General features: G+C 48.1%; 60 protein-coding genes, 1 tRNA gene, 1 other RNA gene and 2 pseudogenes (1 of these 64 running past the window's edge). 20 read left to right on the top strand and 44 right to left on the bottom strand.

What is annotated here, in order from left to right; all coding sequences use genetic code 11:
• The 3 genes from MJ770_RS03390 to MJ770_RS03380 all read left to right on the top strand — a co-directional run.
• Positions 1–1,785: the 3' portion of an EAL domain-containing response regulator gene (locus tag MJ770_RS03390; protein ID WP_239250200.1), read on the top strand. 549 nt of this gene lie to the left of the window's left edge; 1,785 of the gene's 2,334 nt are visible here — the last part of the coding sequence; its start codon lies beyond the left edge, outside the window; it ends in the stop codon at positions 1,783–1,785.
• A gap of 408 nt (positions 1,786–2,193) precedes the next feature.
• Positions 2,194–4,254 carry a M3 family metallopeptidase gene (locus MJ770_RS03385; RefSeq protein ID WP_239250199.1) on the top strand — a complete coding sequence of 687 codons (2,061 nt, stop codon included), beginning with the start codon at positions 2,194–2,196 and terminating at the stop codon, positions 4,252–4,254.
• Between the two features lie 28 nt (positions 4,255–4,282).
• Positions 4,283–4,804 carry a glutaredoxin family protein gene (locus MJ770_RS03380; RefSeq protein WP_239250198.1) on the top strand — a complete coding sequence of 174 codons (522 nt, stop codon included), beginning with the start codon at positions 4,283–4,285 and terminating at the stop codon, positions 4,802–4,804.
• A 721-nt stretch (positions 4,805–5,525) separates the two neighbouring features.
• On the opposite strand, the gene MJ770_RS03375 is transcribed toward MJ770_RS03380, so the two are convergent.
• Positions 5,526–5,804 (bottom strand): type II toxin-antitoxin system HicB family antitoxin, encoded by a 279-nt coding sequence (locus MJ770_RS03375; RefSeq protein WP_239250197.1) that lies wholly within the window; start codon positions 5,802–5,804, stop codon positions 5,526–5,528.
• A 10-nt stretch (positions 5,805–5,814) separates the two neighbouring features.
• The gene (locus MJ770_RS03370) at positions 5,815–5,991 is read right to left on the bottom strand and encodes a type II toxin-antitoxin system HicA family toxin (RefSeq protein WP_239250196.1); all 177 of its coding nucleotides are present in this window, start codon (positions 5,989–5,991) and stop codon (positions 5,815–5,817) included.
• An 844-nt stretch (positions 5,992–6,835) separates the two neighbouring features.
• Here MJ770_RS03370 and MJ770_RS03365 point away from each other — a divergent pair.
• Both MJ770_RS03365 and MJ770_RS03360 read left to right on the top strand, forming a co-directional pair.
• Positions 6,836–10,099 (top strand): ATP-binding protein, encoded by a 3,264-nt coding sequence (locus MJ770_RS03365; RefSeq protein ID WP_239250195.1) that lies wholly within the window; start codon positions 6,836–6,838, stop codon positions 10,097–10,099.
• Positions 10,100–10,139: 40 nt separating this feature from the next.
• Positions 10,140–11,363, top strand: coding sequence for an EAL domain-containing response regulator (locus MJ770_RS03360; RefSeq protein ID WP_239250194.1), 1,224 nt, complete (start codon positions 10,140–10,142; stop codon positions 11,361–11,363).
• A 580-nt stretch (positions 11,364–11,943) separates the two neighbouring features.
• Here MJ770_RS03360 and xerC read toward each other — a convergent pair.
• From xerC to dusB, 36 genes are all read right to left on the bottom strand, one after another.
• Positions 11,944–12,864, bottom strand: coding sequence for a tyrosine recombinase XerC (xerC, locus tag MJ770_RS03355; RefSeq protein WP_239250193.1), 921 nt, complete (start codon positions 12,862–12,864; stop codon positions 11,944–11,946).
• A 4-nt stretch (positions 12,865–12,868) separates the two neighbouring features.
• Positions 12,869–13,489 carry a DUF484 family protein gene (locus tag MJ770_RS03350; RefSeq protein WP_239250192.1) on the bottom strand — a complete coding sequence of 207 codons (621 nt, stop codon included), beginning with the start codon at positions 13,487–13,489 and terminating at the stop codon, positions 12,869–12,871.
• A 9-nt stretch (positions 13,490–13,498) separates the two neighbouring features.
• Complete coding sequence (dapF, locus tag MJ770_RS03345) at positions 13,499–14,329, bottom strand: diaminopimelate epimerase (protein ID WP_239250191.1); 831 nt, start codon at positions 14,327–14,329, stop codon at positions 13,499–13,501.
• Between the two features lie 503 nt (positions 14,330–14,832).
• Positions 14,833–15,627, bottom strand: coding sequence for a sulfite exporter TauE/SafE family protein (locus MJ770_RS03340; RefSeq protein ID WP_239250190.1), 795 nt, complete (start codon positions 15,625–15,627; stop codon positions 14,833–14,835).
• Position 15,628: 1 nt separating this feature from the next.
• Complete coding sequence (locus MJ770_RS03335; protein WP_239250189.1) at positions 15,629–16,093, bottom strand: EVE domain-containing protein; 465 nt, start codon at positions 16,091–16,093, stop codon at positions 15,629–15,631.
• Positions 16,094–16,838: 745 nt separating this feature from the next.
• A non-coding RNA gene (ssrS, locus tag MJ770_RS03330) (6S RNA) lies at positions 16,839–17,014 on the bottom strand.
• A gap of 1 nt (position 17,015) precedes the next feature.
• The gene (locus tag MJ770_RS03325) at positions 17,016–17,330 is read right to left on the bottom strand and encodes a cell division protein ZapA (protein ID WP_239250188.1); all 315 of its coding nucleotides are present in this window, start codon (positions 17,328–17,330) and stop codon (positions 17,016–17,018) included.
• Positions 17,331–17,332: 2 nt separating this feature from the next.
• Positions 17,333–17,527 (bottom strand): hypothetical protein, encoded by a 195-nt coding sequence (locus MJ770_RS03320; RefSeq protein ID WP_239250187.1) that lies wholly within the window; start codon positions 17,525–17,527, stop codon positions 17,333–17,335.
• A 285-nt stretch (positions 17,528–17,812) separates the two neighbouring features.
• Positions 17,813–18,427 (bottom strand): flavin prenyltransferase UbiX, encoded by a 615-nt coding sequence (locus tag MJ770_RS03315; protein WP_239250186.1) that lies wholly within the window; start codon positions 18,425–18,427, stop codon positions 17,813–17,815.
• Between the two features lie 178 nt (positions 18,428–18,605).
• Positions 18,606–18,794, bottom strand: coding sequence for a NusG domain II-containing protein (locus MJ770_RS03310; RefSeq protein WP_239250185.1), 189 nt, complete (start codon positions 18,792–18,794; stop codon positions 18,606–18,608).
• A 294-nt stretch (positions 18,795–19,088) separates the two neighbouring features.
• Entirely contained in the window at positions 19,089–19,958 is an 870-nt protein-coding gene (rapZ, locus tag MJ770_RS03305) for an RNase adapter RapZ (protein WP_239250184.1), read from the bottom strand.
• 3 nt (positions 19,959–19,961) lie between these two features.
• Positions 19,962–20,906, bottom strand: a complete 945-nt coding sequence (gene hprK / locus MJ770_RS03300) for an HPr(Ser) kinase/phosphatase (RefSeq protein WP_239250183.1) — start codon at positions 20,904–20,906, stop codon at positions 19,962–19,964.
• Entirely contained in the window at positions 20,906–21,367 is a 462-nt protein-coding gene (locus MJ770_RS03295; protein ID WP_239250182.1) for a PTS sugar transporter subunit IIA, read from the bottom strand. The genes hprK and MJ770_RS03295 overlap by 1 nt, the downstream gene beginning before the upstream one ends.
• 50 nt (positions 21,368–21,417) lie before the next feature.
• Entirely contained in the window at positions 21,418–21,744 is a 327-nt protein-coding gene (hpf, locus tag MJ770_RS03290) for a ribosome hibernation-promoting factor, HPF/YfiA family (protein ID WP_239250181.1), read from the bottom strand.
• Positions 21,745–21,761: 17 nt separating this feature from the next.
• On the bottom strand, positions 21,762–23,189 hold the full coding sequence (locus MJ770_RS03285) for an RNA polymerase factor sigma-54 (protein WP_239250180.1): 1,428 nt from the start codon (positions 23,187–23,189) through the stop codon (positions 21,762–21,764).
• A 38-nt stretch (positions 23,190–23,227) separates the two neighbouring features.
• Positions 23,228–23,950, bottom strand: a complete 723-nt coding sequence (lptB, locus tag MJ770_RS03280) for an LPS export ABC transporter ATP-binding protein (protein WP_239250179.1) — start codon at positions 23,948–23,950, stop codon at positions 23,228–23,230.
• A 6-nt stretch (positions 23,951–23,956) separates the two neighbouring features.
• Positions 23,957–24,463, bottom strand: coding sequence for a lipopolysaccharide transport periplasmic protein LptA (lptA, locus tag MJ770_RS03275; RefSeq protein ID WP_239250178.1), 507 nt, complete (start codon positions 24,461–24,463; stop codon positions 23,957–23,959).
• A gap of 37 nt (positions 24,464–24,500) precedes the next feature.
• Positions 24,501–25,100, bottom strand: coding sequence for an LPS export ABC transporter periplasmic protein LptC (lptC, locus tag MJ770_RS03270; protein WP_239250177.1), 600 nt, complete (start codon positions 25,098–25,100; stop codon positions 24,501–24,503).
• A complete protein-coding gene (locus MJ770_RS03265; RefSeq protein WP_239250176.1) occupies positions 25,097–25,615 on the bottom strand; it encodes a KdsC family phosphatase in 519 nt (172 codons plus the stop codon). Before MJ770_RS03265 ends, lptC begins: the two co-directional genes overlap by 4 nt.
• Positions 25,615–26,601, bottom strand: a complete 987-nt coding sequence (locus MJ770_RS03260) for a KpsF/GutQ family sugar-phosphate isomerase (protein ID WP_239250175.1) — start codon at positions 26,599–26,601, stop codon at positions 25,615–25,617. Before MJ770_RS03260 ends, MJ770_RS03265 begins: the two co-directional genes overlap by 1 nt.
• A gap of 9 nt (positions 26,602–26,610) precedes the next feature.
• The gene (locus tag MJ770_RS15375; RefSeq protein ID WP_256448790.1) at positions 26,611–26,745 is read right to left on the bottom strand and encodes a hypothetical protein; all 135 of its coding nucleotides are present in this window, start codon (positions 26,743–26,745) and stop codon (positions 26,611–26,613) included.
• 81 nt (positions 26,746–26,826) lie between these two features.
• Positions 26,827–28,134, bottom strand: a complete 1,308-nt coding sequence (hisD, locus tag MJ770_RS03255) for a histidinol dehydrogenase (protein ID WP_239250174.1) — start codon at positions 28,132–28,134, stop codon at positions 26,827–26,829.
• Positions 28,131–28,769, bottom strand: a complete 639-nt coding sequence (gene hisG, locus MJ770_RS03250; RefSeq protein WP_239250173.1) for an ATP phosphoribosyltransferase — start codon at positions 28,767–28,769, stop codon at positions 28,131–28,133. Before hisG ends, hisD begins: the two co-directional genes overlap by 4 nt.
• Before the next feature lie 28 nt (positions 28,770–28,797).
• Positions 28,798–30,048 (bottom strand): UDP-N-acetylglucosamine 1-carboxyvinyltransferase, encoded by a 1,251-nt coding sequence (gene murA / locus MJ770_RS03245; protein ID WP_239250172.1) that lies wholly within the window; start codon positions 30,046–30,048, stop codon positions 28,798–28,800.
• 61 nt (positions 30,049–30,109) lie between these two features.
• Entirely contained in the window at positions 30,110–30,865 is a 756-nt protein-coding gene (locus tag MJ770_RS03240; RefSeq protein WP_239250171.1) for an ABC transporter permease, read from the bottom strand.
• A gap of 7 nt (positions 30,866–30,872) precedes the next feature.
• Complete coding sequence (locus MJ770_RS03235; protein WP_239250170.1) at positions 30,873–31,775, bottom strand: ABC transporter ATP-binding protein; 903 nt, start codon at positions 31,773–31,775, stop codon at positions 30,873–30,875.
• 12 nt (positions 31,776–31,787) lie between these two features.
• Positions 31,788–32,090, bottom strand: a complete 303-nt coding sequence (locus MJ770_RS03230) for an STAS domain-containing protein (RefSeq protein WP_239250169.1) — start codon at positions 32,088–32,090, stop codon at positions 31,788–31,790.
• Positions 32,087–32,704, bottom strand: a complete 618-nt coding sequence (locus tag MJ770_RS03225) for an MlaC/ttg2D family ABC transporter substrate-binding protein (RefSeq protein WP_239250168.1) — start codon at positions 32,702–32,704, stop codon at positions 32,087–32,089. The genes MJ770_RS03230 and MJ770_RS03225 overlap by 4 nt, the downstream gene beginning before the upstream one ends.
• A gap of 24 nt (positions 32,705–32,728) precedes the next feature.
• Positions 32,729–33,190 (bottom strand): outer membrane lipid asymmetry maintenance protein MlaD, encoded by a 462-nt coding sequence (mlaD, locus tag MJ770_RS03220; protein WP_239250167.1) that lies wholly within the window; start codon positions 33,188–33,190, stop codon positions 32,729–32,731.
• A 1-nt stretch (position 33,191) separates the two neighbouring features.
• Entirely contained in the window at positions 33,192–33,977 is a 786-nt protein-coding gene (gene mlaE, locus MJ770_RS03215; protein WP_239250166.1) for a lipid asymmetry maintenance ABC transporter permease subunit MlaE, read from the bottom strand.
• A 5-nt stretch (positions 33,978–33,982) separates the two neighbouring features.
• Positions 33,983–34,786 (bottom strand): ABC transporter ATP-binding protein, encoded by an 804-nt coding sequence (locus MJ770_RS03210; RefSeq protein WP_239250165.1) that lies wholly within the window; start codon positions 34,784–34,786, stop codon positions 33,983–33,985.
• Between the two features lie 147 nt (positions 34,787–34,933).
• Positions 34,934–35,830 (bottom strand): oxygen-dependent coproporphyrinogen oxidase, encoded by an 897-nt coding sequence (gene hemF, locus MJ770_RS03205; protein ID WP_239250164.1) that lies wholly within the window; start codon positions 35,828–35,830, stop codon positions 34,934–34,936.
• 370 nt (positions 35,831–36,200) lie between these two features.
• Positions 36,201–37,478 carry a phosphoribosylamine--glycine ligase gene (gene purD / locus MJ770_RS03200; protein WP_239250163.1) on the bottom strand — a complete coding sequence of 426 codons (1,278 nt, stop codon included), beginning with the start codon at positions 37,476–37,478 and terminating at the stop codon, positions 36,201–36,203.
• 87 nt (positions 37,479–37,565) lie between these two features.
• Entirely contained in the window at positions 37,566–39,131 is a 1,566-nt protein-coding gene (gene purH / locus MJ770_RS03195) for a bifunctional phosphoribosylaminoimidazolecarboxamide formyltransferase/IMP cyclohydrolase (RefSeq protein ID WP_239250162.1), read from the bottom strand.
• A gap of 2 nt (positions 39,132–39,133) precedes the next feature.
• Positions 39,134–39,484 carry a helix-turn-helix domain-containing protein gene (locus MJ770_RS15565; protein WP_445083119.1) on the bottom strand — a complete coding sequence of 117 codons (351 nt, stop codon included), beginning with the start codon at positions 39,482–39,484 and terminating at the stop codon, positions 39,134–39,136.
• Complete coding sequence (dusB, locus tag MJ770_RS03185) at positions 39,481–40,488, bottom strand: tRNA dihydrouridine synthase DusB (protein WP_239250161.1); 1,008 nt, start codon at positions 40,486–40,488, stop codon at positions 39,481–39,483. The genes MJ770_RS15565 and dusB overlap by 4 nt, the downstream gene beginning before the upstream one ends.
• Before the next feature lie 89 nt (positions 40,489–40,577).
• Between dusB and MJ770_RS03180 the strand changes: the two genes are divergently transcribed.
• The gene (locus tag MJ770_RS03180; protein ID WP_239250160.1) at positions 40,578–41,741 is read left to right on the top strand and encodes a UbiH/UbiF family hydroxylase; all 1,164 of its coding nucleotides are present in this window, start codon (positions 40,578–40,580) and stop codon (positions 41,739–41,741) included.
• A 19-nt stretch (positions 41,742–41,760) separates the two neighbouring features.
• The gene (locus MJ770_RS03175) at positions 41,761–42,453 is read left to right on the top strand and encodes a DsbC family protein (protein WP_239250159.1); all 693 of its coding nucleotides are present in this window, start codon (positions 41,761–41,763) and stop codon (positions 42,451–42,453) included.
• Here the strand turns inward: MJ770_RS03175 and MJ770_RS03170 are convergent.
• From MJ770_RS03170 to MJ770_RS03160, 3 genes are all read right to left on the bottom strand, one after another.
• Positions 42,410–43,378, bottom strand: a complete 969-nt coding sequence (locus MJ770_RS03170; RefSeq protein ID WP_239250158.1) for a tetratricopeptide repeat protein — start codon at positions 43,376–43,378, stop codon at positions 42,410–42,412. The two genes, MJ770_RS03175 and MJ770_RS03170, sit on opposite strands and share 44 nt — an antisense overlap.
• A 145-nt stretch (positions 43,379–43,523) precedes the next feature.
• Positions 43,524–44,003: a hypothetical protein gene (locus tag MJ770_RS03165; protein WP_239250157.1), complete on the bottom strand. Its 480-nt coding sequence runs from the start codon at positions 44,001–44,003 to the stop codon at positions 43,524–43,526.
• Positions 44,004–44,114: 111 nt separating this feature from the next.
• Complete coding sequence (locus MJ770_RS03160) at positions 44,115–44,306, bottom strand: hypothetical protein (RefSeq protein WP_239250156.1); 192 nt, start codon at positions 44,304–44,306, stop codon at positions 44,115–44,117.
• A gap of 239 nt (positions 44,307–44,545) precedes the next feature.
• Between MJ770_RS03160 and MJ770_RS03155 the strand changes: the two genes are divergently transcribed.
• The 10 genes and pseudogenes from MJ770_RS03155 to MJ770_RS03110 all read left to right on the top strand — a co-directional run bounded on the left by MJ770_RS03155 (position 44,546) and on the right by MJ770_RS03110 (position 52,448).
• Positions 44,546–45,109 (top strand): hypothetical protein, encoded by a 564-nt coding sequence (locus MJ770_RS03155; protein ID WP_239250155.1) that lies wholly within the window; start codon positions 44,546–44,548, stop codon positions 45,107–45,109.
• Between the two features lie 1,006 nt (positions 45,110–46,115).
• A complete protein-coding gene (locus MJ770_RS03150; protein ID WP_239250154.1) occupies positions 46,116–46,265 on the top strand; it encodes a hypothetical protein in 150 nt (49 codons plus the stop codon).
• Positions 46,266–46,603: 338 nt separating this feature from the next.
• Positions 46,604–46,900 (top strand): DUF1840 domain-containing protein, encoded by a 297-nt coding sequence (locus MJ770_RS03145; protein WP_239250153.1) that lies wholly within the window; start codon positions 46,604–46,606, stop codon positions 46,898–46,900.
• A 94-nt stretch (positions 46,901–46,994) separates the two neighbouring features.
• Positions 46,995–47,396: pseudogene (locus tag MJ770_RS03140) on the top strand (zinc-dependent peptidase).
• 99 nt (positions 47,397–47,495) lie between these two features.
• A complete protein-coding gene (locus tag MJ770_RS03135; protein WP_239250152.1) occupies positions 47,496–48,446 on the top strand; it encodes a DnaJ C-terminal domain-containing protein in 951 nt (316 codons plus the stop codon).
• 11 nt (positions 48,447–48,457) lie between these two features.
• On the top strand, positions 48,458–48,781 hold the full coding sequence (locus MJ770_RS03130; RefSeq protein ID WP_239250151.1) for a chaperone modulator CbpM: 324 nt from the start codon (positions 48,458–48,460) through the stop codon (positions 48,779–48,781).
• Between the two features lie 217 nt (positions 48,782–48,998).
• A complete protein-coding gene (locus MJ770_RS03125; RefSeq protein WP_239250150.1) occupies positions 48,999–49,178 on the top strand; it encodes a hypothetical protein in 180 nt (59 codons plus the stop codon).
• A gap of 223 nt (positions 49,179–49,401) precedes the next feature.
• Complete coding sequence (locus MJ770_RS03120; protein WP_239250149.1) at positions 49,402–50,289, top strand: ADP-polyphosphate phosphotransferase; 888 nt, start codon at positions 49,402–49,404, stop codon at positions 50,287–50,289.
• Positions 50,290–50,430: 141 nt separating this feature from the next.
• Positions 50,431–51,383: pseudogene (locus tag MJ770_RS03115) on the top strand (IS1595 family transposase).
• 120 nt (positions 51,384–51,503) lie between these two features.
• Entirely contained in the window at positions 51,504–52,448 is a 945-nt protein-coding gene (locus tag MJ770_RS03110; protein WP_239250148.1) for a carbohydrate kinase family protein, read from the top strand.
• Between the two features lie 227 nt (positions 52,449–52,675).
• On the opposite strand, the gene MJ770_RS03105 is transcribed toward MJ770_RS03110, so the two are convergent.
• The 3 genes from MJ770_RS03105 to MJ770_RS03095 all read right to left on the bottom strand — a co-directional run bounded on the left by MJ770_RS03105 (position 52,676) and on the right by MJ770_RS03095 (position 55,004).
• Positions 52,676–52,948: an oxidative damage protection protein gene (locus MJ770_RS03105; protein ID WP_239250147.1), complete on the bottom strand. Its 273-nt coding sequence runs from the start codon at positions 52,946–52,948 to the stop codon at positions 52,676–52,678.
• 95 nt (positions 52,949–53,043) lie between these two features.
• Entirely contained in the window at positions 53,044–54,369 is a 1,326-nt protein-coding gene (gene argA, locus MJ770_RS03100) for an amino-acid N-acetyltransferase (protein WP_239250146.1), read from the bottom strand.
• Between the two features lie 558 nt (positions 54,370–54,927).
• Positions 54,928–55,004: transfer RNA gene (locus MJ770_RS03095), tRNA-Arg, on the bottom strand.
• Positions 55,005–55,722: 718 nt separating this feature from the next.
• Here MJ770_RS03095 and MJ770_RS03090 point away from each other — a divergent pair.
• The 3 genes from MJ770_RS03090 to MJ770_RS03080 all read left to right on the top strand — a co-directional run.
• Positions 55,723–56,502 (top strand): c-type cytochrome, encoded by a 780-nt coding sequence (locus MJ770_RS03090; protein WP_239250145.1) that lies wholly within the window; start codon positions 55,723–55,725, stop codon positions 56,500–56,502.
• A 114-nt stretch (positions 56,503–56,616) separates the two neighbouring features.
• On the top strand, positions 56,617–57,192 hold the full coding sequence (locus tag MJ770_RS03085; RefSeq protein WP_239250144.1) for a c-type cytochrome: 576 nt from the start codon (positions 56,617–56,619) through the stop codon (positions 57,190–57,192).
• A 1-nt stretch (position 57,193) separates the two neighbouring features.
• Positions 57,194–57,671, top strand: a 478-nt coding sequence (locus MJ770_RS03080; RefSeq protein ID WP_239250143.1) for a cbb3-type cytochrome c oxidase subunit I, incomplete at its 3' end; no start/stop codon positions are given.

The following is a 57,671-nucleotide window of genomic DNA, read 5'->3' as shown; positions in this document are numbered from 1 at the left end:
CAGGAGTTATTTGACGAAGCTTGCCATATTGCAGTCGAGTACGGTCATTTCAGGATGGCCTGGATAGGCTTGGTGGACTCTGACGGAGGGGGGCTGGCACTCATATCCTGGGCGGGTGTTGACGAAGGATATCTTGACAAAATCACCTCATATATCAAAAAGAATGGGCAAAATTCATTGCCGTTTGTAGTGCGGGCGTTACAAGAAAAAATGCCTATCTTCTGCAACGACTTTGATTCCGACCCCAATGTAGCGCACTGGCGTTTAGATGCATTGCAGCGTGGCTATCGTTCCATGGGAATCTTCCCTCTGGGGGGAAATGAAGGTGACCAGCCAGTTGGCTTGTTTTTTCTCTATGCTTCAGAGCCAAACTTTTTTGATAGGGAAGAAAAAAAACTGCTCACTGAGCTGACTGCAAATATTTCATATGCCCTAGAATATATCGAAAAGGAAGATAAGCTCAATCACTTGGCTTATCACGATGACCTTACCGGGCTTCCCAGTCGCGCCCTGTTCAATGATCGGCTCGTCCAAGCGCTGGCCAACTCGTATCGTCATGGGAATAAGTTAGGCGTGCTGTTCATTGATCTGGACAATTTCAAGAACGTCAACGACAGCTTGGGTCATCATGCCGGCGATATGCTGCTGAAACAGGTTGCCGTCAGGTTTACCGCCTGCATGCGAGAGGGCGATACTGTGGCGCGCTTGGGCGGGGACGAGTTCGTGGTAATTTTGGACAGCATAGCATCAGAAGACGATGCCTGGATGGTATCGCAAAAAATTCTCAAGCTTATGACTAAGCCAATCATCATTGAAGGGCGCGAGCTAATCGTCACCTGCAGTATCGGCATCGCGCTTTACCCCAAAGACGGCGATGACGTCAAGGGCCTGCTTCAGAGTGCCGATAACGCTTTGTACTTGGCCAAAAGCAAAGGACGCGATAACGCCCAGTTTTGCACCGCCGAAATGAATGCCAAGGCACTGGGGCGGATAACGCTGGAAAATTGCATGAGACAGGCCGTTATGCGCCAAGAGTTCCTACTCCATTATCAGCCGAGAGTGGATCTGGTTAGCGGTGAAATTACCGGCATGGAGGCTTTGGTGCGCTGGCAACATCCCGTTCAAGGCTTGCTTTACCCGAACACGTTCATCCCGGTGGCAGAGGAATCTGGCCTGATAGTTCCGCTTGGGGAATGGGTATTGCGCACCGCTTGTGAACAGAATAAGGCGTGGCAGCTTGCCGGGCTCAAGCCAGTCAACATCGCTGTTAACCTTTCGGCGCGCCAGTTCAAGCAGCAGGATCTGGTTGAAATAGTTACCCGTATTTTGAAAGAAACCGAACTGGAACCCGCCTATCTTGAGCTGGAGCTGACCGAAAACATGGTCATGCAGAATGTAGAGGTAGCTATCGATACACTCGCGCAACTCAGGGCGATTGGGGTGCAGCTCGTGATTGACGACTTTGGTATCGGCTATTCAAGCCTGAATTACCTCAAGCATCTCCCAATAAGCTTTTTTAAAATAGACATGTCATTCGTGCGCGAGATTACCACTGATCGGGATGACGCGATAATCACCAAGATTATCATTTCCATGGCGCATGATCTGGGGCTCAGGGTAACCGCGGAGGGCGTCGAGACAGAGGAGCAAAAATCCTTCCTGTGCTTACATCGTTGTGATGAAATGCAGGGCTACCTTTTTAGCAAGCCGATCCCCGCCGAGGAATTTGAGATTCTGCTCAAAGTGGGTCGCTGCATGACGATAGCTAAACCGCAGTTACTTTGAGTTAGCGTAACTGCCTTTTATCATAAGAACCATAGCTGAGTAGCGGGCATATCCTTTGATATGCCCGCTACTCAGGGCGAACGGAGTGGTAACTGTCGGAAATAGGTTCGCGATGGCGAATAAAATATCATGACTTCGCTTATTTGCCTGTCGTGCCATGATGGCTAAAATATTTTTAAGGTGGTTGTTGCTGCTACTGCTACATCTGATATGTTGGCTGAGCATTTAGTTGATGTGGTAATTTCTACTCAGCGCATGTGGAGATGAATGATGTCTGGCAGAGACAGGTAATTCCATCCCGTTATAAAACAATAACGTGATAGTTAATGTTGATCTGTTACGATCCGTAATTGAATCTGTCTGTTCGCAGGCTAAAATAAATCATAAATGAAAGGCCGTTTTTAAGATATGAATCCATTACTTAATTTTTCCGGTTTGCCACGCTTTGAAGAAATTCGCTCTAAGCACGTTGCGCCGGCACTTGATCAACTTTTATCTGAAAATCGTGCGCTATGTGAGCGACTATTGACCGATGTAGCAGCACCCACTTGGGATAATTTCATACAGCCGTTAGCAGATGCTAACGAGCGTTTGTCGCGATCATGGGGGCAGGTCTCTCATTTGAATGCAGTGATGAACTCGATTCCACTGCGCGACGTATACAACGCTAATTTGCCAAAGATTACACAGTATTATGCCGAGCTGGCGCAAAATCTCGCGCTGTTTCAGAAGGTGAAGTCCATACATTCCAGCGCAGAATTTGCAACTTTGAGTGCGGCACGTCAGAAAATTATTGAGAATCAATTACGTGATTTTCGCCTCGGTGGGGCTGAGTTGCCGGAAGCGGAAAAGGCGCGCTTTCTCGCCATTCAAGAGGAGCTTTCCACGTTGAGCTCGCGTTTTTCCGATAACATTTTGGATGCCACTAATGCTTACACGTGGCTGATTGAAGACGAAGCAGAGTTGTCTGGTATTCCGGCAGACGAGCGCCAAGTTGCTGCTGAAGCGGCGCAAGAGGAGGGCAAAACTGGTTGGTTGTTTACCCTGAAAGCCCCTTCTTATGGCCCGCTTATGCAATATGCAGATAACCGTGCGCTGCGCGAGCGTATGTACACTGCAAGCAGCACCCGTGCTAGCGAGCTTGCGTCGAACGCTTCAGCTGAAGATCAAACCAAACCGGAATGGGATAACACACCGCTGATGAAGCAGATTCTAAAATTGCGCAGCGAAGAGGCGCATTTACTGGGATTTTCTAATTTTGCAGAGCTTTCTCTGGCAACTAAGATGGCGAGCACGCCGCAACAAGTGCAAGATTTTTTGGCTGAATTGGCGCAACGAGCACGACCTTTCGCCGAACAAGACCTGATAGAGCTGCGTGAATTTGCCCGTACGCAACTCAACATAACAGATTTGCAGGCATGGGATGTCAGCTACGCCAGTGAACATTTACGCCAACAGCGTTATGCCTTTTCCGAACAGGAAGTGAAACAATATTTTCCAGAAGATAGAGTCCTGGATGGCATGTTCAAGCTGGTAGAGACGCTATACGGCCTAACCGTCCGCTCTGCACCAGCGCCGCTGTGGCATTTAACAGTGAGCTTTTACGATATTTTGGACAGTGATGGCAGATTAGTGGGCCAGTTTTATCTCGATTTGTATGCGCGCAGCAGTAAACGCGGCGGTGCGTGGATGGATGATGCCATCACGCGCCGCCGTATCGCAGCTGGCATTCAAACGCCAGTCGCCTACCTCAATTGCAATTTTGCCGCACCGATAGGAGACAGACGCGCAGTTTTTACGCACGATGAAGTCATTACCCTGTTCCATGAATTCGGCCATGGCCTGCACCATTTGCTAACGCAAGTAGAAGATCTCGATGTGTCCGGCATCAATGGCGTGGAATGGGACGCAGTGGAATTGCCCAGTCAGTTTATGGAAAACTTCTGCTGGGAGTGGAACGTACTGCAAGACTTGACGAGGCATACAGAGACAGGGCAAAAATTACCGCGCGCATTATTCGAAAAAATGCAGGCGGCAAAAAATTTTCAGAATGGTTTGCAAACCCTGCGCCAGATAGAGTTTTCTTTGTTCGACATGCGACTGCACAGCGACTTTGATCCACATGGTACGCTCACTGTCCAGCAATTGCTGGACGAAGTGCGGAGCAAGGTGGCGGTATTAATTCCGCCTGCATTTAACCGGTTCCCTAACAGCTTTTCGCACATTTTTGCCGGTGGCTATGCTGCAGGATACTACAGCTATAAATGGGCGGAAGTTTTATCCGCTGACGCATATAGCTTGTTTGAAGAAAATGATGTACTAAACTTGGCGGTGGGTCTTCGCTTCCGTGAAGAGATATTAGCGGTGGGCGGTAGCCGAGATGCGATGCAATCCTTTGTAGCATTTCGAGGTCGTGAGCCGTCAATTGATGCACTATTGCGGCACAGCGGTTTGGTCGCGGCAAATTAAGTTTGTATTCGGTTTTTGAGAAGGCAATATGAGAAAACGTTTCTTATGGGTAGGATTGATAGCGCTAGCGTTGGGCAGTGCACAGGCAGATGGATTGTACCGTTGGGTGGATCAATCCGGCAAAGTACATTACGGCGATTCCCCAGCGGTGGATGCGGAAGAAATTGAAAAAAAGAAATTTGGCGCTGCCCCAACTGTTGATGTGAATGACGTTCCTTATGCAACACGTCGTGCTAAACAAAATTTCCCAGTCACGCTGTATACAGCCGAGCAATGTAACGATCCATGCAAACAAGCACGCGAATTCCTTAATAAGCGCGGCATTCCATTTACCGAAAATATTCTGCGTACAAAAGAAGATCTCGATACTTTCAAGCAGTTATCGGGTAGTGATAGTGTGCCGACACTCGCATTGGGAAAAACCTGGTTCAAGGGTTTTCAGGCGGAACAGTGGGGCGGTGGACTGGATACTGCAGGCTATCCCCAAACCTCATCTCATCAGGCGCAATCACTTGCTCAACCTATAACAGCCAAACCAGCTAGGAACTGAAATTCAACATTAGCAAAGTCAGAAATATGATGAAAGGCGGATAAATGCCTTGTCGATCTGGATGAATTGGCATTAGAGATCATCGAAAACATTGAGGCGAGTCTGAACTGCTTCAGGGAGGTTGCGACGGCGTTGAAGTGAGCAAATCGTACTAAGGTGTTGCAATGCACGTGACAATATCCCACATACAATTATTGCTTTTGCCATCCTATATTTTTGAGCTCAAACCAATCGAAGGTGTGTGGGATGAGATGGATTGTGTGAGAAGCATTTCCATAACCGCGGCTTCTATAGTCTTGATGTGCTAGAGGAGCAGCTGGAAGCGACCTTGCGTATTTTCGAGAACAACGCGCCAATGGGTCGAGTCCATTGTGGTGCGTCAATGGAATGTTAACGCTTTATTGGGTTAATAGTGGAATCATGACCGGACCAGAAAAAAGTTCATTTTTTTGAATAGGAAAAAACTTGAGTGGATACGCACATCCCACAAACTGTACGCTATGCTGGATAAGCCGATATTACTGAGTTTCCCCAGAAGGAGGTGTATATCTCAAGGAACTCGTATTGCGAGTGGCAGTTTATATTGAGGTTATTTCAGAGGAATGAATAGAGGCTATCAATAATGCCAACGGAGAAGTAATATTTTGCGGATAAAAATGAATCTGATTGGTTAAATCTAAGAGCATTTTGCATAAAGCTAATGTCTAATACGTTTACAACGCTACCCGAGGTTTTTATTCGTAGATAGCCATTTCGAAATCAGCTTGGCAATGACTATTGCATCGGGCGTCACTGTGGGACGTCCCGCCGCAATGGAGGGCAAGGGCAGCTGACGACGATCCCCAATATAGAAATCAAGCGCGGTTTCCAGCGCCTCACTGGCATAATCCAATGCTTCGTCCTCATCATTACCTTGGGTAATGGCTTCCGGTACATCGGGAAAAGTCACAACAAATCCGCCTTCCTTGGCAGATTTCAATTCCACTGGATATTCAAACATTACAAGCCCCTTAATTCAACCCTAGCTGTTTTTTAATGTATTCGATAGTGTCGATTTTCAATTCTGCGTCGTGCATCGGCAGAACTGATTGGCGACCATTAAGAAGCACCTTGATGTGGCTTCCTTGGCCTGGCTGAAATGTAGCGCCTTGCTTATCAAGCCATTGTTTAAATTCATTGCTATCCATCTCTACAATTTAACAGAAATACTCCTGATGGTCAAATTCTAACCCCCCCACCCAGGAAAATTAACATCTTCTTTTCTAAACTCTCACTCGGTATGCGGCCAAGATTTGGCCGCCTATTCAACCTCGCCGAACAGGCGCGCTACGACCGCAGCAGACCCCAAGCTCCAAGCATTGTTTGGCGCACTAACGATGCAGGAAATTATGTATACCAAGTTGAGGCTACACAGGTTGGTCGTCGTGATCAGGAGTCATAGCGTGCCCAGAGCGTTAGGCTATCTCTAAAATTCAATTTTGCGAGCAGCCGCTTTGCGGCTTACCTGCTTAACACGCTTCGTCACAATACTGCGTTACTCAGAAAAATTTATAGCTTACATATCAAAATATTTGCTGCGCTCAAATTTTTTACTCGCGTTTTATCTTGGCTTGCCTAGAAAATTGAATTTTAGAGGCGCCCTTTAGTTGTTTGCGTGGATGGGTGTATGATTTTCCGGTAGCGATTGAAACTATCTTTCTTAAGATCGCTATACAGTTAATACCGTGCATGATTACGCTACAGCCCGCATTATGCGAGTTGAAACTGTGCAAAGAAGTGGCGATTGATCCACACCGCCAGCGCGATTGAATCGGTGAAGGTGAATTTAGGTAAATGTCCAAGAGTCGTGGCTTGTTTCCGTCTGATGAAGCATTATTGGAATGCTGTTGTCGGATGTCACAAAACATCAGCAGAGCATAGGCTATGCACATCAACGACTGGACTGCTGTGCTTGATCAATTAGCGATCCGTTCGAAAAATAAATACCGCAGTATTAACGAAATCCATTGATCTGAAATTTAGGATTCTCTCATGCGAACAGCTAACCAATCAGTAAATTCATCCGGCTTAAGTCAACAATTGAAACGGCTGTGGGAAGCGTGCCTGCTCTTGCTGTATAAGCACACCATTCTGGTGCTAAGCGTTATCTTTTGTAGCGGTACGCTACTCGCTTTGTGGTATTTATCTCATGCCACTAGCACCCTGGTGCAATCCGCCGCACTACAAGGTGTGACTTTGCAAGCAGAGACTCTGATTGAACTACGTAACGTATACACCTCTGAAGTTGTGGATCGCGTAAGCGCTCACGACATAGAAGTGACACACGACTACCTGCACAAGCCAGGAACTATCCCGTTGCCTGTCACCTTTACCATGGAACTTGGCAGAAGGATTAACTTACATGGTTCTGGCATGGTGGTGCGTTTATACAGCGACTACCCCTTTCCCTGGCGTAAGGGTGGTGGTGCGCATGATGAGTTTGAGGAACAAGCATTGCAAGCGTTACGGGCGAATCCACAACAGCCTTATTACCGCTTTGAAGATTTTCAGGGGCGTGCATCGCTACGCTACGCTACGGCGGATGTTATGCATGCGGAATGCGTAGACTGCCACAATTCACGTCCAGACAGCCCTAAGAGTGACTGGAAAGTAGGTGATGTGCGCGGCGTTCTAGAGCTTGTTCGACCCTTAGACAGTGTGGTGGCACAAAATCGAGCCGATCTGCGCGACACCTTTGTTCTATTTGGCACCTTGTTGACGCTGGGATTGGGGGCGCTCGCACTGGTCATCACGCGCTTACGACGTGTATCAGTGGAACTAGAGGATCAAGTAGCACAGCGTACCGTCGATTTGGAGCAAGCCAATGTGGCCATGGCGATCAAAGAAGAAGAGATCCGCTCCGTGGTCGAGCATATGGTGGATTGTGTCATCACCATCGACGAAAAGGGAATTATCCGCTCCGCCAATTCGGTAATGGAAAATCTCTTCGGTTACACTCGCGATGAAGTAATTGGACAAAACGTTTCTATTCTTATGCCAGAACCTCACAGTAGCGGCCATGACGGCTATATGGAGAGATATTACCGAACTGGACAGGCTCGCATCATCGGCATTGGACGTGAAATCGAAGGGCTGCACAAGAATGGCGAACGCATTGCTGTATACCTTGCAGTAAGCGAATACTTCGTCGGAGGAAAACGCTATTTCACTGGCATTCTGCGCGATATCCGTGAACGCGTGCGCGTTATGAAAGATTTGGAGCAAGCCCGACTTGAGGCCGAGCAAGCAAGCCTGGCCAAATCGGCTTTCCTCGCTACCATGAGCCACGAGATCCGGACTCCCATGAACGGTGTGATCGGCATGGCCGACGTGCTGCAACAAACCAGCCTTAATGGTTACCAGAAGGACATGCTCGATCTTATCCGAGAATCGGCTTTTGTCCTGCTGAATATCATTGAAGATATTCTTGATTTCTCCAAGATAGAGGCTGGCAAGCTTGAAATTGAACGCGCGCCCGTGCATGTGGCGGACGTGATAGAGAAAGCATGTGGAATGCTGGAACACCTAGCTACGAAGAAAGAAGTGGAGCTCACTCTGTTCATCGATCCGGCGCTTCCAGAAGAAGTTCTGGGCGATGCCCTACGCCTGCGTCAAGTGCTAGTCAACCTCACCAACAACGCCATTAAGTTTTCCAGCGGGCAACAGCGACCAGGCCAGGTGTCGGTGCGAGCCATATTGGCCAAGCACGATCCAGATCAGAAGGTGACGATTGAGTTGCAGATAACCGACAATGGTATCGGCATGAATGAGGAAACTCAGTCCCGAATCTTTACCTCTTTTACCCAAGGCGATGCCTCCACCACCCGGCGCTTTGGCGGTACTGGGCTGGGGCTGGTCATATCCCGCCATCTGGTGGAACTGATGGGTGGAGAGATTGTGGTGCTCAGTGAGCAAGGCAAGGGCTCCACCTTCACCGTGCGACTGCCATTTACACTACCACCTAACAGACCCGTCGGTGGCAGCAAGACTATTGATCTGACCGGACTTTCCTGCTTGGTACTAGGCGCTGACAACGGCTTGAGAGATGATCTGACCGTCTATCTGAAAGATAGTGGCGCGGTTGTAGAGCGAGTGCCAGACTTGACCGCAGCCCGGAAGCGAATCAGCACGCTTCCGTCCGGTCTGTGGTTGTTAATCATTGATGCCGGGCATAATGCACCTCCGATCGAAGAGTTGCGCGCTGCCTGTCGTGCTCGATCTGACCTGGATCCACATTTCGTCGTAGTCGAGCACGGTCACCATCAGCCCGGTATTGAGCCACGCTTTGTCATCATCAGGCGCGGACATCGTCGGCGGGAACGTGTAGAAACGGAGGATATGGTCACCTTGGACGGCGAGGTCATGCATCCTCAATCCTTTCTTCGGGCAGTGGCTATCGCTGCAGGGCGGGCGCATGAAAAAGAGTTTCAACTATCAGGTAAGATTGAGGAAGCCATTACTTACCCATCGCGCGCGATGGCTTTGCAGCAAGGCAGATTGGTGCTGGTGGCCGAAGACAACGAAATTAACCAGAAAGTGATCCAGCAACAGCTTGCACTGCTCGGTTATGCTGCAGATGTCGTCGGCGACGGCCGCGAAGCGCTGAAACATTGGGAGAGTGGTGACTACGCGTTACTGTTCACCGATCTGCACATGCCGGAAATGGACGGCTATCAACTGACTGCGGCCATCCGTAACGACGAAATCAAGAAGGCTGGCAGGCGACGCATTCCAATCGTTGCCCTGACCGCCAACGCCCTCAAGGGCGAGGCCGAGCATTGCCGAATCGTCGGCATGGACGACTATCTGAGTAAACCGGTGCAACTTGTGGATTTGAAAGCCACGTTGGCGAGATGGCTGTCGGCCGTCGACGACAATCAGAACGCAACCGCCATGCCCGCTACACTTGCCACTCCCGACACAAGGGGTGGGCCGGTGGACGTAAGTGTTCTCGAAGGATTCGTAGGGAAAGACTCAGCAGTGATCAGCGAACTTCTGCTGGATTTTCGTTCCAGTTTGGCCACAATTGCAACGGAATTGCGCACCGCTTGTCTGTTGGGTCAGGTCGCGGCAGTTAGTGCGGCAGCGCACAAGCTTAAATCATCGGCGCGCTCAGTCGGTGCGATGGCATTGGGTGAGCTGTGCGCTGAAATGGAACAGGCAGGAAAGGCGGGCGACACCAAAGCGCTGGCGGTGTTATTGCTTCGCTTTGAGGCGGAAATGGCCATCGTGGATGACTATCTTGGTTCGTTGTAAACGACAATGCTATGTCGTGAAAAAATAGGGAGAAAAGGTGATGGTTGAAAGATCCATGGTGAAAATTCTGGTGCTCGACGACGAGCCATTTATGCTCAAGTTGTTGGCCCGCATGCTGACAAACCAAGGTTTCACTTCGGTCACGTTCTGCAAGAGCGGACGAGCCGCTCTGGAACGGTTAGATGCCGTGGATACACGGCCTAACCTGATTCTGTTGGACCTTAATATGCCAGAAATGGACGGAATTGAATTTGTTCGCCACCTGGTAGAGCGGAATTATGCCGACAGTCTCATCCTGATTAGCGGTGAGGATGAACGGATGCTGCAGACGGTCGAAAAACTGGTGCAGGCACATAAAATTATGGTACTTGGACACATACAAAAGCCGGTTAAACCGGAGGTGCTGTCCGCACTGCTGGAAAAGTGGGTCCCTTCTTCAACGGATAGCCCTAAGGCGATGAAAGTTTATAGTGCAGACGAAGTGCGCGCTGCCATCAACAACGGCGAGCTTGTCAATTACTACCAACCCAAGGTGGCGGTTGCCACCGGCAAGGTGGCGGGTGTGGAAACCCTGGTACGCTGGCGCCATCCTGTTTACGGGATCGTCCCGCCCGACCAGTTCATCGGTATAGCTGAAGCGTACAGCCTGATTGACGACTTGACCCGAGTGGTGTTGACCAGCGCACTAGCCCAAGCCAAAGCCTGGCAGGACGCAGGGCTAGAGTTGCGGGTAGCTGTTAACGTGTCTATGGACAGTTTGGCATCCCTTGATTTTCTGGATTTTGTTACCGGACTCACCTCCAAGATAGGCATACCGCCTCAGAAAATAGTACTGGAGGTGACGGAAAGTCAGCTAATGGGAGACACGCGGATCCCACTCGAAATTCTGACTCGTCTCCGTCTGAATCGCTTTCACTTATCAATTGACGACTTCGGTACCGGACACTCTTCTATGGCCCAGCTACGCGATATTCCCTTTGATGAACTCAAGATTGACCATAGCTTTGTGCACCGGGCCTGGACTGATGATACTTTGCGGGCGATTTATGATGCCAGCTTGGCTTTGGCAAGACAATTGGATATGGAGGTCGTGGCTGAAGGGGTTGAAGACCGAGACGACTGGAATCTTTTGCTTAGTACGGGATGTGATCTCGCTCAGGGGGCTTTCATCTCCCGGTCTATGCTGGCCAAGGATTTGCCCGGTTGGATGGAAATCTGGCAAGAGCGGGTGCGCAACGGATTTGCCAATGACATTAATATATAAAAAAACGCATTAAAATTGCTTAGAAAATAGTGCTCCCCTAAGGTTTGCAATAACCGGGGGTCAAAAGTGCGAAGCGGCACTTTGGGCCGTCTGTGTTGGTGGCCTTGTTGGACGAAGCTGCTATACGGAGAATGCGATTTTGACGTATCAAAGTCAAACAATTGCACCTCTTCTTGCGAAAAATCATTCCATAATGTACTGCGAAGTTATCTTAAGGACACCTTTGCAATCGCATTTTGGCGAACAGCTGCCTTGCAGTTTGCTTGATTATCCACCTCGCTACAATAGGGAGTTACTCGAGAAAGGTATTGCTTCCTGCCGGAAAAAAAGTTCAAGCGTTGCGTAATTGATCTTGAAAATACTCGTGGTGACATGATCATGGCTTTGGAAAACAGGTAGAAAGGCAAAACGACACGCACGGTAGAGCGGCTGATTTGAGCGGTGAATATGATGATCAATGTAAGCAAGTGGAGCACTGAAGGAGCATTCAATGTCACTAAGGTTCGACTCGCGTATTACTAAACGGGATTGAGCTTGACGGTGTTACGACGACAGCAAAATATTGTTACCAATGATTTGATTAATAGCGCTTTTTTTTTGCCCGCGGATGCGCTGAATCGTAAATTTTACTGAGGTATTGATAATCAAGATGAGTGTATACCTGAGTAGTTGAAATGCTGGCATGACCGAGCATTTCTTGCACTGCTCGCAAATCCCCGCTGGATTGAAGCACATGTGAGGCGAACGAATGGCGCAATAAGTGTGGATGAACGCCGCTGGTCATGCCCTGTGTGATACCCCAGCCTGACATGCGCAATTGCACCGCGCGTGATCCAATGCGGCTACCGTTGCGGCTAACGAACAGCGCTGTTTCATCTTGTTTGGCCAATTGTCCGCGCAGTGTCAGCCAAGCTTGTAGTGCGGAAATCGCATGGCTGCCCAGTGGTACGATGCGTGTCTTGGCACCTTTACCGATAACGCGTACCACTGCATCAATAAAATCAAGCTCTGAAGGATCGAGACTGACCAGCTCCGCCAAGCGCAGACCAGAAGAGTAAAATAACTCAAACATCGCTTTGTCGCGTACCGCCAAAATGTCACCTGCTGTGGGTAATTCCATCATGCGCACAGCTTCATCTGGGGAAAGTGCGTGCGGCAGATTGCGAGCCGATTTGGGTGCACGCAGCCCGATGCACGGATTGCAATTAAATTGGTGGTCACGTATTAGATAAAAATAAAAGCTACGCCATGCCGACAGCATACGTGCCAAACTTTTGCCGCCCAAACTGCTACCGTGCAATTGCGCTACGAAACGGCGAATTTGATGGCTTTTAAGCTCATTTAGTGGCGTAGTACCAGCAAGTTTAAACAGGCGGCAAATATCGCGGGAGTAATTGTCCTCAGTAAGGGGAGAGTAACGGCGCTCGTTACGCAGATGATTGAGAAATCCATGCAGTGCAACTTGGTTGAGAGTGGTAGCATGCGCGGTACTGTTTGACATCGCTTTACAATGAGGGGCGTAGCGCGCTACTCACAATTTCCGCAATACGCTGCAGGAACATCGTGCCCATTCCAGGATAGAAACGCTGCGAATCCTCACTCGCCAATATTAACAACCCAATGGATTTTTCGTCCGCTCGCAGCGGTAAATAGGCAAACGAGTGCAAATGAGCCGCGCTTTCGCCAAACCAAGGCAAAGTGTCATGAAGAGCGTGTTGTATACAGACAGGTAGCAATTGCTGGTCAGCAAAAGCCAGTACTTCTGCGCTAGGCGGCAATCCTTTCCAGATGTGCAACACGGCATGCGGTACGGAAAAGATTTCACGCAAATTCTGCGTAATGATATTCTGCAAACTCATAAGGTCCTGCGCGCCAAATAACGCGAGGGTGAATTGATGCACTTTTTGTTGTAATGCGTCGTTGTCCTTAGCAAGTGTTACCATCTCTTGCAGTTTTTTTTCCAAGCTTTTGTTCTGTTCACGCAAAGTCAGTAACTGCCGCTCATTCAATGAAATGGTGCGTCCGCTGTAAGGATGAGGGATAGTAACTTCCGCTAACATGTCAGCATTATCCTCAAAGAACTGTGGATTGTTTAGTAAATATAGTGCGATGTCTGCAGATTTCATGCCGTCCTCTTATAAATTTATTTCGCCTTCAAATACTGCAATCGCTGGTCCGGTCATCAATACCGGTGTGCCGATTCCGGCCCAAGTGATATTCAGTACCCCTCCACGTGTGGCAACATTTACGCGCGTGTCTAACAGGCCGCGACGGATGCCGGTTACCACTGCGGCACACGCGCCAGTGCCGCAAGACAGGGTTTCACCAGCACCTCGTTCATAAACACGTAATTTAATGTGATTACGATCGACTATCTGCATGAATCCAGCATTTACTCGTTGCGAAAAACTCGGGTGATGTTCAATTAGTGCTCCCTGTGCGGCGACGGGTGCATATTCCACATCAGTCACCACCTGTACCGCATGTGGATTGCCCATCGATAGTGCCGTAATCAGTACCGCTTCGCCCGCTACTTCTAGTGTTTGGATGACAGCGTCGTTTCTTCCAAGGAACGGAATACGTGCAGCCTCGAAAATCGGAATGCCCATGTTTACTGTAACTTGACCATTCTCCTCAAGGCGCGGCGTAATCAGGCCACTTTTTGTTTCTACCACGATTTCACGTTTGTGGGTCAGTTTTTGATCGTGTACATAACGCATGAAGCAGCGCGCGCCATTACCGCATTGCTCCACCTCACCGCCATCAGCATTGAAGATGCGATACCGAAAATCCGCGTCAGGATGCTGTGCAATTTCCACTAGCAGGATTTGATCACAGCCTACGCCAAAGTGCCGGTCGGCTAACAGACGCAGCTGCTCCAGTGTAAGCTGGATGTGCTGTCGCATGCCATTGACGACTACAAAATCATTGCCAGCACCGTGCATCTTGGTGAACTTTAATATCATTTCTTGCTCTCTGTTAATTTTAAATGCTTAAAGCAATCCATTGTGTGGTTGTTTTCCATGTCAGTTACCCGCATATATAAATAGCAGATGGTAGAGTCGTCAAACTTAAAGTCGTGCCACCCTAGAAGTGTTGCTTGAGCTTGGCTTCTACGAAGCGTCAGATGAAGACATAATCATTACTGAATTATTTTCTGTGCGGCAAGAATCCTCTGCGCATGTGTCACGGTAGCCTGTGTTTTTTAAATGATTGTGCATAGTACCCGCATCCCATAGCAGCAATATTATTTGATGCGCGTCATAACAAGCAAGACACTCGATGTCGAATGACTCGAAAGCTGGATGCTAGTTTAGCTTTTTTAAAAATGTCGGTCCAACTCGTCGACCTTCGTATCTGCAAAAATCAAGAGTTCGGACAGAGCGTGCTCTTCGTGCAACGAAACACTTCATTCTTCGTCATGACAAGCCTGACATAGTTATCCCTATAATAGTTAGGGTATTATTTTTTAAATATATTTGATCAACATGTGTGTCGCCAGGACCAGCATCAGCACTGCGAAAAATTTGCGCAATAGCCCAATTTTCATGCGATGCGCAGCAACGGCGCCTAGCGGCGCGGTAATTACGCTGGCAAGTACGATCCACAATAACGATGGTAGATACACGAAACCCAAGTTGGGAGAAGGTAGCATATCGAAACTAAGACCAGAAACAATGTAGCCTGCTGTGCCACCAATGGCGACAGGGAAACCGATCGCCGCAGAGGTGCCAATCGCATTGCGTAGTGGCACATTACACCAAATTAAAAACGGGACTACAATCGTACCGCCGCCAATAGATACGAGGCTGCTGATCCAGCCGGTGAACGTTCCTGCCAGAGTCATACCGGTCATGCCAGGTAATTGGCGTGAAGCTTGCGGGCGTAATTCAAACAGAATTTGAATCGCTGCAAAATACATAAATAAAGCAAAAAATACACCTAATCCACGCGGCGATACAGATGCGGCGCATAGCGGGCCCAGCGCTGCTCCAAACAAAATTCCCGGAGTTATGGTACGAACTGCAGACCAATTCACCGCACCATGCTGGTGATGTTTGCGCATACTGGCGAGTGACGTGAACAGGATGGTTGCCATAGATGTGCCGAGTGCCAGGTGCATGATATAGGGGGTGAGAAAGCCCTGCATTTTGAACAGCATCAGCAGAACTGGTACCAGAATGGTTCCGCCGCCAATGCCGAACATGCCACTAAAAAGCCCAACAAACGCACCTAGCGTGAGATAGGCTAGCGCCCATTCCATATTAATCGGGTACCAGATGCTTCAGAATGAAATGCCAATCGGCAGGGTCAACGGGTGTGATTGATAATCGGTTGCCACGTTGCAAAACGCGCATGCCTTCCAATTGTGGGTGTCGGCGCAGCTCTGCCAATGAAATGAGTTCAACTTTCTTTACCCATTGCACATCTACATTAAACCACCGAGGCGTTTCCTGAGTGGCCTTGGGATCGAAATATTTGCTATTGCATTCGAATTGAGTGGTGTCGGGATAGGCAGTGCTGGAAACGCGAGCTATACCCGCGATGCCGGGTACAGCACAATTGGAATGATAGAAAAATACCGCATCGCCTATACACATCTGATCGCGCATGAAATTACGTGCTTGATAGTTTCGAACACCGTACCATGCCACGGTCTGGTCAGGCAGGTTAGCGAGGTCATCAATGCTGACGTCGCTCGGTTCAGATTTCATTAGCCAGTAACGCACGTTATTCCATTCAAAGATTCTAATAATATCTAGTGACGGCGCTCACTATTGCAGGTACATCTAAAAACCCAAGCTTCTGGGTACGGTAAGGCACGAGCGAAATATATAAACACGATATATAGTTGATATGCAAGCGGTAATACTTTCAAGTGACGCCGTATGGTGACGAAGTGGGGTAAGCCGCTGCTCGCAAAATTTGATTTCTAGAGATGCACTTACGCCACTCAATTATAGAAACCGGGAGCGTTGATTGGCTAAGAGATAGAATTATTCCTGCTGTTTCTCCACTATACTGCACATATGGGTCATATATCTGGTGTTTTTTGACTACTGGACTTCTCCAATGAGCTTTGTCCCATTTGACATGTCGCCTGTTGGCCAATAAATATTTACACAAATATTCAGAGCTTCCGTCTAGGCTTTACACTCGTAGGTTTTCTTTACCAGAGAGCCTCAAGCATGTCATCCATAGGTAGCAGGAACTATCACTCAATAAGGTCACGTAAGCATAGCTTCTATTCATTTTCAGTGTGTCTCTCGCCTCCAGAGTTTGCCTGCGGTTGATTAGACTCCATTTCGTCTGGGAACATGCGCTGTTTAGCAAACACGTCCTTTTGCTGGGTATTAAAGGATTCATTAATCAGCCAATGGGCTGACCTGTAGTCAGCTCAAGTTAAGCATTGGGCACAATGCGGCCATGCCGGAGCACCAATAAAAAAATGCGGCGCTAGCCGCATTTTAAATAAAGTCCCCCGCCTGTGCCGTTGACCCAACATCTTGAACCTGAGTTCAAGAGAGCCGGTTCCCAGTTACATCAGGTACATCCGCAAGGGATGCGCACAACAGTAACTAAAGGGGCGCGACTTAAGCAAAGCTTATTGGTCCAAAGAATTATGAGCCTGACAAACACCGCAGGGGAAACCTAAAGCAACTCATCCTGTTCCAATAACAACGCGTCTATGGTTGCTTCCATTGAGTTCATTCTACGCTTTAATTCACTTATGTCAAAACCAGCACCGAGACGTGCGGCTAGTAATTCATGAGCAATATTTAAGGCACACATGATTGCGATGTGTTCGGTTGAGATAACTTTACCGATATCACGAATTTCATGCATTTTTTTATCAAGATAAGCAACCGCATCAAGCAGCTCTGGCCGTTCCACTTCGGAGCAGATGACGCGAAATTCACGATCGAGAATTGTGACACCAAGCGTTTTTGGACTCTCGCTGCTCATGTTTATTCTTCAGGTAGTTGAGCCAGTAGTCGTTTCAAGCGCGACTTGGCAGAATCAACTTTTTCGTGGCATTGACGGCCTTGACTTAACGCCTGCGCCAATTCTTGACGCAAGCGATTGTTTTCTTCGCGCAAATGCTTAGTCAATTGCACCAATTGAGCCAACTTACTTCCCAATGCGTCCAATTCTGCTTGCATAATGTGAACTATAGTTTAAAAAAACCCGACTCGTCAAATGTGTAACCAAAAATAATTTTAATATGTTTCACCAACGAGCTATTTCAATGAGCGCGTTAACCGGGGAAGACCGGCTCGTTTCATCATTATGCGTGGTTGCGACTGCAATGCAAGTTAGATGTACCGTACAAAAAATCAGAGGTCGAATCCAAATAATGACTCTAATAGCAAAAAAATACTACCTGAAAAAGATGCGTCCAGTGGCACCATTATCTTATCGTAAGCGTAGCGGTTGTACTTTATTTCTCAGCACAACCTGTTAGTCTCTCCCCACCGCTTCACTAACATATGCTCTACTCCTAAGTGGTCAAGTACCTTGGCCACCACAAAATCCACCAAGTCTTGCACACTTTGTGGATGATAGTAAAAGCCTGGGTTGGGTGGCAGGATGACCGCACCAGCATGGCTCAACTTGAGCATGTTTTCCAGATGGATGGCGGAAAATGGAGTTTCGCGTGGGACTAGAATCAATACGCGCTTCTCCTTGAGCATGACATCGGCTGCACGGGTGATTAGATCGTCGCTTAACCCCGCCGCCACTGCCGCCAATGTACCCATAGTACAGGGACAAATTACCATCGCATCACCTGGGTTAGATCCTGATGCCATGGGTGCGAACCAGTCATCACGCCCGAACACACGCAGTTCGCCACTGTCTTTGCCGAGTCGATTCGCCAAGATCTTTTCCGCATCTTGTGGACGATTAGGTAACACAAAATCCAGCTCTTGTTTGGCGACTATTTGGGCCGCTTGTGAATAAACCAGATGCACGCGTTGGCCACCTTGAAGCAGGCATTCAAGAAGCCGCATGGCGTAAGGCAAGCCGGATGCGCCGGTTAGGGCAAGTACGATAGTTTTCATTTTATTTTCAATCAGTTAAGATCGGTACGTTGATTTCAGTATTTGGACTATCTAGGTAGTGTGCCGCGTTCAGGCCATTTACTTTACCAAACAGCGATACTCATGCCGCCATGTGCTGATCCGTTGCGGTAGTTGTGAGTTTAATAGTTAAGGCTGTCATAACGTTTGCCTCTGCTACTCAATTTAACGCTAACTCGTCGGGCAGGTAAATGGCCATTTCGTATGCCTGCTTTAGCCAGCCTTGGTGTATGCAATACTGGCGTGGGCTGGTATCAGCGACGATGCGGACCTGCCGGTTGTGTATTGCAATTCGACTAATTCCGAGTGGACCAGGCAAAGAAATAATTTGGTTACGAGATAGCGACACTTCACTGAATATTGTGCCGCTGCTGCGAATGATCGCCTTGTCCGCTATGCTGCCTTGCTATAGTGAGATGGTAAGCCATGTAATACAGAGGACGTTTGGCAACAGTACGATCCGGTCGCCTATCTTTATGGGGGGCACTAAAGGCAGCATGATTACTGTTCCGTTTAGCAATATTCCGTCTTTCCCACTCTGACAGACATTCAGGGAGCACAAATCTAAGCTGAGAGGCTTGGATTTTTTCCTGTGTGGAAATGAAGGTTACTGTCATGAAACTTGTCATAAGATTACAAAAAATTAATAAATGTTCCTGAGTTCCCGGTGACGCATTAGCACTTGATGTTGTAATTTAAAATTACTTGCAAGCTTTTCCACCAAGTACACCGAACGATGTTGGCCACCAGTGCAACCGAGGGCGACGGTGAGATAGCTGCGGTTATCAGCGATGAAACAGGGCAGCCATTTCTCGACAAAATTGCTGATGTCTTCGCACATGTTTTGTACATTTTGGTTGCGATCGAGAAACTCAATTACCGCTGCGTCGCGCCCGGTGAGTGGGCGCAGTACTGGATCGTAATGTGGGTTAGGTAGACAACGCACATCGAACACAAAGTCAGCATCAATCGGAATGCCATTTTTGAATCCAAAAGATTGAAAAAGCAAGGTAATTTGTGCACGGTCGACACCCTTGAAATCTTTGATCCAAGCACACAAGGTACTGGCTCCGAGCTCGCTGGTATCAATACGATGGCCAATGTTACTAATTTCGGCAAGCATGTCGCGTTCGAGTTGCACGCATTCTGGTAAAGTAAGTCCTTTATTAGTCTGTGCCGGAGGTAGAGCATTACGCAAGGGATGTCGACGACGCGTTTCGGAAAAGCGTTTCACCAGCGTGTCGGTCTGTGCGTCTAAGAAGAGCAAGTGCACATCGATACCCTGTTGCTTAAGTTGTGCAATATAGTGCGGCAGTTGCTTCACACTGTCGCCGCTACGCACGTCGATACTGACAGCAATGCGAATATTGCCGGTCTGACGCAGATTTTCCATGAGGTCAGGCAACAATGCAGCAGGCAGATTGTCCACACAATAGTAGCCGCTGTCTTCTAGCGCCTTAAGTGCCACGCTTTTTCCTGAGCCGGAGAGGCCGCTGATCAGAAATAATTGCATTAATTATTGTTCCTGCATTTGTTGCTCGTGGCGACTGATAAATTCTTGCATGCTGTCTATGCCGCGTTGCTGTAGCACAAAATTTCGCGCTGCTGCTTCTACCAACACTGCAAGGTTGCGGCCAGCCATAACCGGGATGCTTACCGTGCTAATTTTCACGCCTAATATTTCCTGATGACTTGCCACTAGCGGCAAGCGTTCCTGTTCCAGAATGGACATGCCGCCACGTGGAGGACGATGCAAATGTACAATAAGCTTTAAACTTTTTTTTCTTCGTACCGCAGTTTCTCCAAACATGGTGCGAATATTAAGCACGCCGAGCCCCCGCACTTCGAGGAAGTCACGCAATAGTTCCGGGCAACGCCCTTCCAGCGTTTCCGGAGAAATGCTGTACAGTTCGGTGATATCGTCTGCCACTAAACCGTTGCCGCGTGTAATGAGCTCCAGCCCAAGCTCGCTCTTGCCTATGCCGCTATCACCAGTGACTAGCACCCCCACTCCAAGCACGTCAAGAAACACACCGTGGCGCGTTGTTGATTCTGCCAGCTCTTTGATAATGTAATGACGTACCATCCACATCAAATGCACGCTCGGTAAAGGAGATCGGAACAATGGTGTATGAGTGCGGTTAGCGTACGTAATCAATTCCTGCGGGAGCTTGTCTGTGCCGGCCAAAATCAAACATAGCGTACCGCCTTGTTCCAGTTTCGTCAGTGCCTCTGTGAACATGACAGATGAAAGCCCTTGCAGGTAGTCAATTTCAGTCTCACTCAATACCTGCACCCAATTCGGGTGGATCAAATTGAGGTGACCAATCAAGCCGTTGTTAGAAGCACTGATTAAATCACTGTCAAGTATCTTCGCAGCTCCATTCGCTCCGGCTACCCAACTCAATGCCAGCCGCTCCTGTTTGTCTTCGAACAACTGTTGAATATTGACCTGTGCCATTATTGTTGCATCGCCCAGCTTGTAAACAATTGATGAATTATCGCGACATCGTTGCTATTCTGTATTTGTTCACGGAAGGTCTTATCACTGAACATTTGTGCCAGTTCACTTAGTAGTTGCAGGTGCAGATCGGTTGCTCGTTCCGGCACCAATAACACGAAAATCAGGTTAACTGGTTGACCATCCGGTGCGTCGAACGGAATCAGTGCTTGTGTTTTGACGAATGCAGCAGCCGCATCCCGCAGTCCCTTGATGCGACCGTGTGGGATAGCTACACCATGTCCCAAGCCCGTTGAGCCGAGCTTTTCGCGCGCAAACAAGCTATCGAAAATTTGGCTACGTGCGATTTTATGAGTGTTTTCAAATAACACCCCCACTCTTTCGAAAACCCTTTTTTTACTTGTGGAGTCGGCGTCTAGTATGACATTCTCAAGGGGCAGAGTTTTACTGATCAGGTTCATAATTCAAACACTTTTAAAAAAGGAAGAGGCGGCCGTAAGCCGACCTGCTGTTATTCTTGCTCCAGTGGGGGGGTGCCGGTCTCGTCATGGCGGCGAGCAACATTTTTTTCTTTGTATTTGATAATTTGCCGATCGAGTTTTTCGATCAGATTATCAATTGCAACATACAAGTTCGTATCATCACATTCCGCAAAAATCGTCTTACCACTCACGTGGACATTAGCTTCTGCCTTTTGTTTTAATTTTTCCACCGAAAGGACAACAGTGACGTCAATCACATTGTCGAAGTGACGCTTTATTTTGTCGAGTTTGCTGATTACGTGCTCGCGAATAGCTGGGGTAATCTCCAAATGGTGTCCGCTGAGATTTAGGTCCATGGCCTGCTCCTTAATGGTTAGAGTGATTTACGAAGATTAACTGGGAGGATGTTCAACAACTCCCGATATTTTGCCACGGTACGCCGGGCAACCAATATGCCCTGCTGAGCCAGAATTCCAGACATGCGGCCGTCGGTTAGCGGGTGGCGCGCATCCTCTTGAATGACAAGCTGTTTGATGAGTGCGCGGATCGCCGTGGAGGAGCACATGCCGCCACTTTCGGTAGCAATCCCGCTACAGAAAAAATATTTGAGCTCATAGATGCCGCGCGGGGTGAGCATGAATTTTTGCGTTGTCACACGAGAGATGGTGGATTCATGCAGATCAAGCTCTTCTGCAATTTCACGCAGCACTAACGGACGTATAGCGGTTTCGCCCTGCTCAAAAAAATTGCGTTGATGATCAACAATTGTCTGTGAGACACGTAAAATAGTATCGAAACGTTGGTGCAGGTTTTTGATGAACCAGCGTGCTTCCTGTAATTGGCCAGCTAGCTGCAGTGGGGTTTTTTCGCTGCCCTGCTGCAAGATATTGGCATACATTTGGTTAACGCGCAGGCGAGGCATAGCAGCTTGGTTCAGGCGTACATGCCAGCCACCGTGGTGGCATTCTACTACCACGTCAGGCACTACATAGTCTGCAGCTCTCTGTTCAAATTCAGCACCAGGTCTTGGTTGCAGGTGGGTGATAAGCGATTGCACCGTGCGCAATTCGTCATCGTCACAGCGAAGAACTTTCTTCAATTTGGCAAAGTCGTGTGCCCCCAGCAGGTTGAGGTGCTGCAATACCAAGCGCAGCGCCAAGTCACGGCACGGGGTGTCTTCTGGGAGTGCCTTGAGTTGTAGAGCCAGACACTCGCTCAAGGTACGCGCGGCTATGCCTGGCTGATCCAGATGCTGCAATTGTACAAGTGCGGTTTCCAAGTCATCCAAGGTAATATCGAGTTGTTCCGGCAGCATTTCAACAATTTCTTCCAGCGGCTGTGCCAAGTAACCGTTACCGTCCAACGCGTCGATCAGTAGACCGATAATTTTTTGGTCGCGCATATCATGCTGGCTCATATTTAGTTGCCAGATGAGATGTTCACGCAAGCTAGGGGTTTCTGCCGCAAGTTCGGCACGAGCCTCTTTTTCATCATCCGGTCCGCTTGCTACGGAAAAAGAAGATTCATTCCAGTCTTCTTTTCCCCACTCTTCATCGGCCTGTTGCGGCATTTCATCTTTTGTTTCGATATTATCTACAGCGGAGGTAGATGCGGTGTCTCCATGCGAATAAGGCTGCATAGCGCCCTCATCTTCACGTTCGAGTAACGGATTTTCGTCCAGCAAACGTGCCACCTCCTGATTTACTTCCAGAGTGGAGAGTTGCAACAGGCGTATGGCTTGTTGTAACTGAGGGGTAAGCGTCAGCTGTTGGGATTGCTTAAGTTGTAATGTGGGTTTCAATACACAATTCACCGACAAGAGCAGCGCATAGTATGCATTTACAGCTTGAAATGCTCGCCGAGATATACTTTTCTCACGCCTTCATTATAAATGATTTCGTCGGGTTTGCCTTCTGCCATCACCGACCCAGCGTTAATAATATAGGCGCGGTCACAGATTCCTAATGTTTCTCGAACATTGTGGTCAGTAATCAGCACGCCAATGCTACGTTCTTTAAGAAAACGAATGATTTTTTGAATGTCCAGAACCGCAATTGGATCCACACCTGCAAATGGTTCATCCAGCAGAATGAAGCGTGGATTGGTGGCTAGCGCACGAGCAATTTCAACACGTCGTCGCTCACCTCCAGACAAGCTGACAGCTGGATTATTACGTATATGAGTAATATGCAGATCTTCCATCAATTCATCTTGTCGTGCTTGAATTTCATCGTTATCATAATCTTGTAGCTCCAGCACAGCCTGAATATTTTGCGCGACAGTTAAGCGGCGAAAAATAGATGCTTCCTGTGGCAGATAGCCTAAACCCAAACGCGCTCGGCGATGTATAGGGAGATGGGTAATGTTCTGTCCATTGATGAAAATATCACCTCCATCCGCAGCGACTAGCCCGACAATCATGTAGAAGCAGGTTGTCTTTCCAGCACCATTAGGACCAAGCAGGCCGACCACCTCACCGCTCTGTACCGACAGGGAAACATCATGCACTACGGTGCGGGAACGATAACGTTTGTTCAGGGCAATGGCGCGCAGCTCGCTCATTAATAGTTAGTTAGGCTTGGTTAATGTCGTTGTCGGCTTAATTGACAGGGATTCGCCGACTGAAGAACGCTTGTTTTTAGGTTGGATGATAGCGCGCACGCGCCCTTTTTTGGACGTGCTGTTCACTTGGAATATCTCAGCTTTGGCGTTATAGGTAATATGTTCACCGCGCACTTCATCCTGATCCTGCTTTACGCGCGCCTGACCGAAGAAGTTTATTATTGCAGTCTTGGAGTCATATTCAATGCGCTTACCATATCCTTCTACATATCCGTCAAAGTTATCGCGTTTCTGGCGAAAACTGGCGGGTTGTCCGGTTGCTGTACCGTGCTTAAATCCTTCCTTGTCCTCTATCACGACAATTTTGTCTGCGTTAATTATCATTGTACCTTGAGTAAGTTGCACCTTGCCTTCAAAGACGCTGATTTGTTTGGCATCGTCAATGCTGAGCTGATTTGCTTCCAAATGCATCGGCTTGTCACGGTCTGCAAGTTCCGCTTGGCTAATTGGCATATGGCAGATAAGCGTTATACAGAGTAAAGCCGCGTATTTAATTTTTTTCGGGCACATATTCACTTTTAATTTGCGCAAGCAACTTGACTATGCGCGCTTTATTATCAAATTTCATACCTACTGCATGCACAATATTACGTCCATCAATCATCGTTACAGGTTGGTCTGTTTCGGCCAAGCCACTGTCAGGGATAACATGCAAATAAGTAGTGGTGAATGTCATTTCACTTTGCGTGGCACTTGCGGTACGCACGACTCTTACATCGTCGCGTAAAAATATTTCTTCACCATTTCCTGACACTATTCCATTATTTGCATAAGTATGTATGGGAGGATGGTCTGGATCAAAGCTGGTAAGTTTAGGGGCTTCAAGGTACGTACTATCATTATCTGGGTAATGCAGCATTTTTTTTGCCGCCACCACGAAACGCGGTTTACCCTGCTCATTCAGAGTAGTTGCGACAACTTCGCTAACGATAAAATCTGGATCGTGGCGCTTACTGCTGTCGGGTATGAGTGGCAGCGGCTGTACTTGCTGATTCAACCAATAAGCTGCTGCAAGCAGTAACAACAACAATAGCTGCGGCAAGCCAGTAAGCCAAGCGCGCAAACGGTCAATGAGAAGTGAGTGCTTCATGTCAAATAAGGCGCGAGTTGTCTATCCAGCGTGCCCTGCGAAGACATTAATAGCTCGCATGCTTCACGTACCGCACCATGCCCACCCTCATGTTCGGTAATATAGTGAGCGTGGTCGCGCACTACTTGTGGCGCATTCGGCACGCTGATAGCAAAACCGACACGTCGCATTACCGGCAAATCAATTACGTCGTCACCCATAAAGGCTACGACATCCAATGGTAGCTTAAGTTGCGCAAGCATTTTTTGCATGCAAGCAAGCTTGTTATGAGCACCTTGATACAAATGTGAGATGCCAAGGTGTTGTGCGCGATATTCAACACACCGAGAGGTGCGACCAGTAATGATGGCCAATTCCACTCCGGATGCTTTGAGCATTTTTAAGCCATGTCCGTCAAGGGAATTGAAGCGCTTAAATTCTTCACCCGAGTCGGTTAAATAGAGACCACCATCCGTCATGATGCCGTCCACATCGAAGGCGATGAGGCGAATGGATTGTACTTGACTCAACGACATCAAATCACTTTTGCATGCAGCAGATCATGCATATTCAGAGCGCCTACCAGCTTGTTGTTGGAATCTACCACCAGTAACTGGCTAATGTTATGCTGTTCCATAACCTGCACCGCTTCGGCTGCCAGTGCATCCGGCAAAATGCTGCGCGGTTTGCGCGACATGACGGAGCTGATTGTAGTGGTAGTGAAGTCAACATGACTTTCCATAGTGCGGCGTAAATCTCCATCAGTATAGATGCCCAGCACCTGCTGAGCACCATCTACAATGGCGGTCATGCCTAACCCTTTACGCGAGATTTCCAGTACTGCCTCGGCCAGCGTTGCATTTTGATGCACAGTAGGAATTCTTTTGTCGGAATGCATAATGTCACGTACATAGGTGAGCAAACGGCGACCTAAGCTTCCGCCAGGGTGCGAACGAGCAAAGTCTTCCTCCCCGAACCCCTTTGCATCCAGTAGCGCCACGGCCAGAGCATCGCCTAGTGCCAGCGCTGCCGTAGTGCTAGCGGTAGGCGCAAGTCCCAGCGGGCAAGCTTCCTTGCCCACCGCAGCATCTAGATGCGCGTCCGATGCCACTGCCAAGCTGGATCGCGGATTGCCTGTCAGGCTAATCAGCCGTGCCCCCTGACGTTTGATGACTGGCACTATAGTAAGCAATTCTTGATTTTCTCCGGAATATGACAACGCAATAAACACATCGTTAGCGGTGATCATGCCTAAATCGCCGTGACTAGCTTCAGCGGGGTGTACAAAATACGCTGGAGTACCTGTGCTAGACAGTGTTGCGGCAATCTTGCGTGCAATATGGCCCGACTTACCCATACCGCTCACAATCACACGGCCTTCGCAGGCTAAAATAATATTTAACGCTTGCAGAAAATTTTCATCTATGCGTTGTGTAAGCGCCAATACAGCTGCAGCTTCAATGTTTAATACCTCGCGAGCTAAATCAAGTGCGCGCGAGGTAGCAAAGATGGCTTTGTTCATAGTAACCAATTATAACAGTGCCATTCGGGTGTAGTGCAGTTTTGAAAGAGCGGTACGAATGTGAATAATCTCTCGTATACGCTCCAACGCGATAAGGAAGGGGTTATATTTGAAATGTTCACGGCGCATTTTGATGTTACGCATGAGATTTCAATAACTGAGACTGCTATTTTGTCCGCCTTGCGGAACCTTTTTACTGATCATGGCAATTGAAGCGTTTTTCTTTCAATCAGTATATGTCCCTTTTCTAATCAGGGCTGACTGTGCATGCGCATGCAAGCCCTCACCCAACGCTAACACCGCGGCAATTTCGCCCAGTGTCACTGCGCCTTGCGCAGATACCTGAATCAAGCTGCTGCGTTTCTGAAAGTCATACACTCCCAGCGGTGAAGAAAAACGTGCCGTACCGGAAGTCGGCAGAACGTGATTGGGGCCGGCGCAATAATCACCGAGTGACTCGGAAGTATAACGGCCCAAGAAAATTGCCCCAGCATGCTTGATATTTGGCAACCATTGCTGAGGATTGTCCACGGAAAGCTCAAGATGCTCAGGTGCTATACGGTTGCTGATAACACAGGCCTCGTCTAAATCAGCCACTTCAATCAAAGCCCCTCGATTTTCCAATGCAGCGCGTATGATGTCTCTGCGCGGCATTTGTGCCAGCAGCCGATCTGCACTTTGCGCCACGGCCGTAGCAAAAGCAGCATCCGGTGTCAGCAGGATAGCCTGCGCTAATTCGTCATGCTCGGCTTGAGAAAATAGATCCATCGCAATCCAGTCTGGATCGGTTTGTCCATCGCAGATTACCAGAATTTCTGATGGCCCCGCCACCATATCAATCCCAACTACACCAAATACGCGGCGCTTGGCGGCAGCCACGTAAGCGTTGCCGGGGCCGACGATTTTATCTACACGTGGCACAGTTGCCGTGCCATAAGCCAGCGCGGCAATCGCCTGCGCTCCGCCAATGGTGAACACCCGGTCCACCCCTGCCAGATGGGCTGCCGCTAGCACCAACGAGTTTCGTACTCCATCAGGGGTCGGCACTACCATAATGAGTTCGCCTACCCCAGCCACTTTCGCTGGTAGCGCATTCATCAGTACCGAAGATGGGTAGGCGGCTTTGCCGCCCGGCACATACAATCCAACCCGATCCAATGGAGTAATCTGCTGACCCAGCAGGGTGCCGTCCGTCTCTGCATAACTCCATGAAACTTGAAGCTGTTTTTGATGGTATGCGGTAATGCGTTGTGCGGCCTGCTCCAAAGCGGAGCGCTGTGCGGCGGGCAATCCCTCGAAGGCAGCATGTAAGACAGCAGGGGAAAGTTCCAATGTTGTACTATCAGTTACATCCATGCGATCGAAACGTCGGGTGTAATCGAGTAGAGCTAAATCACCACGTATGCGCACATCCGCCAAAATAGCTGCTACAGTCTCGTCCAGCTGGTGATCCTGAGTTGACTCGAAAGCAAGCAGCTTGTCCAATTGCGTATTGAAATCGGGCTGTCGAGTGGAAAGCCGTCTGATGTTCATTGAATCACCGCCAAGGAAAACGCATCCAGCATCGGCTGAATAGCTGCATGTTTAAGTTTAAGTGAGGCTTGATTCACCACCAGTCGCGAGGAAATCGCAGAGATATCTTCTACTGCCTTGAGGTGATTGGCCTTCAGTGTGTTGCCGCTGCTGACCAAGTCCACGATTGCATCTGACAAACCGACCAGAGGAGCCAGCTCCATCGAACCATACAGTTTGATCAAATCCACATGCACGCCTTTAGCCGCAAAATGCTCACGTGCGGTTTGCACGTATTTGGTCGCCACACGCAGGCGCGCGCCCTGACGCACTGCTGATTCATAATCAAAATCGTTTCTTACTGCTACCATCATGCGGCAACACGCAATATTCAAATCCAGTGGCTGATACAAGCCGATACCGCCATGCTCGTCGAGGACATCCTTGCCTGCGATCCCCAAGTCAGCAGCGCCATATTGCACATAGGTCGGCACATCAGAAGCGCGCACGATAATAAGACGTACGTCGGCACGATTGGTGGATAAGATCAATTTGCGCGTAGGTTCTGGAGCTTCCAGTGGTGTGATCCCCGCTGCCTGCAACAGTGGTAAGGTTTCTTCAAAGATGCGCCCTTTGGATAAGGCGATGGTAATCATGTGGTATCTTTCATTTTTTTGATGCCATTTATTGGATACGAGATATGTTTGCCCCGAGTTGTGACAGCTTTATCTCTATATGTTCATAGCCACGGTCCAGATGGTAAATGCGGTCAATCACGGTTTCGCCCAGTGCCACTAACCCAGCAATCACCAAACAAGCCGATGCGCGCAAGTCTGTTGCCATCACCGTTGCACCTTCCAGATGATCGACACCGTGAACCAATGCAGTATTACCTTCCACGTCAATCCTTGCACCAAGGCGGCGCAATTCTTGCACATGCATAAATCGATTTTCAAATATCGTTTCTACTACCATCGCGCTGCTATCGGCTATAACATTTAACGCCATAAATTGCGCCTGCATATCTGTGGGGAATGCAGGATATGGCGCAGTACGCACGTTCACGGATCTGGGCCGACCTGTCATGTTCAAGTGGATGTTCTCGCTATCGATACGGATGTGCGCACCTGCTTCAATTAGTTTTTCCAGTACGGAATCAAGAATGTCCGCTTGTGTATCGAGCAACACGATGCTACCACCCGTTGCCGCTGCTGCTACTAGAAAAGTCCCACTTTCGATACGATCCGGCATGATGCGATGAGCTGTACCGTGCAGTCTGTCCACGCCTGTAATGACAATAGTGTGACTACCCGCACCCTCTATTTTCGCACCCATTGCAATCAGGCAGTGCGCCAAATCCACAACTTCCGGTTCGCGCGCAGCATTTTCCAGTACCGTTACCCCTTCTGCCAAAGCAGCAGCCATCATCAGATTTTCTGTGCTGGTCACACTGACAATGTCAAATAATATTCGTGCGCCTTTGAGGCGTTTTGCTTGCGCATGAATGTAGCCATGCTCAATGAAAACTGTAGCGCCCATTGCCTGCAGACCCTTGATGTGAATATCAACGGGGCGCGAACCGATGGCGCAACCACCCGGCATTGATACGCGCGCCTCACCGAAGCGTGCCACCAGAGGACCTAGCACCAACACTGCGGCACGCATGGTCTTTACCATGTCATAAGGAGCTTCCAGCTGATCCACTTGCGCACCGTGCAAGGTCATTTCTTCACCTTGTACAGCAGCCTTTACACCCATCTGCTCCAATAATTTACGCATGGTTGCGATATCGTGCAAATCCGGCATGTTGCTTAATTGCAAAGCATCACTTGTCAACAAGCTAGCACACATAATTGGCAATGCAGCATTCTTGGCACCGGAAATTCGTACTTCGCCGCGCAATGGGGTACCGCCTTGTATAACTAGTTTTTGCATACTGGCATCTTTAAAAGTCTCAATTCCATCTTAATGTATTCTCGCTAAGCTTTGCATTATGTTAGTACCGCAACTTATACCCGGACTTTAACAATCCCAAAGATAACAGCATCAGGCCCAGCATACAGCCGCCCACCACCATCAAACTTATCCACGGAGAAATATCCGATACTCCGAAGAACCCATAACGAAAACCATCTATCATATAAAAAAATGGATTGAAACGCGATAACGCCTGCCAAAAGGGTGGCAGTGAGTGAATGGAATAGAATACGCCGGACAAAAAAGTCAACGGCATGATAATGAAATTCTGGAATCCTGCAAGTTGATCGAATTTTTCTGCCCACATCCCGGCCACTACCCCCAGTGAACCAAGCATCGCGCTACCCAGAACCGCGAACAATATAATCCAGATTGGAAACAGCATCGGCGGCTGGGCAAACCAAAGTGCGGCCAAATATATTCCTATGCCTACCACCAACCCTCGCAGCATAGAGGCAAGCACATATGCCGCAAGGAATTCCCAGTAGGCAATCGGTGCCAGCAGCACGAACACGATATTGCCGGTAATCTTGGACTGAATCAGGCTGGAAGAGCTGTTGGCAAAAGCATTTTGCAATATTGCCATCATCATCAGTCCCGGGATAAGGAAGGCGGTGTAATGCACCCCTGGATACACCTCGACATGCTGAGCTAATACATGCGAAAAAATCAGCAAATAGAGCAGTGCGGTCAGCACAGGAGCCAATACGGTCTGGAAGCCAACCTTCCACACACGGAATACCTCTTTGTAGAGAAGACTGAAAAAACTTAACATACTCGTCTCAATGTCCGGCCCGTCCCACCAAACGTAAGAAGACTTCTTCCAGGTCAGGCTGTTGCAAGGTCATCTCATGCACCTCAACTCCGGCCACACGCAGCTCCGATAGCATCGACTCCAATGCTTGGTAAGATGGTAATGTCAGCAGGTAATCATCGTTCGTCTGTTCGACCACTTGTAGCAGCAATGAGGCCGGCAAATTACCCGCGAGTTTTAGTCTGACGCGACAACCGGCCAGGCTACTAAGAAGATTTTGTGTGCTATCCAGCGCTACAATCCGGCCGTGCTTGAGCATGGCAATTCGTGTGCACAAAGCCTCCGCTTCTTCCAGATAATGAGTGGTCAGCAGAATGGTGTGCCCATCGCGGTTAAGCTGCTGGATGAAGCGCCATAAGGATTGGCGCAGTTCAACGTCCACCCCAGCAGTCGGTTCATCCAATACAATAACTGGCGGCTTATGTACCAAGGCCTGGGCCACCAATACACGTCGTTTCATACCACCTGACAGGCGACGCATATTAGTATCGGCCTTATCGGTTAAATCTAAGTGGTGCATCACCTCATCGATCCAGGTGTCGTTACGACGCAATCCAAAAAAACCAGACTGTAAACGTAACGTTTCGCGCACTGTGAAAAATGGATCAAACGCTAACTCTTGCGGAACCACACCCAACACGCGGCGGCTAGCGCGATATTGCTTGACTACATCGTGCCCTAGTACAGATAGCTGTCCTTCGTCTGGCAATGCAAGACCGGACAGCAAATTGATCAGTGTGGTTTTCCCTGCACCGTTGGGTCCTAGCAAACCAAAGAACTCACCCTGTTCGATACGCAAATCCACACTGTCCAACGCTTGCAATTCTCCATAGCGCTTGCGTGCTTGGCGCACATCAATGGCAGGTGGCATCAAATTAAAAGTTCAAGGCTGAGAGGAGTCATTACCGCATAGCGGTAGCATGTCCACAACGCCATACAAACGGGCCAAGCTTAACAAGCTCTCTGGAATATTAGTGAAACAAAGTTCTACACTGTTACGCTGCGCCTCGCGTAGCCAAGACAGCAACAAGCTGACCGCAGCAGAATCCACCGTTTCGACCTGAGCCAAGTCAACCACCAGCGGCATTTTTTTATCTGACTGCAACCCATTTTTGAACAGAGTTGTAACCGTTTCAATGGTCAGACTGCTCGAAACGTGCACATAACCACCATCGCGTTCAATCATTCGGTCGCCACCTGAGACTGATTTTTCTCCATTAACGTTTTAATCAATCCATCAATACCGTTCTGCTTAATTTGGTCATTAAAGGTACCGCGATAATTAGTAACCAAGCTCACACCTTCAATCAACAGGTCGTAAACTTTCCATCCGCGCGCTGTCTTTTCCATATCATAATTTACATATGTTGGTGGTTTTCCTTTGTTTTTTATTAAAGTTTTTACGGTTACCTCAGTAGCATCGTTTGCCATTTTGAGCGGCAGCACCTTTACCTCCTGGTCTTGGTAAGTAGTGAATGCGTTGGTGTAAGTGCGTACCAGCAAATTACGAAACTCGATTTCCAAGACCTCCCTTTGTTCCGGTGAAGCCTTACGCCAGTTCCTGCCTATGGCAAGTCTGGTCATATGAGTAAAATTAAAATGCGGCAGAACCTTTGTATCTACCAATTCAGTCACTTTTTCCTTGTTGCCAGCCTGAATGTCCTTATCTTGCCTAACGATGGACAGGACTTCTTCCACGGTATTTCTGATTAACGCCTCTGGCTCTGGCGTATTCGCCTGTACGCCCAGTGATACACATGCCAGCAGCGCCCCCATCCAGAATGCAATTATTTTTTTCATATTCGGTACCTATAATTTATTAAGTTAATTTGAATCTTCAGCCTTGCTATATAAGAATTTTCCGATTAAATCTTCCAACACCATGGCAGACTGCGTTTTCTTGATTTCGTCACCTGCTTTCAGGAATTTTTCATCACCACCCGGCATCAAGCCAATGTACTGCTCGCCTAACAATCCTGAAGTCAGGATATTAGCGAATGTATCTTTAGGGAACTGGTAACGCTTGTCTATCAACATGGTTACTTTTGCCTCAAAGCGTTCGGAATCCAGACTGATTTGAGACACCCGTCCGATGAGTACGCCAGAGCTTTTGATGGATGCCTGGGACTTAAGGCCACCGATGTTAGAAAAATAAGCCTGCAACTGGTATGTCTCGGACGTGTTGTACGTACTCAAATTCCCCACCTTCAACGCCAGCACCGTCAAGGCCGCAAAACCTGCCACGACAAATATGCCAACCCATAAATCCAACGTGGTGCGTGTCATACTATTCCCCTTGGAACATAAATGCGGTCAATATAAAATCCAAAAATAAAATTGCCAGCGACGATTGGACTACTGTTCGTGTGGTTGCACCGGATACCCCTTCTGCGGTAGGTGGTGCAACATAGCCTTCGAACAGTGCGATGACAGTTACGACCACGCCAAATACGGCGCTCTTAATCATCCCGTTCACTATGTCGTACCGAAAATCGACCCCAGACTGCATTTGCGACCAGAACGAACCTTGATCCACTCCAATCAGCACCACTCCCACCAAATATCCACCAAATACACCCATGACAGAAAATAATGCTGCCAGTAGCGGTACAGAAATGACTCCAGCCCAAAAACGAGGCGCAACCAAGCGCGCTATCGGGTTGATCGCCATCAGCGCCATCGCGGAAATTTGATCGGTAGCCTTCATCAAACCAATCTCCGCGGTCATCGCCGAACCAGCACGACTCGCAAACAGCAAGGCAGCCAGCACCGGCCCCAATTCGCGCACTAAACTTAGTGCTACAAGTGATCCCAGTGCAGATTCTGCGCCGTAGCGTTTGAGTGTTTCGTAGCCCTGCAATCCCAAGACCATGCCGACAAACAAACCAGCCACTAAAATTATTATAAGCGACATCACCCCGCTAGAGAATATCTCCTTGATAATCAAGTGAAATCGTCTGAAGCTGACCCCAGAATAAAGCAGAATCAGCATGAAGAAGCGGGAGGCATATCCAATACGCCATACTGCATTCACTATGCGATGCCCTATAGACCTCAGATTTTCAATGATCATCGTCGTCAGGGCCGTAAATTCAAATCTTGCCTGTAATCCCCGGTGGGAAAATGAAATGGAACTGGGCCGTCCATTTCGCCATGCATGAATTGATGCACGAACGGCTTATCGGAAGCCCTTATTTCATCTGGAGTTCCTTCAGCAGCCACTACCCCATCAGCAATAAAATAAATATAGTCAACGATCTTAAGTGATTCCCGAACGTCATGTGTGACCACTACCGAAGTCGCACCCAACGCATCGTTCAGGCGACGAATGAGATTAGCCACCACGGAAAGTGAGATAGGATCCAGTCCGGTAAACGGCTCGTCATACATTATCAACGTTGGATCCAGCGCAATTGTACGTGCCAATGCCACGCGTCGCGCCATGCCGCCTGAAAGCTCAACAGGCATCAAATGTTCCGTGCCTCGCAATCCCACCGCATGAAGTTTCATCAATACTAAATCCCGAATAATCTCTTCCGGCAGATCAGTATGCTCGCGCATCTGAAATGCTACATTGTCATACACAGACAGATCAGTGAATAGCGCTCCAAACTGAAACAGCATGCCCATCCGGCGGCGCATACGGAATAAATCTTTATGGTCAAGCTTATGTATCACCTGCCCATCAACTTTTACATAGCCACTGCTTGGTTTAAGCGCACCAGCGATAAGCTGAAGCAATGTTGTCTTGCCGCTGCCGCTGCCGCCCATAACTGCGATCACTTTGCCCTTGGGGAAAGTTAAGTTGGCACCTTTCAGTATGAGGCGGCTGTCATAGCCAAAATTGACGTCGCGAATTTCAACTAGCGTTTGAGATGACACGTATCAATACCTTGATTGTCTGTTGGAGGGACATTCTAAACCATGCTGTCGCTTAGTCGCAATGTTAGCTACTACAGTTGGGCTGACCAGCAGATCTGGCCGTCAAATCGTCTAACATAATTGACTTACGAACCCTAACAACAAAATTTACACCCAGTCCTTAGGCACTAAAAATTTCTCGTATAGTTCCGCCTCTTGTGAACCTTTCTCCGGGTGCCAGTCATAGCGCCACTTCACTAGCGGTGGCATGGATAGCAAAATAGATTCGATACGCCCATTGCTTTGCAGTCCGAAGATAGTGCCACGGTCTATAACCAAATTAAATTCGACATAACGTCCTCGCCGATAAAGCTGGAAGTCACGTTCACGCTCTCCATAGGGCGTGTCTTTGCGGCGTTCCAGGATAGGCACATAGGCGGAAAGAAAATGATTGCCCACGCTTTGTTGAATGGCAAAAGCACTAGCAAAGTCTGGCTCACTCAAGTCGTCGAAAAAAATACCGCCCACACCACGCGTTTCGTTGCGATGCTTGATAAAGAAATATTCATCGCACCATTTTTTGTATTTTGGAAAGAGGTGATCGCCGAATGGTGTCAACGCGCTCTGGCAAGTCTGATGGAAATGTACGGCATCTTCCTCAAAGCCATAATAAGGGGTTAAATCCATTCCGCCGCCAAACCAGAATGCGATTTCACCGTTATCTTTTTTCGCCATGAACATACGCACATTCATATGTACGGTGGGTGCATAAGGGTTGCGCGGGTGGAATACCAAAGACACACCCATTGCCTCCCATGTACATCCTGCCAATTCCGGACGATGTGCTGTGGCGGAAGGAGGCATCTTGTTACCTGTTACATGAGAGAAAGCTACCCCGCCGCGCTCCAGGACATTTCCTTCTTCGAGGATGCAGCTTCGTCCGCCCCCACCTTCTGGGCGATCCCAGCTGTCACGCCGAAACTTGTTGCCGTCCACCTGTTCCAAACGAGCCACAATTGTGTCTTGCAACTCGAACAAGAATTTTTTGACTGCGGCACTATCCATGCTTCCTCCAATTAGTTTCGTATTTGTTTGCGGATGAGCGATGGCTCTCCAAGCAGCCTGTATGACTCAAAAGAAATTGGCCGAAAATTGAACTGAGTGGTGACTATTTAGCCGTTTTCGGGCAATAGAACCACAGTTACCCTGCAAAATCGTCAAGTGTGGCAAGCAGGTTTTTCATCACAAGATGAAAGCCCGCAAAACTTACCCTCGTTTAGCGCAATTTTTGCTGCGATTCTTTAAGCCAGGCAGGCTTTTAGTCACGCATTCTTTGAGCCTTGAGTGATGCTACATCGCACGGTTGTACATGGTAATAACCCAAGTCATAACAGATATTCTGTGACAATGAAATCGCAGCTTTATGAAGAGGTCGTTATTTTCTGGGCAAAGTAGCGTGATAACCAATATCGTGGCGCATCTGGCAGCCTTCGAAACGAATATTTTCGGCAACCTGATAAGCACGGCGCTGAGCAATTTTTACGCTATCGCCTAACGTTGTAACGCATAACACACGTCCACCGCTGGTGACTACCTCGTTATCTTGCATGACAGTGCCGGCATGAAACACATGTACATCTTCTTCCTGTGTTTTGGGCAGACCGGTAATAATATCGCCTTTTCGGGGTGTGTCGGGGTATTTGGCGGCGGCCAGTACCACGCCGAGCGCTGTGCGCCTGTCCCATTCCGCCTCCACCTTGTTCAAGGTGCCGTTGACTGCATGCTCCAGTAGCATCAGCAGATCACTCTTCAGGCGCAACAAAATCGGCTGGGTCTCTGGGTCACCCATGCGACAATTAAATTCTAGCACCTTGTAATTATTTTGTGGGTCTATCATCAGTCCCGCATATAGAAAACCGGTGTAAGAGAGCCCTTCTTTTTCCATGCCCTGCACCACTGGCATTATTACCTCGCGCATCACGCGCGCATGCAGTCCTGGTGTAACCACCGGTGCAGGTGAATATGCGCCCATGCCACCGGTGTTGGGCCCATTATCGCCATCCAGTAGTCGTTTATGATCCTGGCTGGTCGCCAGCGGGAGTGCATGCTTGCCGTCCACCATGACGATAAAACTGGCTTCCTCGCCAACCAGAAATTCCTCTACAACCACGCGCGCGCCAGCATCACCCAATTTGTTGTCGGACAGCATCATGGTTATGGCTTCATGAGCTTCTTGCACGGTCATTGCTACGATCACCCCTTTGCCTGCAGCCAAGCCATCAGCTTTGATTACAATGGGCGCACCTTGTTTTTCCACGTAAGCACACGCATCCGCTACCTTACTGAAGGTTTGATAAAAAGCAGTAGGGATATGGTGGCGCGCCATGAAATTTTTGGCGAAATCTTTTGAACTTTCCAGTTGTGCCGCCGCTTTGGTTGGGCCGAAAATTTTCAGTCCGGCGGCACGAAAGTCATCCACGATGCCAGCTGCCAAAGGTGCTTCCGGGCCGACTACGGTCAGATGGATGTGTTCGCGTTGTACAAATGCGATGAGATCTGGGATAGCGGTGATGGCAATATTGTCCACTCCGTTTTCAAGCGCTGTACCGGCATTACCTGGTGCGACGTACACCCTCTGCACCTTGGAGGCTTGGGCTAGACGCCATGCCAGTGCATGTTCTCGACCACCGCTGCCCACTACTAAAATTTTCATAACATAACCTCAGATTTGTCACAGAGGTCACGAGGATAGAAAATTTGAAGCAAATAAGGTGGGCTTGTGTCTCTGTGGATAAAATTTTTAATGTCTAAAATGACGATAGCCCGTAAACACCATTACCAACCCATGTTCATCCGCTGCAGCAATAACTTCTTCATCGCGCATGCTGCCACCAGGCTGGATTACTGCTATCGCGCCCGCTTCGATCAGCACGTCTACGCCATCACGAAACGGGAAGAAGGCATCTGACGCGACGACTGAACCAACCAGGCTGCAAGTTGCATTTTTTGCCTTGATGGTGGCAATACGAGTGCTGTCTACCCGGCTCATTTGCCCGGCGCCTACGCCTAACGTGCGCCCATCTTTGCAGAACACGATGGCATTTGATTTTACGTACTTGGCTACGCGCCAGGCGAACAGTAGATCCTTTAACTGTTCCGCACTCGGCTGTGCCTTGGTAACCACGCGTAATTGCTCGGCCTGCACGTTCAAAATGTCAGGTGATTGCACCAATAAGCCGCCATTCACCCGCTTCACATCATGTTGATTGTGCGAAGTGGACAGTGGCACGGTGAGCAGACGCACATTTTGTTTTGCAGCCACAATCTGTTGCGCCGCTTCAGTCACTGAAGGTGCAATAATCACTTCAACAAATTGATTGGTTGTAATAGTCGTTGCAGTTTCTGCATCCAGCTCGCAGTTAAAAGCGATGATGCCACCGAATGCGGAGGTGGGATCGGTTATATAAGCCAGCTGATATGCATTAAGTGGTGTATCGGCAATCGCTACGCCGCACGGATTGGCGTGCTTGACGATGACGCAGGCGGGCTGCTCAAATGTCTTGACACATTCCCACGCTGAATCGGCATCGCCAATGTTGTTATAGGATAGTTCTTTGCCCTGTAATTGGGTGTAATCGGCAATGCCACCCGATGCCGCATTCAGATCACGGTAGAAGGCTGCATTTTGATGCGGATTTTCGCCGTAGCGCATGTCCTGCACTTTGGTAAAGTTGAAATTGATTTGTGTTGGATACTCGCTGCGAGTGCCATTGGCGTGAGTTGCCGTAAGGTAATTGCTGATCGCGCTGTCATATGCAGCAGTGTGCGAGAAAGCTTTTTTTGCCAGGTTGAAACGCGTGGCGTTAGAAACGGCGCCGCCATTAGCATGCATTTCGGTCAGAATGGCGCTGTAATCTTTTGAGTCAGTGACGATGGCTACATGTTGATAATTCTTTGCTGCGGCGCGCACCATGGTAGGTCCGCCAATGTCGATGTTCTCGATTGCATCTGTAAGCGTGCAATCGGGTTTGGCGACAGTAGCGCCGAACGGATACAAATTTACTACTACCAGATCAATAGTCGGAATGCTGTGCTTCTCCAGTGTGGCGACATGTTCCGGCAGATCCCGTCGCGCCAGAATTCCGGCATGGACTTTCGGTTGCAGAGTCTTTACGCGTCCATCCAGCATCTCGGGGAAGCCAGTGTAATCGGCTACTTCCGTGACCGGAATGCCGTTATCGGTAAGCATTTTGGCCGTGCCGCCAGTGGACAGAATGGTAACGCCGAGTTGTTGCAAACCTTTGGCGAATTCAAGTACGCCGGTTTTGTCCGACACACTTAAGAGGGCTTGTTTGATTGGAGCCATATTTAACTTTTCTCTTCGTTCTGTTTATCAAGCTGGGATCTTTGAGCAGCCCTGCGTTCGGGTCGGGCATTGGGCTGTAAGTTCGTAGTTTTGCTCGGAGTACTGTGTTGCAGAATTTTTTTGCGTAATGTATTGCGGTTAAGCCCCAATAATTCGGCTGCTCGCGTCTGGTTGCCGCCAGCATGTTGTAGAACGGCTTCGATTAATGGCTTTTCAACACAATTCATTACCATCTCATACACCGCACATGATGGATTCTCACCATCGAGATCCGTGAAGTAATCGGTAACTGCCTTGCGCACATATTTCGCAACGTCGTTCTCACCCAACATACAATCATCTTCATTTGTCATGCAGCCAGCTCCTCAACGTAGGACAGGCGCTCGCCGCCCTGTAATTGCAGGTCAAAAAATTCATTGACCGCCATTAATTGTTCTGTGCTGCTTTCCAGTTGATTCATATGATGACGAAAGTGCGCAGAGCCAATCAGTCCTTTGGTGTACCAGGAGATATGTTTGCGTGCCACGCGCAAACCCGTGTGTTCACCATAGAACGCGTAAAGTTCATTTACATGCTTAAGCAGCACGCGCAGTACCTCGTCCACTTGCGGTGCGGGTAGATGTGTACCGGTCTTAATGAAGTGCTCGATTTCACGAAACAGCCACGGACGCCCTTGTGCTGCGCGCCCTATCATCACAGCATCCGCGCCAGTCTGCTGTAACACATAGCGGGCTTTTTCCGGGGTGGTGATATCGCCGTTAGCGATAATAGGGATGTTGACGTTGGCTTTCACTGCGGAGATTGTGTCATATTCAGCATCGCCGGTGTACGCGCAAGCACGTGTTCGCCCGTGAATGGCGAGCGCCTGAATACCGCTTGCCTCGGCGATTTGGGCGATACGAATTGCATTTCGATTTTGCTTATCCCAGCCGGTACGTATTTTAAGCGTAACCGGCACGTTCACAGCACCTACCACTGCTTCTAATATTCGCGCTACCAGCGCTTCATCTTGCAGTAGCGCGGAACCGGCCATCACGTTGCAAATTTTTTTCGCGGGACAACCCATATTTATGTCGATGATCTGTGCGCCCTCATCCACATTATATTGAGCGGCTCGCGCCAGCATGTTGGGATCGGCACCGACAATCTGCACCGAAATGGGATCGACTTCACCTTCGTGATTGGCGCGCCGCTTGGTCTTCTCGGATCCGTAGAGCAAAGAGTTGGAAGACACCATCTCGCTCACCGCCATGCCTGCGCCCATACTTTTGCACAACATGCGGAAAGGACGATCAGTCACCCCCGCCATGGGAGCAACAAGCAGATTGTTTTTGAGATGATAGGGGCCGATGCGCATGACGTTTTCCGAAAGGGGGGGTGGATTATAAATTAATCAAACGCCCCGTGCTATTATCACTTGTCCAGAAGTGAAAAAATATTTTAGCAATGACATTCGACGTCCTGATTATAGGCGGCGGTCTGGTTGGTGCCAGTCTGGCTGCAGCGCTCAAATCGAGCGGATTAAACATGGCTCTGGTGGAAACCCAGCCCACCGCCCCGCCTAATAATAATGCAGGCTGGGACAATCGCATTTATGCGATCAGTCCCGGCGGTGCTGCTTTTCTTACGCAGTGCGATGCCTGGCAACAACTGGATATGAACCGCGTGCAGCCGGTCGAAACCATGCGCGTGTTCGGCGATAATGACACAGAACTTGATTTCAGTGCTTATCAATTGGGCGAGCCGGAATTGGCGTTCATCCTGGAAAATCGTCAGCTACAGCAAGTACTGTGGCAAGGATTACAAGAACAAGATAATTTAACTCTGTTTCACCCTGCTCACTGTGCCAGCCTGGTCTGGCATGATGACGCCGCGCACCTTCAACTTGTAGACGGGCGGACGCTCCAGGCAAAACTGGTGGTCGGCGCGGATGGGGGGAATTCCTGGGTGCGACAACAGGCCAGTATCGTCGCACCGCCAACACTTTATAATCAGCATGGCGTAGTAGCGAATTTTACTGTCGAAAAAGCACACCGCTCCACGGCCTTTCAATGGTTTCAGCCGGACGGCATTCTCGCCTTGCTGCCATTGCCGCAGCAGAGAGTTTCAATGGTATGGTCTGTAAGCCCGGAAAAATCAGAAGTCCTGCTGAAACTGCCGCATGAAGAGCTATGTGCCCAAGTTGCTGCTGCCTCGCAACACACCTTGGGCGCACTGCAATTAGTTACTCCACCCGCCGCTTTCCCGTTGCGTTTGTTGAACCTGCCACAAATCATCAAGCCACGACTGGCGCTGGTGGGCGATGCTGCGCACAATATACATCCGCTTGCCGGGCAGGGCGTCAATTTGGGCTTCCGCGATGCACGCCAACTAGCTCAAGTATTACTACAACGTGACGCACAACAAGATTGCGGTAACATACACCTGCTGCGTCGTTATGAGCGTGCGCGCAAGGAAGATATCCTCTCCATGCAGCTCACCACTGATGCGCTGAAGAAACTGTTCAATAATAGCAATCCGCTGTTGCGTGCCGCGCGCAACCTTGGTCTTGCGGCTACTAATCGGGTTGCACCGCTGAAAAAAATGCTGGCGCGTCATGCACTTAATTAATTTAATTCAGGAATTCATTATGATTAAACTGCTTCTGGTACTACTTGTTTCGTTTTCCTTTTCTCATGCTCATGCTGATGCAGCCAAGGTCAAAGATCTTCTGCAAAAAAAGTATCCACAACTTGGCCAAATTGAAGAAACCCACAAGTCCAATATTCTTGGCTTGTATGAGATAGTGGCGCAAGGCCAGCTGTTTTATACCGATGAGCAAGCACGCTACCTCATCAGCGGCAACATCTATGATCTGAAGACGATGAGCAATCTGACGGAGGAGCGCTCGCGTAAATTATTCGCGATAGACTTCGACAGCCTACCCTTCGATCTTGCAATAAAAAGAGTTAAAGGTAACGGTAAACGGAAGATGGCTTATTTTAGTGATCCGAATTGCGGCTTCTGCAAAAAGCTGGAAAACGAGTTGAAAAGTGTGGACAACGTCACCCTTTATTTATTCATGCTATCCATATTCCAAGGTTCCGACAAAAAGGTAGAGGGTGTTTGGTGCAGCAAAGATCAAGTCAAAGCGTGGGACAATTTGATGCTGAACAACGTGTCGCCACCTGTGGGAACATGCAACGCCCCTACCGCAAAATTAATGGCACTAAGCGAAAAATTAAACATAAATGGCACCCCGGCTCTGTTTTTTGCTGATGGTGTTTTGGTTTCCGGATTCAGACCTGCTGCAATATTGGAAAAATCGCTGAATGCAAAGTAATGTGCTGATTGTTTTGCGCTGTTAACGATTTATGGTTGTTGGTTTCAAGTCTCACTAACTCATGTAAAGGGTAGCGTCCCCTATCTCGCCTTTTTAAGTCCGCATAATTAGCGAGAAAGGTATCCAGATTGGGGTGACCATCAGGAAAGGCCTTCTGCATAATAATAATTGCCTGCTGATAAAGTGGCACAGCTTGATCATATTTGCCTTGTAATTGATATAACACTGTTAGGTTATGGAGTGCTAATGCTGTTTCGAACGGGGCTTTTTGTAATAAGCATTCAACGACTTCTAATGCCATTTCCCACAAGGGAAGCAATTGTTCCCAGGCGTAAGCTTGCTCAAATATTGCCCCACATTTGCTGGACCAAGCAGGGAATTTTTTGTTATCCAATTGCAGTAAGTGATAGCCCGATTCTACCAATGCCTGTTTGTGTTGTGGTGTGATGTCCTTGACTTGTTGCAAGTTGGCGAGTTGACCGTCGTATTGGTCAAACAGGAATTGATGGGCTTCTGCGTAGAGTGCGGGTTCGTCCTGTTGTTGCCTGTGTTGCAGGTATTCACGCATTAAGGCATGTAAATACCAACCATTGCCTAGTCGTATCCAGAACGAGAAGCCGGTAAGTTGTTTGAGATTGATATGGGCTTTTTTACCTAGAAATTTTTCTGCCAGTTGCTGCGCCAGTGCATCGTCCAGAAAACGTGCGTGGGCAATAATCTGTAATGCACGTCGATGGTGTTCGTCCAGATGATTGATAAAACGCGGCAAAATTTCCTGATGTTTGCCGCCAAAATCATTTGCGCCCAATGGGTTGTTGTTTCGCTTCAGGCTTTCATACTGATCCACCTGAAAGTCGAGATAAAAAATCAGTCCCTCGGTTGATTCGACAATCGTGGCACGCACGGCTTCATCATCAATCGGCACTTGTTGCAGGAATTTATCCGCATCCGCTGGTGATAGTCCATCCAGTGGCTGGAATTAATATCTGCTGCCCAATCGGTGTCGATTTCGGCCCAGTTGAGTTTGTCTCGCCCCAATGTGACCAGCAAAATGCCAGGGGTTTCTAGCACTAAGTTGCGTAGCCATTCGTCGATAGACAGGGCATCAAAACCGGTTTTGTTGGCTGGTCACGCCACAGTGCTTCGTAGTTATCGCATAAAATCACCAAGCGGTGTTTTTCAACGACTTGCCCAGTTTCGTCATAAAATAACCAATCGTAAAGATCGGCGCCCAAATACATGTGCAGGGCGGCGAGTAATTTATGCAGATCCATGCTATCCAGATCTTCGAGCACGGCTATCCCGCGCCGTTGCCACCAGAATTGGGTAATGTCACTGAGTTTTTTACCGTATTTATAGAAAAAACCGACGCCAGGAATAGTGTCGGCTATGTCACCAGCAATAGTTTCGACGTCTTGTAGAATCGCATTATGTTGTTTGAATAAATTTGGATGAGCATGGTGGATGTCCTGTCCCGGCAGGCTAAATGCAAAGTGGCGGGCAAAGGCGGTATCAAACGCTGGAAAAGGTATATTGCACTGCGCAGCCAATTACAAACGGATTGCCAGTAACGTATTGGCAATGGTTCGTTGTGCCGGTATTTCAAAGTCCAATTTCGCCCAGCCCAACTGTTTATTGCTTTGTTTTCAGACGCTAAGGATTTAGTGAATTGTTCGCATAGTGCAGGTTTTACCTTGCCCACCGACACCATAAAAATTCAGGATACGGTGACCATCATTGGGTTGTGGTGTATATAGTGCATCGCCAAACGCCGCTTGTGGATCTTCACGATCGGTAAAGATAAGCAGCGCGGTAAATTCGTATTGAATGTGACTGGGAGATTTACGTGTCATGGTCTTCCATGGCGTGTGGAATTATCGGATTTTCTATTCTTAATCATAGCGCTATTTGCTATGTGATCTACCAGTACCGTTGTACCATTGATAAAACATAGGGCAACTCTAATAATCCAAGCTTCGTCACAATACCGAGTTTCTTAAAAAATATCACTTACATATCAAATATATGCTGCGCTCAAATTTTTTCTCGAGCCTTGTCTTGCTTATAAACTTGAACTTTTTGTGGCACCCATATGAAACCACTCTCTAAAGGTCTTAAAAAAATTCTCGGCTTTACAGTTTTAATTACAATTATTTCAATTGGTTACTATTTCTATGCTCTTTTGCTCTATCCTCCAGTGGAGGAACGCGAAACAGTATTATATAAATTAGGTGAAGGCTTCGGAGAAATAGGATTGTGGCTGCTTTTATTTATTTATTCTCGGACCTTAATTAAATTGCTGCTTGGCAAAGGGGCGATTTCAAAAAGAATTCTGCCAGAGTATTCGCCTCCGGTTGATGCAAGGCTTTTTGGTGGGTTGATACACTTTTTAGATAGAACACATGTCTACTTTGGGATTGCTACTATAGCGATTATAGTTTTACACATTGCACTAGTGGGTCTGCCAATGCATATACTCTTTTTTCCAGCGGTACTAATATTAGTGATCTGGCAGGGAGTATTTGGGATGTTTATTAGCTGGCGATATTCTCCAAAAGAATTAGAAAAGTTTGCTTATCTTGTACACGCGCAGCTGTTCACGGGCGTAATGATAGGAATTTTTGCATATTTTGGTCATATCCTCATTGACGATTAGTTTTTTATAACATGAATAAACGAATCCATAACAAATAACTTTGGGGTGAGGGAAAGGAAAGGTACTCAGGCCTGCGCTTAACCGAGGTCAAGTTTCTCGCAGAGTGTGTTGGTTTTAATTGAAGCTGTCCGTTGCCTGAACTGTAGATCATCGAGAGTATTGTGCGCGGCGGGAGGGGCTGTCGCAGCCAATCGTTTCTATGTAAATAAAATTAAATCGAAATCGTGCCTAATTGCATGCAGAGACAATCGAATGTACGGGAACACTCCAAATGAATAACAATATAAACACGCACACAAACAATAATGAGCGCCCAGATCGAGTCTGTTTATCTTTAAATATACCTTCGCGCATTTCTAAATTTCGCCACTCATTTGAAATCCCTGACACAGACGCCTCCCTCCCTTTAATTTTGTTGTTAATGTAACAACTATCCTTTCACGCCAGTAATGAACTTGAAAAACCGCTGGTCTATTAATATAGCTTTTTGGGTTGCTCAATGAATTGCTATCCTCAAGAAAGCGAGAATCCAAGTGCTGTTTTACCGGAGCTTTCATCTTCACGAAAACGCTAGCTCAACAAAACGACAATTCACTGGATATAAGCAATTTTGATGCCTGAATTATTTATATTAGTGATATCAATCAATTAAAAAATTACGCATATATTTTCAAGGGTGAATTGTCGTCAATAACCAGGCGCCACGTCCTGTTTAAGGGTAGCGCATTGTTTACATTTGATTTTTTGTTGTCTGCAGAAAGAGACAATGGCGGAGGATTAATCTAGGGGGAACGCTGATCTATTCTTCTGATTAGCCCTGAATTTGGCGGCCATGGTATGCATTATATCGATTTGATTGTATTAATTAATTAGATACAATCGAGCTTTTCAGAGCTGGAATATGCGGCATAGAAGTGTGTGACACATCGTGATCGCATCCTGACCGAAATGAAGCGGTCACGCCTTGGCCATCTTTGATGAAGATCATTGCTTATGCCAACTCGTGATGGACACCATTGACCGCCTGCCGCAGACGGGTGATAAAGGCATCTACCTGAAGCAGCAGCTCAAGGACAAGCTGATCGAGCACAGGCAGTACATAAACAAATACGGCCAGGATATGCCGGAGACCCGGGATTTGAAATGGAAAAGGTGATACCGCAATGGCACTGCGATTGATCGAGTTGGTGTTGTAAGAGCAGAATGGCGGAAACTCCGCGAGTTTCTCAAGGAATATAAGATGCTAGAACTCCTGCAGATTCGACTGCCGGAAGGGAAGTGCTGGTGCGGATTGTATCGGAAGCGGAACAACGTAAGACGCTGCTGGGTTCGCTGGAGGGATAATACCCAGCTAAGGACGGCAACAGGTTTGTGCTTTTGCTTGTCGAAGCGAAATTGCCGCGTGCTATATTTCAAAACATGCCCCCCGTTGCCTTGGGAGAAACTGGTCGAGTGTATTGAACGCTAAATAATGAACCATTCGAGGATGACTATATGCTAGTGACATTTACAACTAAAGCCTATGCCGACATCACCATGTTCGGCGATATTGCGACTGCCATGCTGAAAATGATGGGGCACAGCGTAACCGTGCCCGGTGCGCTTCGGGCGGAAGACGTACCTGAAGCATTACGCCGGTTGAAAGCCGCCGTCGCAGCGAATAATTCGCCGCCGCCTCACGAAGACAAGGACGTGGATGAACCCGTGGTGAGCACGGCGCATCGTGCGATGCCCCTGATCGATTTGCTGGCCGCCGCTGCCAAGGATGGTCGCGGCGTGATGTGGAAATAGTTGTCATTTATTTTTAGATGATTTTGTGGCGTAAGACACAGGTCAAAAGAAGTATAAATTGAAACCACTGAGCAACATATTGCGGCGCTGGAATATGCGCCGAAAACTGCGACAAAATCCGATCCCCCATCAGGTGGATGCCATCGGCCTGGTACATCACGAGAAAAATGTATTAAGCGGAGAGGCGTGGTTGCGTGGGTCAGTGATCCTGTCATGGGACGATGTGGAGCGCGACATTTATCATCCGCAACCCGGTCACAATGTGGTGTTGCACGAGTTCGCGCACAAGCTGGACGGTCTCAACGGAGTGGCTAACGGCTTGCCGCCATTACGGAATGTGCCGGAAAAGATGGGTTGAGGATTGCAGTGCGGCGTATAATTAAATGCGCAGCAAGTGGCGGGTGTGTCGGGCTGCATCAATCCCTATGCGGCCAACAGCCCGGCAGAATTTTTTACGGTATGCAGCGAGTATTTTTTACCGCGCCGGATATTTTGAAAAACTGCTATCCCGGTGTGCACAGGCTACTGGCGTTGTTTTATCGATCTGCATTTCAAGCAAGAATACCGTAGCTTCTTCAAAAGGAGATCTGGTCAGATGGAATTCAAGGACTACTACAAGATCATGGACGTCGCTCGCGATGCTACTCAGGACGAGATCAAACGTTCCTATCGCAAGCTGGCCCGCAAGTATCATCCTGATGTCAGCAAGGAAGCCAACGCAGAAGCACGTTTCAAAGAGCTGGGTGAAGCCTATGAAGTGTTGAAGGATGCGGAGAAACGCGCGGCTTATGATCAACTCGGAGCCAGCCATAAAGGCGGACAGGAATTTCGCCCGCCACCGGACTGGAACACAGGTTTCGAATTCAGCGGCGGGAGCCCTTCCGGGGAGGATGCGGCGGGCTACAGCGATTTTTTCTCATCCCTGTTTGGTCAGCACTTTCAAGAAGGCGGAGCGCGACGCGCTTCTCCACATGGCAAAGGCGAGGATCATCACGCTAAGGTGCTCATTGATCTGGAAGATACTTTTCAAGGTGCAACTCGCTCTATCACCCTACGGGTTCCCTCCGTGGATGCGCAAGGCCGTGTCGTCACCAAAGATCGCATTCTCAACGTAGCCATCCCCAAAGGCATCCGCGCAGGCCAGCACATCCGCCTTAGCGGACAAGGCAGTCCGGGCATCGGAGAAGGCAAAGCAGGGGACCTATATCTCGAGGTTGCATTCAGGCCTCATCCACTTTACCGGGTCGATGGCCGCGATCTTTATCTTGAGCTGCCAGTGTCACCCTGGGAAGCGGCACTGGGCGCAACGGTGAAGGTGCCGACACTCGGCGGTATCGTGGAACTCAAAATACCCGAAGGCTCAGTTGCCGGGCGCAAGATGCGACTGAAGGGGCGCGGCATAGCGGGCAACCCCCCCGGCGATTGCTATGTAATATTGTCCATCGCGTTGCCACCAGCCGATACCAAAGTTGCGAAGGACTTGTATCGGAAAATGGAACAGGAAATTGATTTTAATCCGCGCGCCAAACTGGGAGTACCAAAATAGGAGTATGGGAAATGACTACTGAAAATGGCTTGCCACAATATTCTATATGCATACTAGAAGAACAAACCCAGTTGACGTTGGCCGATCTATGCGGCGCCTGTTCCGTTCAGGACCAGCAGATCATTGAGCTGGTGGAGGCGGGTGTGCTGGAGCCACAGGGGCGTGAGCCGGCGCGCTGGATTTTCGTTGGAGCCAGCCTGCATCGCGCACGCAAGGCATTGCGCTTGCAGCGCGATCTGGATATTGGTCTTGCCGGGGCGGCATTGGCGCTGGAATTAATGGATGAGATTGAATCGCTGCGCACCCGTCTGCGGGCGGTGGGTGGCGAGTACTGAGCGATGAATCTCGAATCGGCCGTAAAATCCGCCACCCAAAATTTATCGTTCAATAGCAGCCGATGTTCCGGCATTTTAAGATTCAATCATCGTCGGTCTAGTGCGATGTATTCAGTTGCGTCAAAGCAGACGGTCATGAGCGGCGGCAACCGTTCACATTTTTAACGAGCGCTTATTATCGGCTCGTCTCTACATCATCAAACTCAGGAGTAGTGTAATGAAACATGACGAAACAAAAAAGATACTATTGGAAGATATCGATCATTTTCGGTTGAAAGCAAAATACTACGAAACACTACATCTGTTTGAAGCGAAAAAGTATGCGGAGAAGCTTGCCTCAAATATTGAATTGGCACTGACGACCATGCCCTCCGACGACGATACAGAGATTTGCTGAAATGCACTGCAGAGTAAAATCTGGAGATTCAGGTAGAGCCGAACCGCAATAGTCATTCCATATCTTGCCGATGGGTAAAACCAGATGAAATAGTTGGATATACCAATAAAAAGGAGGAGAGTGGCAGGGCATGGCAGAGTAGATTAAGAGGATTAACAGATATTCTGAATAGCGAAAGATGATGCGCAGTAACGCGAACTTGTCACCAACCGAAAGGATGAAGATGAAAGTAAATTCAAAAGATTTCCAGGTTAAAGAGGGTGAACAGATCAATCTCAAGAAGTGGCCGACATTGGTAGAGCCGGTTTACAAATCAAAGAAGAGTTACAGCAAACATCTTTCAAAACAGGTGTCGGAATTAAGCGACTTACAACAACTGCTCTATGCATCCAACCGCTATTCTTTGCTGCTGATTTTTCAAGCCATGGATGCAGCGGGAAAGGATGGGGCCATCCGGCATGTGATGTCCGGCATAAATCCCCAAGGCTGCCAGGTTTTCAGTTTCAAGCATCCCAGCGCTACGGAATTGGATCATGATTTTCTGTGGCGCACCACCCAATGTCTGCCGGAACGCGGTCGCATCGGCATCTTTAACCGATCCTATTACGAAGAGGTATTAGTCGTTCGTGTACATCCTGAAATTCTCATCGGACAAGGATTGCCGGACGGGCTGGCTGATGAGAATACAATCTGGAAGGAACGCTATCGTTCCATAGTGGATTTGGAGAACCATCTTCACCGCAATGGCACGCGGGTCGTCAAATTTTTCCTGCACCTTTCGAAAGATGAACAGCGCAAGCGTTTTCTCGAACGCATCGACAATCCCGAAAAAAACTGGAAATTCAGTCAGGCAGACATCATTGAGAGAAAATTCTGGAATCAATATCGACAGGCCTATGAGTCATGTCTGAGCGCAACGAGTACAAAGTTAGCCCCGTGGTATGTGGTGCCAGCTGATGACAAAGAAAACGCACGACTAATTGTTTCAAAGATTATTCTCGATACGTTTAAGTCCCTCAAAATGAGCTATCCAAAGACAAATACTAAACGCCAGCAAGAATTGCTGTCGATCCGCCAACAGTTGATGAAGGAAAAACCGGATGATAAATGAGTTCAAAAATTCGGCATACACTGACTTAAAACTTCCTGATTAGTTACATGCCTCAGCTAGGAAAAAATATTTTACTTACAGGCTCACGTGGTGAGCTACTGAGTGGCTAATAATAGGCGCATTTACCTAAGGAGATGCGTCATGGCAATGAACCGAGTTCAGTTTCAAAAGGGTCTGCCGATGTCTGAGTTTCTGAAGTAGTACGGGCGTGTGGAGCAGTGCCACGCGGCGCTGTTGGCGTCGCGCTGGCCAGAGCTTTGTCTGCCCGCATTGCGGTGAAACCCGTCACAGCACCTTCATTCACGACGGCAGGCAGCACTGGTAGTGCCAAGCGTGCCGCTAACAGACGATGGCACTGCCGGTACGATTTTCCAAGCAACGAAGCTGCCGCTGACACTCTGGTTTCTGGCGGTGCACTTGCTGACCCAAGCGAAAAATAATGTTGCCGCGCTGGAGCTCATGCGCCATCTGAGCGTGAGCTACAAGACCGCCTGGCTGATGAAGCTCAAGCTACTGCAAGTCATGACTGAGCGCGAATCCTCCCGCGTCCTCGAAGGGCGAGTCGAAATTGACGACGCTTACCTGGGCGGTGAGCGCCTGGGTAAGCACGGTCGAGGTTCTGAAAACAAAGTCTTCTTCGTTGCTGCTGTACAGACCGCAGAGGATGGCAAGCCGGTCGTAGCCTGCTTCGTTCGCATCCCGTTCACCAAGGAAGCCGTCGAAGCCCGGGCCAAGAAAGCACTGGTGCCTTCCGCCCAAGTGTTGTCCGACGGACTGGGATGTTTCCGAGGCGTTACTGCCAGCGCGCTACGCACGCCGCCATTATCATGAACGGCGGCACGGGTCGGGAAGCGGCGCAACACCCAGCATTCCGCGCCGTGAATAACGTGCTGGCCAACCTGAAAACAGCAATCAGTGGAACCTAATATACTTTCGACTTCCGTAAATACGCAGACCGTTATCTGGCCGAGGTTCAGTACCGCTTTAACCGACGCTTCGATCTTGGCACTATCCTCAAGCGCTTCATTCGCGCTGCGGCGATTACTACCCCATTCCCTGAAGCTGACATTTGGGCGGCTGAGGTATGTAACTAATCAGGTTACGATTTTTGGGGCCGAGATGACTAAATCAGGAAGAGCAGAGGTGGCTATGTCAACTTAAAGCCATGTTGGCTGTTATAATCTATGTCTCTATTAATAACTCATGTGATCAATATGCCTACACCTACGCTCATCTGTGGATCTTTAGCCTACGACATCATCATGGTGTTTAACGACCAGTTCAAAAATCACATCTTGCCTGAACAGATACACATTTTGAATGTCTCCTTTCTTGTGCCGGATATGCGTCGGGAGTATGGCGGCTGCGCAGGTAACATTGCCTATAATTTGAACCTGCTCGGTGGCAATCCCTTGATTATGGCGACAGTAGGTGATGATTTCAGCCCTTACGCTTCACGCTTGGAGAAGTTAGGCTTATCGCAACAATATATTCGACATGTGCCGGACAGTTTCACTGGTCAAGCTTTTATCACAACCGATATGGACAGTAATCAGATTACTGCTTTTCACCCTGGTGCGATGAACTTCTCAGAACAGAACCATGTGTCCGATGCCAAGGGTGCCACGCTCGGTATCGTATCACCAGATGGGCGTGCAGGCATGCTGCAACATGCGCAGGAATTCCATGCGGCGGGTATCCCTTTCGTGTTCGATCCGGGTCAAGGTATGCCAATGTTTAGTGGTGATGAATTATTAAACTTCGTCAAGCAGGCAGATTATGTGACTGTGAATGACTACGAGGCCAAGCTGTTGCAAGATAAAACTGGAAAAAATATTAACGAGCTTTGCAAATTGACACGTGCTTTTATCATTACTCTCGGTGCAGAAGGGTCTCTGATTTATGCTGATGGTAAGGAAGTGCGCATCCCAACACCTAAGGCTGAGAAATTGCTTGACCCTACTGGTTGCGGTGATGCTTACCGTGCCGGTTTACTGCACGGTATTCAAGAGGGCTGGGATTGGGATACCACCGGGCGCCTTGCCTCCTTGCTAGGTTCTCTGAAAATCGCCAGCCTTGGCGGACAGAATCACAAGCCGACACGCGACGAGATTTCCAATTTGTTTAAAAAATCCTTCGATTATTCCATTAGCCTGTAATTTTTTCTTCTGCGCGATCTTGCTTTTTCGCTTGTGGGGAAGAGCAAGTGCTAGCAGCCGGTCAGACTTGAAGAAAATCGGCTGCAAATTTAGCTGAGAGGCGAAACATGCCCTCGTTCAGCTAATTTTTGCTACGATTCTTTAAGTCCGACCGGCTGCTAGGGTGCGACAGGGTGATGTGAACTCTTTACTCTGAAATCCGCGTTAATAATACTACAAGCGTATTTTCATTGGGCCGGTGGCATATAGCCGGCAGGCATTTCCGCGCCATCACCAAAGAAATGATTTTCCATTTGTTGAACTAAGTATTTGCGAGCATGAGCCTCTGCGAGATTTAATCGATTTTCGTTGACCAGCATGGTCTGGTGTTTAAGCCACCCTGCCCAAGCTTCTTTCGAAACTTGCTCGAAAATGCGTTGTCCCAACTCGCCAGGATATGGTGCGCGATCTAGTCCTTCTGCCTCGTGGCCTAATTTGATGCAGTTTACCATTCTTGTCATTATTAAACTCTCCGATTATTTAGTTCTAGGTATAGATTCTGACATTAATCACAAACGCCCGCAAAGATTCAATTTCACCTCCACGTAAGATTTGATCATATGTTCTTAAGAAAGACTTTAGAGCGGCGCTGATAGTTGTAAAGCATTTTCTTCTGTGTAGGCAATTGTTCGGCATCCGTTTCCTTAAAGCCTCGTTCGATAAACCAGTGGGCAGTACGCGTGGTTAATACGAATAGTTTGCGCAGACCTTGTGCTTGCGCCTCGGCAAGAATGTACTTAAGTAGTATGTTGCCGTAACCTTGTTTTCGGTAGTCGGTTTGCACAGCGAGGCAAGCGAGCTCGGCAGCTTGCTCTGTGATAAATGGATACAATGCGGCGCAGCCAATAATGCGGCAGTCGTGTTCCAGCACCACAAAGCGCCCAATTTCACGTTCCAGTCGTTCGCGCCCACGTCTTACCAGTATGCCTTCAGTTTCCAAGGGTTGCAGCAGTTGCAAAATGCCACCTACATCATTAATAGTGGCATCACGTAAAGTGTTGAGTGTTTTTTTTACCACCATGCTACCGATACCGGTATCACTAAACAGCTCTTGTAAAATGGCACCGTCAACATGCCGATTGATCAGGTGCGTGCGAGCTACACCTGCTTCGCAGGCCTGCAGCGCGCAGGGCAGGAACAGTGATACATCTTCCGGTAGTTTGCTTTTTTTGGACAGAATGGTATTTACATCGGCTACGGTTAATTCGCGCAGTAAATTGCCGTGCTTATCTTGCACGCCGTCCATCTCAATCAAAAAAATCAGTTTGTCTGCGTCGAGCGCGATCGCGGTACGCGTCGCTACCTCTTCCAAGGTAAGGTTGAATATTTCACCGGTAGGAGAATAGCCAAGCGGTGAAAGTAAAACAACTTCATTATGCTCAAGTCGGTCTCTAATCGCTACAGCATCTACTTTACGCACGCTACCAGTATGCAGCAAATCCACGCCATGAATCACGCCCATCGGCTGGGCAGTGATGAAATTGCCTCCCGCGACACGAATATCTGCGTTGGCCATGGGTGAGTTCACCAAGCCCATCGACAGTAGGGCCTCGATCTCTACCCGCACGCGTCCCACTGCTTCTTTTACGCATTGCATAGTTTCTGAATTGGTTAGGCGAATACCATGGTGATAGTGGTCTTCAAGATTGTTGCGTGATAAATGACGTTCGATTTGTGGACGAGCGCCATGCACTAATATGAGGCGTACACCCAAGCTGGAAAGCAGATTGAGGTCATGAGTCAGCTCAACGAACTTACCATCTGCTACAACTTCACCGCCAAACGCTACAACGAAAGTGCGGCCACGGAAGGCGTTAATGTAAGGTGCAACCGAACGAAACCAGGAAACAAATTCGGTGGGGGATATAGGACTGTATGGCATATTTTGCCTGCTTGCTAACGGATTGAATAATGGCCCAGGATAAGGCGCTTTATGAATGATGCCATGAGCCTAAGGTCGATTGGGGATGTTATGGTGTCATTCATAGTAATATTTATGTCGGATAGATTATGGCACTGCAAAAATAATGCTCAAATTGGGTTGCGGATTATTTAACTTGGCCGGCACATTGATTGCCTATTGTAGAGTTAGCAGTGACTTTTGCAATCCAGTAAATGAATTTTACATGGCAGTCGGAATGTCGAAGGTTTAATCAATATAGATGTGGCCGTTCTCGTGATTATATGTGATGGCCATATTTCAAGTTGGTATCTAGTAAACACAACTAACACGAACCGATATGAATTTTTTAAAAAAGAGTTGCAAGGTAGGCGATTAAAGTAAATTTGCATCTACAAAATGGAAAGGAAATTTAACGCAAACTGAAAGTGCCTGAATATTAGGAGCTTATGCAAAACGCAGGCTAGACATCTATCTGATGTTCTTAAGTGATGCGCTGGCAAAATCATGAAAGAATGAACCTCTCATTAATTTGGTTGCTGGTGCGCCCGGCGGGAGTCGAACCCACGACCCTTGGCTTCGGAAGCCAATACTCTATCCAGCTGAGCTACGGACGCTAGCATGGCTGAAGTATAACTTACCCATGCTTACCGTGCACACTGTAGTATCTGCCAATTTGATAATCAAGCATGAAGACAATGATGTGTTTTTGTACAAATACTTTTTTAAAAGCTTGGATAATTTAGTAAAAATTAATGGGCGCTGGTAATTCTCCGTTGCGGAGAGTTGCGCTGCTTAATACTCGTTGAGCCAAGGGTGTATATTAAATACACATGCACTATATCTTGATATAGTATGAAATCTGAAGTTTTATAGTTTGGTTGGGTATAAGTGTACGTGATGCTAATGGCATAAGCAGATTCTTGAATAAATATCAAGTAGCTGGCGGGGTTATATATTTCTCCAGCCAGCTAAAAAAACTTGCGTAATATAAATTGGCAATGATAAACTTCGAGGGTATAAAAGAGACCACAAGCGAAACAAGTTTTTTAACTGGTAGTATTGGAAAGGAAGAAAAGATATGTTTGAGAATGTGAGTACTGGCGACGTTCTTGTAATGTACTTATGGATTTTTGGATTTATTTTTGGGTTGGCCATAATCTTATTTAAAAAGAATTCTTAAAAATAAAGCTAAATAGTGCTGTAAATAATTTGGGTATGGTTTTTAGTCCTTTGCGAAACATGGAGTGGCTATCACGGCAGTTGATAAGCCAGCAACTTGCAAAGTTGTTAGGGGAAGGTTAAATTGAAGAATTTTAAGAATAAGGGGGGGAAATGCGCAAATCTACATCCATGTTGTCGTCATGGCTTACATTAATAGCCGCCGTTGTACTGGTGTCAGGAACTTCTGCCTCTGCGGACACTGGAAAAATTACTGCGAATCCCGCTAACGGTAAAATCATCTTTAACGAAGGAAAGGGGGACGTCCCTGCTTGCATGTCTTGTCATGGTGAAAATGCATTGGGAAATGATGACATGGGGTCGCCCCGGCTGGCTAATATTGGTTATGTGTATCTCGTTAAGCAGCTGAGCGATTTTGCTGCGGACAGGCGTGTGCCATCTGGCATGGGCATGGTAATGAACGGATTTGCAAAGGAGTTGTCTGAGCAAGATCACCGAGATGTGGCTGCATTCGTAGATAGCTTGCCCAGAAAATTTGAGCCGTCTGATTTGAAGGTTCTTAAAGAAGATGGGCATGAAGTTGGCAAGACATATTTGGGGAAGCTTCTGGCTCATAGTGGCGTAGAGGGTAAAGTGGCCTCTTGCTACTCTTGTCATGGATTTAATGGGCGCGGTGCTGATCCTATGTTCCCAGCAATTGGAAATCAAAAATATGTATATTTGGTTAATCAATTGAAAAGTTGGCGTGATGGGACAAGGTCTAATGACCCGGTAGTTGGTGGAGTTAATATGATGCAAGCTGTGGCAAAAACGCTTACAGATGACGACATATATAATGTTGCTGCATATTTGTCTTCTGCTCCACCCGTTAATGTAAGGGACGGTGTTCTTATAGATAATCAAACTGTTTTGAAGGAAATCGTAGTTCGGTAGGTATCTTTAGCTATTGAATAATATTTAGTTTACGAAATCCCCGCGACGAATAATTTCGGACGCGGGGATTTCGTCTATTTGAAAAGTATATTAAGCGGTTGGGGGTGATTCAGTATGGCAATTAGCAATATGAAGCTTGGAGAAAAATTGCTATTTGGGGGTTTTGCGCTTATTGGTATTATGGCTTTTATCAGTTGGATAGTGCTAGAAGTTGTCAGGTCGCGTTTAGATAAGCCGATGTTTCCAGTTCTCCAATATGAATTTTCCGAGCAAGGCAAGCACGGATCAGCGTTATTTCGTACATCGGGATGCACTATCTGTCACCGTGCAATGCGCAACGGTACAAATATGGGGCTGGTGCTCGACGGGATCGGTTCAAAACGTACGCTTGAACAGCTGAACAAATTTCTATCGGATCCAGAAGCAACATATCCTGGTCCAACGATGGACCATGGCCCATCTAAAGGAGCCGCTTTTGTAGCGGAAATGCCGCAAAAGGATTTGCAAGCGATCGCCGTGTTTCTATCCGAATTACGAGCCAATCCAGGATCTAATGCGTCGCGATTTCCTCCAGCGGGCGGGGAATCCAAGTTTATTGATGAGATGATCAGGATGTGGGCGCCAGATAGCTGGAAATCGGAATATAAAGATGTACGTGATGAAGCGCCATTAAACGCGAAAGAGAATTAGCATGATGCAGGAACAAAATGAGCCATGGACTCAGGATAAAGAATACACCAAATATACAATATGGTTTATCTATGCATGCATCATTTACAGCATAATTGGTTTTTCATGGGGGGCGTTGATGGGTGGCGTTCCAACATTTAGGCACTATATTAATAGCGGAATACCCGGGCACAGGATCGTTTTAGGGCATACCCACATTAATTTGCTGGGATGGGTGGAGATGGCTATTTTTGGCGCGGTTTACTATCTTATACCGCGGCTGGTACGCCGTTCCATATACAGTCTGCGGTTGGTGAAAGTACACTTCTGGATGCATAATCTCGGTCTTCTGGGGGTTGTTATTTTCTTCTGTTCAGCAGGGTTGGTTGGAATTTTTGTAGATGATGGTGGGGAGTTGCTCGCATCACAATTTATGTCACTTGCGGGCATTTTCGGTAGTATAGTTTTACTAGCTAATATTATATGGGGATATAATATAT

Origin of the sequence: Candidatus Nitrotoga sp. M5 (genome assembly GCF_927904885.1) — a bacterium.
Classification (GTDB): domain Bacteria; phylum Pseudomonadota; class Gammaproteobacteria; order Burkholderiales; family Gallionellaceae; genus Nitrotoga.
This window is presented reverse-complemented; position numbering and strand designations above follow the sequence as displayed.

Bases quoted from the DNA above. Each gene is read 5' to 3' on its own strand.
- MJ770_RS03385 (WP_239250199.1), top strand. From the start codon at position 2,194: ATGAATCCATTACTTAATTTTTCCGGTTTGCCACGCTTTGAAGAAATT.
- MJ770_RS03380 (WP_239250198.1), top strand. From the start codon at position 4,283: ATGAGAAAACGTTTCTTATGGGTAGGATTGATAGCGCTAGCGTTGGGC.
- MJ770_RS03375 (WP_239250197.1), bottom strand. From the start codon at position 5,804: ATGTTTGAATATCCAGTGGAATTGAAATCTGCCAAGGAAGGCGGATTT.
- MJ770_RS03370 (WP_239250196.1), bottom strand. From the start codon at position 5,991: ATGGATAGCAATGAATTTAAACAATGGCTTGATAAGCAAGGCGCTACA.
- MJ770_RS03365 (WP_239250195.1), top strand. From the start codon at position 6,836: ATGCGAACAGCTAACCAATCAGTAAATTCATCCGGCTTAAGTCAACAA.
- MJ770_RS03360 (WP_239250194.1), top strand. From the start codon at position 10,140: ATGGTTGAAAGATCCATGGTGAAAATTCTGGTGCTCGACGACGAGCCA.
- xerC (WP_239250193.1), bottom strand. From the start codon at position 12,864: ATGTCAAACAGTACCGCGCATGCTACCACTCTCAACCAAGTTGCACTG.
- MJ770_RS03350 (WP_239250192.1), bottom strand. From the start codon at position 13,489: ATGAAATCTGCAGACATCGCACTATATTTACTAAACAATCCACAGTTC.
- dapF (WP_239250191.1), bottom strand. From the start codon at position 14,329: ATGATATTAAAGTTCACCAAGATGCACGGTGCTGGCAATGATTTTGTA.
- MJ770_RS03340 (WP_239250190.1), bottom strand. From the start codon at position 15,627: ATGGAATGGGCGCTAGCCTATCTCACGCTAGGTGCGTTTGTTGGGCTT.
- MJ770_RS03325 (WP_239250188.1), bottom strand. From the start codon at position 17,330: ATGAGCAGCGAGAGTCCAAAAACGCTTGGTGTCACAATTCTCGATCGT.
- MJ770_RS03320 (WP_239250187.1), bottom strand. From the start codon at position 17,527: ATGCAAGCAGAATTGGACGCATTGGGAAGTAAGTTGGCTCAATTGGTG.
- MJ770_RS03315 (WP_239250186.1), bottom strand. From the start codon at position 18,427: ATGAAAACTATCGTACTTGCCCTAACCGGCGCATCCGGCTTGCCTTAC.
- rapZ (WP_239250184.1), bottom strand. From the start codon at position 19,958: ATGCAATTATTTCTGATCAGCGGCCTCTCCGGCTCAGGAAAAAGCGTG.
- hprK (WP_239250183.1), bottom strand. From the start codon at position 20,906: ATGGCACAGGTCAATATTCAACAGTTGTTCGAAGACAAACAGGAGCGG.
- MJ770_RS03295 (WP_239250182.1), bottom strand. From the start codon at position 21,367: ATGAACCTGATCAGTAAAACTCTGCCCCTTGAGAATGTCATACTAGAC.
- hpf (WP_239250181.1), bottom strand. From the start codon at position 21,744: ATGGACCTAAATCTCAGCGGACACCATTTGGAGATTACCCCAGCTATT.
- lptB (WP_239250179.1), bottom strand. From the start codon at position 23,950: ATGAGCGAGCTGCGCGCCATTGCCCTGAACAAACGTTATCGTTCCCGC.
- lptA (WP_239250178.1), bottom strand. From the start codon at position 24,463: ATGCCAATTAGCCAAGCGGAACTTGCAGACCGTGACAAGCCGATGCAT.
- lptC (WP_239250177.1), bottom strand. From the start codon at position 25,100: ATGAAGCACTCACTTCTCATTGACCGTTTGCGCGCTTGGCTTACTGGC.
- MJ770_RS03265 (WP_239250176.1), bottom strand. From the start codon at position 25,615: ATGTCGTTGAGTCAAGTACAATCCATTCGCCTCATCGCCTTCGATGTG.
- MJ770_RS03260 (WP_239250175.1), bottom strand. From the start codon at position 26,601: ATGAACAAAGCCATCTTTGCTACCTCGCGCGCACTTGATTTAGCTCGC.
- MJ770_RS15375 (WP_256448790.1), bottom strand. From the start codon at position 26,745: ATGCGTAACATCAAAATGCGCCGTGAACATTTCAAATATAACCCCTTC.
- hisD (WP_239250174.1), bottom strand. From the start codon at position 28,134: ATGAACATCAGACGGCTTTCCACTCGACAGCCCGATTTCAATACGCAA.
- hisG (WP_239250173.1), bottom strand. From the start codon at position 28,769: ATGATTACCATCGCCTTATCCAAAGGGCGCATCTTTGAAGAAACCTTA.
- murA (WP_239250172.1), bottom strand. From the start codon at position 30,048: ATGCAAAAACTAGTTATACAAGGCGGTACCCCATTGCGCGGCGAAGTA.
- MJ770_RS03240 (WP_239250171.1), bottom strand. From the start codon at position 30,865: ATGTTAAGTTTTTTCAGTCTTCTCTACAAAGAGGTATTCCGTGTGTGG.
- MJ770_RS03235 (WP_239250170.1), bottom strand. From the start codon at position 31,775: ATGCCACCTGCCATTGATGTGCGCCAAGCACGCAAGCGCTATGGAGAA.
- MJ770_RS03230 (WP_239250169.1), bottom strand. From the start codon at position 32,090: ATGATTGAACGCGATGGTGGTTATGTGCACGTTTCGAGCAGTCTGACC.
- MJ770_RS03225 (WP_239250168.1), bottom strand. From the start codon at position 32,704: ATGAAAAAAATAATTGCATTCTGGATGGGGGCGCTGCTGGCATGTGTA.
- mlaD (WP_239250167.1), bottom strand. From the start codon at position 33,190: ATGACACGCACCACGTTGGATTTATGGGTTGGCATATTTGTCGTGGCA.
- mlaE (WP_239250166.1), bottom strand. From the start codon at position 33,977: ATGATCATTGAAAATCTGAGGTCTATAGGGCATCGCATAGTGAATGCA.
- hemF (WP_239250164.1), bottom strand. From the start codon at position 35,830: ATGGATAGTGCCGCAGTCAAAAAATTCTTGTTCGAGTTGCAAGACACA.
- purD (WP_239250163.1), bottom strand. From the start codon at position 37,478: ATGAAAATTTTAGTAGTGGGCAGCGGTGGTCGAGAACATGCACTGGCA.
- purH (WP_239250162.1), bottom strand. From the start codon at position 39,131: ATGGCTCCAATCAAACAAGCCCTCTTAAGTGTGTCGGACAAAACCGGC.
- MJ770_RS15565 (WP_445083119.1), bottom strand. From the start codon at position 39,484: ATGACAAATGAAGATGATTGTATGTTGGGTGAGAACGACGTTGCGAAA.
- dusB (WP_239250161.1), bottom strand. From the start codon at position 40,488: ATGCGCATCGGCCCCTATCATCTCAAAAACAATCTGCTTGTTGCTCCC.
- MJ770_RS03180 (WP_239250160.1), top strand. From the start codon at position 40,578: ATGACATTCGACGTCCTGATTATAGGCGGCGGTCTGGTTGGTGCCAGT.
- MJ770_RS03175 (WP_239250159.1), top strand. From the start codon at position 41,761: ATGATTAAACTGCTTCTGGTACTACTTGTTTCGTTTTCCTTTTCTCAT.
- MJ770_RS03160 (WP_239250156.1), bottom strand. From the start codon at position 44,306: ATGACACGTAAATCTCCCAGTCACATTCAATACGAATTTACCGCGCTG.
- MJ770_RS03155 (WP_239250155.1), top strand. From the start codon at position 44,546: ATGAAACCACTCTCTAAAGGTCTTAAAAAAATTCTCGGCTTTACAGTT.
- MJ770_RS03150 (WP_239250154.1), top strand. From the start codon at position 46,116: ATGGACACCATTGACCGCCTGCCGCAGACGGGTGATAAAGGCATCTAC.
- MJ770_RS03145 (WP_239250153.1), top strand. From the start codon at position 46,604: ATGCTAGTGACATTTACAACTAAAGCCTATGCCGACATCACCATGTTC.
- MJ770_RS03135 (WP_239250152.1), top strand. From the start codon at position 47,496: ATGGAATTCAAGGACTACTACAAGATCATGGACGTCGCTCGCGATGCT.
- MJ770_RS03130 (WP_239250151.1), top strand. From the start codon at position 48,458: ATGACTACTGAAAATGGCTTGCCACAATATTCTATATGCATACTAGAA.
- MJ770_RS03125 (WP_239250150.1), top strand. From the start codon at position 48,999: ATGAAACATGACGAAACAAAAAAGATACTATTGGAAGATATCGATCAT.
- MJ770_RS03120 (WP_239250149.1), top strand. From the start codon at position 49,402: ATGAAAGTAAATTCAAAAGATTTCCAGGTTAAAGAGGGTGAACAGATC.
- MJ770_RS03110 (WP_239250148.1), top strand. From the start codon at position 51,504: ATGCCTACACCTACGCTCATCTGTGGATCTTTAGCCTACGACATCATC.
- MJ770_RS03105 (WP_239250147.1), bottom strand. From the start codon at position 52,948: ATGACAAGAATGGTAAACTGCATCAAATTAGGCCACGAGGCAGAAGGA.
- argA (WP_239250146.1), bottom strand. From the start codon at position 54,369: ATGCCATACAGTCCTATATCCCCCACCGAATTTGTTTCCTGGTTTCGT.
- MJ770_RS03090 (WP_239250145.1), top strand. From the start codon at position 55,723: ATGCGCAAATCTACATCCATGTTGTCGTCATGGCTTACATTAATAGCC.
- MJ770_RS03085 (WP_239250144.1), top strand. From the start codon at position 56,617: ATGGCAATTAGCAATATGAAGCTTGGAGAAAAATTGCTATTTGGGGGT.